The sequence below is a fragment of the Streptomyces alboflavus genome, from assembly GCF_000716675.1.
Taxonomy (GTDB): Bacteria; Actinomycetota; Actinomycetes; order Streptomycetales; family Streptomycetaceae; genus Streptomyces; species Streptomyces alboflavus.
Genome location: NZ_JNXT01000057.1, coordinates 57,672 through 108,791, shown reverse-complemented (window position 1 = coordinate 108,791; position 51,120 = coordinate 57,672). Strand labels below are relative to the sequence as shown.

At 71.2% G+C, this 51,120-nt stretch carries 45 protein-coding genes, 7 tRNA genes and 2 pseudogenes (1 of these 54 cut by a window edge); 33 read left to right on the top strand and 21 right to left on the bottom strand.

Going from position 1 to position 51,120, the window contains the following annotated elements; all coding sequences use genetic code 11:
* The 5 genes and pseudogenes from OO63_RS32790 to OO63_RS32770 all read left to right on the top strand — a co-directional run.
* Nucleotides 1-726 (top strand): annotated as a pseudogene (locus OO63_RS32790) (DNA polymerase III subunit gamma and tau); the annotation flags it as partial.
* A 110-nt stretch (nucleotides 727-836) separates the two neighbouring features.
* The gene (purD, locus tag OO63_RS32785) at nucleotides 837-2,096 is read left to right on the top strand and encodes a phosphoribosylamine--glycine ligase (RefSeq protein WP_030362782.1); all 1,260 of its coding nucleotides are present in this window, start codon (nucleotides 837-839) and stop codon (nucleotides 2,094-2,096) included.
* A 508-nt stretch (nucleotides 2,097-2,604) separates the two neighbouring features.
* Nucleotides 2,605-4,524 (top strand): hypothetical protein, encoded by a 1,920-nt coding sequence (locus tag OO63_RS32780; RefSeq protein ID WP_030362781.1) that lies wholly within the window; start codon nucleotides 2,605-2,607, stop codon nucleotides 4,522-4,524.
* A 432-nt stretch (nucleotides 4,525-4,956) separates the two neighbouring features.
* Nucleotides 4,957-6,465, top strand: a complete 1,509-nt coding sequence (locus OO63_RS32775; RefSeq protein ID WP_030362780.1) for a N,N-dimethylformamidase beta subunit family domain-containing protein — start codon at nucleotides 4,957-4,959, stop codon at nucleotides 6,463-6,465.
* Nucleotides 6,466-6,620: 155 nt separating this feature from the next.
* Nucleotides 6,621-7,520, top strand: coding sequence for a phosphoribosylaminoimidazolesuccinocarboxamide synthase (locus OO63_RS32770; RefSeq protein WP_030362779.1), 900 nt, complete (start codon nucleotides 6,621-6,623; stop codon nucleotides 7,518-7,520).
* A 59-nt stretch (nucleotides 7,521-7,579) separates the two neighbouring features.
* Here OO63_RS32770 and OO63_RS32765 read toward each other — a convergent pair.
* The 8 genes from OO63_RS32765 to OO63_RS32730 form a co-directional block, all read right to left on the bottom strand.
* A tRNA-Gly gene (locus OO63_RS32765) sits at nucleotides 7,580-7,652 on the bottom strand.
* A gap of 23 nt (nucleotides 7,653-7,675) precedes the next feature.
* Nucleotides 7,676-8,287: a response regulator transcription factor gene (locus OO63_RS32760; protein WP_030362778.1), complete on the bottom strand. Its 612-nt coding sequence runs from the start codon at nucleotides 8,285-8,287 to the stop codon at nucleotides 7,676-7,678.
* Nucleotides 8,284-9,567 carry a sensor histidine kinase gene (locus tag OO63_RS32755; protein ID WP_030362777.1) on the bottom strand — a complete coding sequence of 428 codons (1,284 nt, stop codon included), beginning with the start codon at nucleotides 9,565-9,567 and terminating at the stop codon, nucleotides 8,284-8,286. Before OO63_RS32755 ends, OO63_RS32760 begins: the two co-directional genes overlap by 4 nt.
* 70 nt (nucleotides 9,568-9,637) lie before the next feature.
* Nucleotides 9,638-10,459, bottom strand: coding sequence for an ABC transporter permease (locus OO63_RS32750; protein WP_030362776.1), 822 nt, complete (start codon nucleotides 10,457-10,459; stop codon nucleotides 9,638-9,640).
* Nucleotides 10,456-11,451, bottom strand: coding sequence for an ABC transporter ATP-binding protein (locus tag OO63_RS32745; protein WP_051811399.1), 996 nt, complete (start codon nucleotides 11,449-11,451; stop codon nucleotides 10,456-10,458). Before OO63_RS32745 ends, OO63_RS32750 begins: the two co-directional genes overlap by 4 nt.
* Before the next feature lie 146 nt (nucleotides 11,452-11,597).
* Nucleotides 11,598-11,673, bottom strand: a tRNA-Gly gene (locus tag OO63_RS32740).
* A gap of 79 nt (nucleotides 11,674-11,752) precedes the next feature.
* Nucleotides 11,753-11,824: transfer RNA gene (locus OO63_RS32735), tRNA-Gly, on the bottom strand.
* Nucleotides 11,825-11,967: 143 nt separating this feature from the next.
* Nucleotides 11,968-12,285, bottom strand: a complete 318-nt coding sequence (locus OO63_RS32730) for a histone-like nucleoid-structuring protein Lsr2 (protein WP_030362774.1) — start codon at nucleotides 12,283-12,285, stop codon at nucleotides 11,968-11,970.
* A 457-nt stretch (nucleotides 12,286-12,742) separates the two neighbouring features.
* Between OO63_RS32730 and purS the strand changes: the two genes are divergently transcribed.
* The 10 genes from purS (at nucleotide 12,743) to purM (ending at nucleotide 22,858) form a co-directional block, all read left to right on the top strand.
* Nucleotides 12,743-13,006, top strand: coding sequence for a phosphoribosylformylglycinamidine synthase subunit PurS (purS, locus tag OO63_RS32725; protein WP_030362773.1), 264 nt, complete (start codon nucleotides 12,743-12,745; stop codon nucleotides 13,004-13,006).
* Nucleotides 13,003-13,686, top strand: a complete 684-nt coding sequence (purQ, locus tag OO63_RS32720; RefSeq protein ID WP_030362772.1) for a phosphoribosylformylglycinamidine synthase subunit PurQ — start codon at nucleotides 13,003-13,005, stop codon at nucleotides 13,684-13,686. The genes purS and purQ overlap by 4 nt, the downstream gene beginning before the upstream one ends.
* A complete protein-coding gene (gene purL, locus OO63_RS32715) occupies nucleotides 13,683-15,932 on the top strand; it encodes a phosphoribosylformylglycinamidine synthase subunit PurL (protein WP_033264677.1) in 2,250 nt (749 codons plus the stop codon). The genes purQ and purL overlap by 4 nt, the downstream gene beginning before the upstream one ends.
* Nucleotides 15,933-16,038: 106 nt before the next feature.
* On the top strand, nucleotides 16,039-16,539 hold the full coding sequence (locus OO63_RS32710) for an ArsR/SmtB family transcription factor (protein WP_030362771.1): 501 nt from the start codon (nucleotides 16,039-16,041) through the stop codon (nucleotides 16,537-16,539).
* 23 nt (nucleotides 16,540-16,562) lie between these two features.
* Complete coding sequence (locus OO63_RS32705; RefSeq protein ID WP_030362770.1) at nucleotides 16,563-17,423, top strand: M23 family metallopeptidase; 861 nt, start codon at nucleotides 16,563-16,565, stop codon at nucleotides 17,421-17,423.
* Nucleotides 17,424-17,464: 41 nt separating this feature from the next.
* Complete coding sequence (locus tag OO63_RS32700) at nucleotides 17,465-18,178, top strand: TetR/AcrR family transcriptional regulator (RefSeq protein WP_078619506.1); 714 nt, start codon at nucleotides 17,465-17,467, stop codon at nucleotides 18,176-18,178.
* Nucleotides 18,179-18,187: 9 nt separating this feature from the next.
* The gene (locus OO63_RS32695) at nucleotides 18,188-18,985 is read left to right on the top strand and encodes a maleylpyruvate isomerase family mycothiol-dependent enzyme (protein ID WP_030362768.1); all 798 of its coding nucleotides are present in this window, start codon (nucleotides 18,188-18,190) and stop codon (nucleotides 18,983-18,985) included.
* A 116-nt stretch (nucleotides 18,986-19,101) separates the two neighbouring features.
* Nucleotides 19,102-19,923 carry an META domain-containing protein gene (locus OO63_RS32690; RefSeq protein WP_158798938.1) on the top strand — a complete coding sequence of 274 codons (822 nt, stop codon included), beginning with the start codon at nucleotides 19,102-19,104 and terminating at the stop codon, nucleotides 19,921-19,923.
* A 303-nt stretch (nucleotides 19,924-20,226) separates the two neighbouring features.
* On the top strand, nucleotides 20,227-21,753 hold the full coding sequence (gene purF / locus OO63_RS32685) for an amidophosphoribosyltransferase (RefSeq protein WP_030362766.1): 1,527 nt from the start codon (nucleotides 20,227-20,229) through the stop codon (nucleotides 21,751-21,753).
* Between the two features lie 31 nt (nucleotides 21,754-21,784).
* The gene (gene purM, locus OO63_RS32680) at nucleotides 21,785-22,858 is read left to right on the top strand and encodes a phosphoribosylformylglycinamidine cyclo-ligase (protein WP_030362765.1); all 1,074 of its coding nucleotides are present in this window, start codon (nucleotides 21,785-21,787) and stop codon (nucleotides 22,856-22,858) included.
* A 137-nt stretch (nucleotides 22,859-22,995) separates the two neighbouring features.
* On the opposite strand, the gene OO63_RS32675 is transcribed toward purM, so the two are convergent.
* Nucleotides 22,996-23,253, bottom strand: a complete 258-nt coding sequence (locus tag OO63_RS32675; RefSeq protein WP_030362764.1) for a DUF3073 domain-containing protein — start codon at nucleotides 23,251-23,253, stop codon at nucleotides 22,996-22,998.
* A 331-nt stretch (nucleotides 23,254-23,584) separates the two neighbouring features.
* Nucleotides 23,585-24,667 carry a Leu/Phe/Val dehydrogenase gene (locus OO63_RS32670; protein WP_030362763.1) on the bottom strand — a complete coding sequence of 361 codons (1,083 nt, stop codon included), beginning with the start codon at nucleotides 24,665-24,667 and terminating at the stop codon, nucleotides 23,585-23,587.
* Nucleotides 24,668-24,903: 236 nt separating this feature from the next.
* On the opposite strand from OO63_RS32670, the gene OO63_RS32665 reads away from it, so the two are divergent.
* Together OO63_RS32665 and bldC are read left to right on the top strand one after the other, a co-directional pair.
* Entirely contained in the window at nucleotides 24,904-25,824 is a 921-nt protein-coding gene (locus tag OO63_RS32665) for a DUF8083 family protein (RefSeq protein ID WP_030362762.1), read from the top strand.
* A gap of 558 nt (nucleotides 25,825-26,382) precedes the next feature.
* The gene (gene bldC / locus OO63_RS32660; RefSeq protein WP_003949541.1) at nucleotides 26,383-26,589 is read left to right on the top strand and encodes a developmental transcriptional regulator BldC; all 207 of its coding nucleotides are present in this window, start codon (nucleotides 26,383-26,385) and stop codon (nucleotides 26,587-26,589) included.
* 582 nt (nucleotides 26,590-27,171) lie between these two features.
* Here bldC and OO63_RS32655 read toward each other — a convergent pair.
* From OO63_RS32655 to hrpA, 3 genes are all read right to left on the bottom strand, one after another.
* Entirely contained in the window at nucleotides 27,172-27,423 is a 252-nt protein-coding gene (locus OO63_RS32655; RefSeq protein ID WP_030362761.1) for a DUF6274 family protein, read from the bottom strand.
* Nucleotides 27,424-27,644: 221 nt separating this feature from the next.
* A tRNA-Asp gene (locus OO63_RS32650) sits at nucleotides 27,645-27,719 on the bottom strand.
* 108 nt (nucleotides 27,720-27,827) lie between these two features.
* Nucleotides 27,828-31,778: an ATP-dependent RNA helicase HrpA gene (gene hrpA / locus OO63_RS32645; protein WP_030362760.1), complete on the bottom strand. Its 3,951-nt coding sequence runs from the start codon at nucleotides 31,776-31,778 to the stop codon at nucleotides 27,828-27,830.
* Between the two features lie 83 nt (nucleotides 31,779-31,861).
* On the opposite strand from hrpA, the gene OO63_RS32640 reads away from it, so the two are divergent.
* From OO63_RS32640 to OO63_RS32630, 3 genes are all read left to right on the top strand, one after another.
* A complete protein-coding gene (locus tag OO63_RS32640; RefSeq protein WP_030362759.1) occupies nucleotides 31,862-32,281 on the top strand; it encodes a hypothetical protein in 420 nt (139 codons plus the stop codon).
* Nucleotides 32,282-32,358: 77 nt separating this feature from the next.
* Nucleotides 32,359-33,252, top strand: a complete 894-nt coding sequence (locus OO63_RS32635; protein WP_078619505.1) for a DsbA family protein — start codon at nucleotides 32,359-32,361, stop codon at nucleotides 33,250-33,252.
* Complete coding sequence (locus OO63_RS32630; protein WP_030362757.1) at nucleotides 33,249-34,091, top strand: cytochrome c biogenesis CcdA family protein; 843 nt, start codon at nucleotides 33,249-33,251, stop codon at nucleotides 34,089-34,091. The genes OO63_RS32635 and OO63_RS32630 overlap by 4 nt, the downstream gene beginning before the upstream one ends.
* Before the next feature lie 290 nt (nucleotides 34,092-34,381).
* Here the strand turns inward: OO63_RS32630 and OO63_RS32625 are convergent.
* The 3 genes from OO63_RS32625 to OO63_RS32615 all read right to left on the bottom strand — a co-directional run bounded on the left by OO63_RS32625 (nucleotide 34,382) and on the right by OO63_RS32615 (nucleotide 35,360).
* A tRNA-Phe gene (locus OO63_RS32625) sits at nucleotides 34,382-34,455 on the bottom strand.
* A gap of 27 nt (nucleotides 34,456-34,482) precedes the next feature.
* Nucleotides 34,483-34,557 (bottom strand) — tRNA-Asp (locus OO63_RS32620).
* Nucleotides 34,558-35,045: 488 nt separating this feature from the next.
* Nucleotides 35,046-35,360 (bottom strand): AfsR/SARP family transcriptional regulator, encoded by a 315-nt coding sequence (locus OO63_RS32615; RefSeq protein WP_078619504.1) that lies wholly within the window; start codon nucleotides 35,358-35,360, stop codon nucleotides 35,046-35,048.
* An 11-nt stretch (nucleotides 35,361-35,371) separates the two neighbouring features.
* On the opposite strand from OO63_RS32615, the pseudogene OO63_RS32610 reads away from it, so the two are divergent.
* The 4 genes and pseudogenes from OO63_RS32610 (at nucleotide 35,372) to OO63_RS32595 (ending at nucleotide 38,206) form a co-directional block, all read left to right on the top strand.
* Nucleotides 35,372-35,991 (top strand): annotated as a pseudogene (locus OO63_RS32610) (FAD-dependent oxidoreductase).
* Nucleotides 35,969-36,517 carry an FAD-dependent oxidoreductase gene (locus tag OO63_RS32605; RefSeq protein WP_157854100.1) on the top strand — a complete coding sequence of 183 codons (549 nt, stop codon included), beginning with the start codon at nucleotides 35,969-35,971 and terminating at the stop codon, nucleotides 36,515-36,517. Before OO63_RS32610 ends, OO63_RS32605 begins: the two are co-directional and overlap by 23 nt.
* Nucleotides 36,518-36,521: 4 nt before the next feature.
* Nucleotides 36,522-37,361: a DUF1611 domain-containing protein gene (locus OO63_RS32600; RefSeq protein ID WP_078619503.1), complete on the top strand. Its 840-nt coding sequence runs from the start codon at nucleotides 36,522-36,524 to the stop codon at nucleotides 37,359-37,361.
* The gene (locus OO63_RS32595; protein WP_030362752.1) at nucleotides 37,358-38,206 is read left to right on the top strand and encodes an SMP-30/gluconolactonase/LRE family protein; all 849 of its coding nucleotides are present in this window, start codon (nucleotides 37,358-37,360) and stop codon (nucleotides 38,204-38,206) included. The genes OO63_RS32600 and OO63_RS32595 overlap by 4 nt, the downstream gene beginning before the upstream one ends.
* A 10-nt stretch (nucleotides 38,207-38,216) precedes the next feature.
* Here the strand turns inward: OO63_RS32595 and OO63_RS32590 are convergent, their stop codons facing one another.
* Nucleotides 38,217-38,489 (bottom strand): hypothetical protein, encoded by a 273-nt coding sequence (locus tag OO63_RS32590; RefSeq protein ID WP_030362751.1) that lies wholly within the window; start codon nucleotides 38,487-38,489, stop codon nucleotides 38,217-38,219.
* Between OO63_RS32590 and OO63_RS47615 the strand changes: the two genes are divergently transcribed.
* A complete protein-coding gene (locus OO63_RS47615; RefSeq protein ID WP_346009345.1) occupies nucleotides 38,452-38,715 on the top strand; it encodes an aromatic-ring hydroxylase C-terminal domain-containing protein in 264 nt (87 codons plus the stop codon). The genes OO63_RS32590 and OO63_RS47615 overlap by 38 nt on opposite strands.
* 7 nt (nucleotides 38,716-38,722) lie before the next feature.
* Here OO63_RS47615 and OO63_RS32580 read toward each other — a convergent pair whose 3' ends face one another.
* Nucleotides 38,723-39,190 (bottom strand): MarR family winged helix-turn-helix transcriptional regulator, encoded by a 468-nt coding sequence (locus OO63_RS32580; protein WP_051811398.1) that lies wholly within the window; start codon nucleotides 39,188-39,190, stop codon nucleotides 38,723-38,725.
* Nucleotides 39,191-39,289: 99 nt separating this feature from the next.
* On the opposite strand from OO63_RS32580, the gene OO63_RS32575 reads away from it, so the two are divergent.
* The gene (locus tag OO63_RS32575; RefSeq protein ID WP_030362748.1) at nucleotides 39,290-39,931 is read left to right on the top strand and encodes an MBL fold metallo-hydrolase; all 642 of its coding nucleotides are present in this window, start codon (nucleotides 39,290-39,292) and stop codon (nucleotides 39,929-39,931) included.
* A 25-nt stretch (nucleotides 39,932-39,956) separates the two neighbouring features.
* On the opposite strand, the gene OO63_RS32570 is transcribed toward OO63_RS32575, so the two are convergent.
* Entirely contained in the window at nucleotides 39,957-40,610 is a 654-nt protein-coding gene (locus OO63_RS32570) for a TetR/AcrR family transcriptional regulator (RefSeq protein ID WP_030362747.1), read from the bottom strand.
* Nucleotides 40,611-40,716: 106 nt separating this feature from the next.
* Here OO63_RS32570 and OO63_RS32565 point away from each other — a divergent pair, with 106 nt between their 5' ends.
* The 7 genes from OO63_RS32565 to OO63_RS32535 all read left to right on the top strand — a co-directional run bounded on the left by OO63_RS32565 (nucleotide 40,717) and on the right by OO63_RS32535 (nucleotide 49,470).
* Complete coding sequence (locus OO63_RS32565) at nucleotides 40,717-41,715, top strand: substrate-binding domain-containing protein (RefSeq protein ID WP_030362746.1); 999 nt, start codon at nucleotides 40,717-40,719, stop codon at nucleotides 41,713-41,715.
* 136 nt (nucleotides 41,716-41,851) lie between these two features.
* Nucleotides 41,852-42,895 (top strand): SMP-30/gluconolactonase/LRE family protein, encoded by a 1,044-nt coding sequence (locus tag OO63_RS32560; RefSeq protein WP_030362745.1) that lies wholly within the window; start codon nucleotides 41,852-41,854, stop codon nucleotides 42,893-42,895.
* 28 nt (nucleotides 42,896-42,923) lie between these two features.
* Complete coding sequence (locus OO63_RS32555; RefSeq protein WP_030362744.1) at nucleotides 42,924-43,700, top strand: SDR family NAD(P)-dependent oxidoreductase; 777 nt, start codon at nucleotides 42,924-42,926, stop codon at nucleotides 43,698-43,700.
* 50 nt (nucleotides 43,701-43,750) lie between these two features.
* Nucleotides 43,751-44,329, top strand: coding sequence for a TetR/AcrR family transcriptional regulator (locus OO63_RS32550; protein WP_030362743.1), 579 nt, complete (start codon nucleotides 43,751-43,753; stop codon nucleotides 44,327-44,329).
* A 272-nt stretch (nucleotides 44,330-44,601) separates the two neighbouring features.
* On the top strand, nucleotides 44,602-45,483 hold the full coding sequence (locus tag OO63_RS32545) for an alpha/beta fold hydrolase (RefSeq protein WP_030362742.1): 882 nt from the start codon (nucleotides 44,602-44,604) through the stop codon (nucleotides 45,481-45,483).
* Between the two features lie 131 nt (nucleotides 45,484-45,614).
* Nucleotides 45,615-48,392 (top strand): AfsR/SARP family transcriptional regulator, encoded by a 2,778-nt coding sequence (locus OO63_RS32540; protein WP_157854099.1) that lies wholly within the window; start codon nucleotides 45,615-45,617, stop codon nucleotides 48,390-48,392.
* Nucleotides 48,393-48,459: 67 nt separating this feature from the next.
* Nucleotides 48,460-49,470, top strand: coding sequence for a methyltransferase (locus OO63_RS32535; protein WP_030362740.1), 1,011 nt, complete (start codon nucleotides 48,460-48,462; stop codon nucleotides 49,468-49,470).
* A gap of 222 nt (nucleotides 49,471-49,692) precedes the next feature.
* Here the strand turns inward: OO63_RS32535 and OO63_RS32530 are convergent.
* A tRNA-Glu gene (locus OO63_RS32530) sits at nucleotides 49,693-49,765 on the bottom strand.
* An 81-nt stretch (nucleotides 49,766-49,846) separates the two neighbouring features.
* Nucleotides 49,847-51,120, bottom strand: partial view of a metallophosphoesterase family protein gene (locus OO63_RS32525; RefSeq protein WP_030362739.1) — the 3' portion only. The gene runs 286 nt beyond the window's last position; 1,274 of the gene's 1,560 nt are visible here — the last part of the coding sequence; the start codon falls outside the window, past its right edge — the gene reads right to left on this strand; the stop codon is at nucleotides 49,847-49,849.

Sequence of the window (51,120 nt, the reverse complement as noted above, 5' to 3'; positions counted from 1 at the left end):
GCCCAGCCCCCCGCCGCACCCCAGGCCCCGGCCCCGGCCGCCCCGGACCCGTACGCGGCCCCGGCCCCCGTCGCCCAGCCGGCCCCGGCCACCCCCGCCGCCGCGTACACGGGCGGTGGCCCCGACCCCCGCTCCCTCTGGCCGAACATCCTCGACGCGGTCAAGAACCGCCGCCGCTTCACCTGGATCCTGCTCAGCCAGAACGCCCAGGTGGCCGGGTTCGACGGCACCACGCTCCAGCTCGGCTTCGTGAACGCCGGTGCCCGGGACAACTTCGCGTCCAGCGGCAGCGAGGACGTCCTGCGGCAGGCGCTGACGGAGCAGTTCGGGGTGCAGTGGAAGGTCGAGGCGATCGTCGACCCTTCCGGCGGCTCGGCACCGCCACCCGCGGCGAGCGGATTCGGCGGCGCCCCCGTGGCCCCCCGCCCCGCCCCGCAGCAGCCCGCGCCGCCGCAGTCCCCCGCACCGTCGCCGACCCCGGCCCCGCAGCAGCCCGGTCCCGCCCAGTCGGCGTCCGCGCCCCCCGCCCCCCAGCAGGGGCAGTCGCGGCCCCCGGCCCCCGCGCCCGCCCAGGCCCCGCCGTCCAGAGCCCCGGAGCACGTCGCCCCCGAGGACGACATCCCCGAGGACGACGACCCGGACCTGGTCGACTCGGCCCTCTCCGGCCATGAGCTGATCGTGCGGGAACTGGGCGCGACGGTCGTCGAGGAGTACACGAACGAATAGGGAACCTCCAGGTCCGAGCCCCTCACCTGGAGAAACCCACAAGCCCCGGGCGCGCCCCGCCTCGGACGCCCGAACAAAGGCACCCCGTCCGCCGGGCTAGGCTGACCCCCGTGAAGGTCCTCGTCATCGGCAGCGGTGCCCGCGAACACGCCCTGTGCCGCTCCCTGTCCCTCGACCCCGCGGTCACCGCCCTGCACTGCGCCCCCGGCAACGCCGGGATCGCGGACGTGGCCGAGCTGCACCCGGTCGACGCCCTCGACGGCGCCGCCGTGGCCGGGCTCGCCACGAAGCTCGGCGCCGCGCTGGTGATCGTCGGACCGGAGGCGCCCCTGGTCGCCGGGGTCGCCGACGCCGTGCGGGAAGCGGGCATCCCGTGCTTCGGGCCGTCCAAGGAGGCCGCGCAGCTGGAGGGCTCCAAGGCCTTCGCCAAGGACGTGATGGCGGGCGCAGGCGTGCCCACCGCCCGCAGCTACGTCTGCACCACCCCCGAAGAGGTCGACGCGGCCCTCGACGCCTTTGGCGCGCCGTACGTCGTCAAGGACGACGGCCTCGCCGCGGGCAAGGGCGTCGTCGTCACCGACGACATCGCGCAGGCCAGGGAGCACGCCCTCGCCTGCGGACGCGTCGTCATCGAGGAGTTCCTCGACGGCCCCGAGGTCTCTCTCTTCGCCGTCACCGACGGCGAGACCGTCGTCCCGCTGCGCCCCGCCCAGGACTTCAAGCGCGCCCTCGACGGCGACGAAGGCCCCAACACCGGCGGCATGGGCGCCTACTCGCCGCTGCCCTGGGCCGACCCCAAGCTCGTCGACGAGGTGCAGGAGACGGTGCTCCAGCCGACCGTCGACGAACTGCGCCGCCGCGGCACCCCCTTCTCCGGGCTCCTGTACGCCGGGCTCGCGATCACCAGCCGCGGCGTCCGCGTCATCGAGTTCAACGCCCGCTTCGGCGACCCCGAGACCCAGGTCGTCCTCGCCCGCCTCAAGACCCCGCTCGCGGGCCTCCTGCTGGCCGCGGCGAACGGCACCCTCGCCGACCTGCCGCCGCTGCGCTGGAGCGACGACGCGGCCGTCACCGTCGTCATCGCCTCGCACAACTACCCCGGTACGCCGCGCACCGGTGACCCCATCGAAGGCCTCGCCGACGTCGCGGACCAGGACGCCCCGGACGCGTACGTCCTGCACGCCGGGACCAGGCGCGACGGCGACGCGGTCGTCAGCGCGGGCGGCCGCGTGCTGTCCGTGACGGCGACCGGCGCCGACCTCGCGCAGGCGCGCGAGCGCGCGTACGCGGCGGTCGGCCGCGTACGCCTCGACGGCTCCCAGCACCGCACCGACATCGCCGAGCAGGCGGCGCGGGGCGGCGCCGCGTAACCCCGCGGGACGGCACCGGGAGCGGGTGGCCCGAGGCCGCGTAGCCCGCATGGCCCGGGTCGCCCCCCCGTCACTCCTGCCCCTGTGCCCCACGGGTCTACGGTCCTCCGTAGACCCGTCCGGCGTTACCGAGGGTGTCCGCTGGGGCCGCCGTATGACGGCCGCCGACTTGCCGGAGCGGCGGGTCCGGTCGGTGCGCCGGACGTCGGTCCCGGGGCCCGTGCCCACGGGCCCGCACGTCGTTCACCGGCCTCCCGTGGAGCGGGCCAGCTTTGCCCAAAGCCATTCCATCGAGTGACCGGTCGGCCATCCGGCTGACGGTGACCGGCACCCCAACTAGGGTGCGGCGAAGGCATGGAAGGCACTCACAGCCAAACAGCCCACCGGCATTGCGATGTCGGTGGCGGGTGCCACAGTGGGGGAGTGAGCAACGCCAACGACGTGCGCCGTCGGCTCCGGCCGCCGGCCGAGCTGTAGGCAGCAGGGGGTGACTTCGGTCGTGTCAGGTATGGGTGTGGAGGTGGGCGCGCGGGCCGCGCGTTCCCGGGCCCTCGCCGTGCTGCGCATCCGCAGCCGGGCGCTGGCCGTCGCCCTGCTGCCCGCGGCCGTCGCCGTCGTGCTGCTCGCCGCCACGGCCATGGGGCACATAGGCGGCGGCAGTTGGGCCGCGGCGCGCTGGGCCGTGACGGTCCTCGCGGTGCTCGTGCTGCTCGGCGCCGGGGCCGTCGCCCTCGTCGTCGCGCGGGCCAGACCCGCGATGAGCCCGACCGTCCCGATCACGGAGGCCTCCGCCCCCGATCTGTACCGCCTGGTGCGCGACCTCGCCGACCGCCTCGAAGTCCCCGCCCCCTCGGCCATAGCTCTCACCCCGGACTGCGACAGCTGGCTGGAGGACCGCACCCACCGGGCGCACGGGACCCCGGCCGACACGGCCGCCCCCGGCACGGGCACCGGCCCGGACGGTGCGCGCGCGGAGCTGCCCACCCCGCCCCACGGCACGGCCATCCAGGGCGCCCGGCCGCCCCGCCGCCGCGCTCCCGTCGCCCCCGTCCTCGTCATCGGCTCGCCCTTCCTGTGGTGGATGCGCGTCGGCGAGCTGCGCGCCGTGCTCGCCCCCGTCGTCGCGGGTACGGGTCCCTCGGCGCACCCCGACATAGCCGCAGCCCGTCGTTTCGTACGCGGCCTCGATGCCGCCGTCGCCGTCGCGTCGGCGCCGGGGCGCGGGCCGCTCGCGCGTACCGTCCTCGGTGGTGTCGGGAAGGTGGCGCGGCTGCTCCTGCGCAGCTGCCGCGTGCACGCCGCGGAGATGGAGCGCGGCGTCGCGGCGGCCGCGGCCGAGCGGGCCCAGAGCGTGGACTACGGCGTGCGGATCGTCGCCCAGGAGCAGGTCGGCCTCGCGTACGCCGGGTGGGACCGGCTCCTGACCCGGGTCGCGCTGCCCGCCTGGCGCATGGGGCGGTGGCCCTCGCGGCTCGACGCGGGTGTCGTCTCCGCCCTCACCGAACTCTCCCGGCGCGACCGCCTCGCCGAAGGGTTCGCCTCCCGGCTCGGGGAGCGGCCCGCGTGCGACCTCCTCGAGGAGCCCGGCGCGGTGGACGAGGCGGCCTCGCTGCTCGCCGCCCGGCTGTTCCACGGCGGGCCCGCCGAGCCCGGGCCCGGCTGGGCGCCGGTGGCCTGGCAGGAGTATCCGGACGAGGTCGTCGACCGGAAGTGGCGGATGGACGCGGCGCGGCTCCACCGCGTCCTGGACGCGCTCGGCGTCAGCCGCTCCAGCGACCCGACGGCGGGTGACCCCAAGGGGCCGACGCTCGGGCGCGTTCTTGAGCATCTGACGGACCCGGAGGCGATGGCGCGGCGGGCGGCGGCCGAGGTCGGCGCGGGCTCTGCCGGGGCCGGTCGCACCCGGCCCGGCCTCACCGAGTCCGGTGCCGCCGATGCCGACGGGGCCGAAGCGGGGCTCACGGACGCCGAGTTGGCGCAGGCCGGATTTGCCGCCGCCGTCGATCCGGCCGACGTCGTCGACGCCCCGGAGGGGCCGGGCGGGGAGCTGGCCGCGCGGCTCAGCGCCGAGGTGGCCCGGGAGGAGGCCGCGGCGCCGCCTCGGCCCGCGCCGGCGGGGCAGGGGCCGGACGAGGCGCTGTGGGACGACGGGGTGCTGCCGTTGTTCCCGCTGCAACCGCCGCGGTCCGGGCGGGAGTTGCTGGCCGATCACGTCACGGCGATGGTGTGCTGTGCGGCCGTGGACACGGCGGGGGCGTCGCCGGGGCTCGACTGGTTGGACGGGCCCTCGCTCCTGCTGCGCGGGGAGCGTGCCGCCGACCTCGCCCCGCGGGTCCTCACCCTCGTCGAGGACGGCGACCCCGAGCCGCTCCGCCACTGGCTCACCGAACTGGGCGTCCGCCCCGAAAAACCGGTCCGCCTGGTCTGACCCCCCGGCCCGCCCCGGATCGCGCTCCGCGCTCGTCCTCAAACGCCGGACGGGCTCTCTCACCCACCCGCCCAACCTTGCACCTGCCGAGCAACAGCCCGGCACCTTCAGGCCGACGTCGGGGCAATTTCAGCCCGTCCGGCGCTTGAGGACGAGGCGCGCAGCGCCGATCCGGCGGCGCCCCCGTCCCACCCGAGGGGAACACCCACCCCCGCCGCCCCAGGGCCAGACCCCCCCACCCAGCACCAATTCACGACGAACGGTAACGACACACGTGCGTAATGTGATGTGCTGGGTCCGGCAGCCGACACGGCCACGTGGGACAGTGCAGAGCCGGAACAGCACAGAGCCGGAACAGCGCAGAGCCAAGGGCGTACCCCCGCCGCACCACCCGTGTCGCCCAGGCCGGGGGAGCGAGGGAGGGGACAACGCATGGGACCGGAGCCGATCCGCCGCTGGGAGTCGGGCGCCCTCGCCCACGCCGTGACCGACCCGTTCGGCCAGGGCCCCCTGCCCTGGCTCCGCGGCGCCGAGCACTACTTCGACGACACGGGCCAGGTAGTCCCCTGGTACGTGGACCACACCCCCGGCGCCACCGGACCCGTCCCCGCCCCCCGCACCGGCAGCCCCCGCACAGCCGACGACATACACCGCCAGATCAAGGGTTTCACCAGCACCGGAGCCGCCGCCCCCGGCGAGGCGATCGACTTCCACATCACCGTGGACCCGCCCCAGCAGTTCAGCGTGGACATCTACCGCATCGGCCACTACAGCGGCGACGGCGCCCGCAAGATCACGACGAGCCCCCGCCTCTCCGGCATCGTCCAGCCCGCCCCGCTCGCCGCCGACCGCACGGTCTCCTGCCACCACTGGTGGCTGTCCTGGCGCCTGCAGATCCCGTCGTACTGGAACATCGGGGCGTACGTGGCGGTCCTCACCACCACCGACGGCTACCGCTCGCACGTCCCCTTCACGGTCCGCGACAGCGTCCCCCCGGGCCCCGGCGAGCCCGTCGCCCCCTCGGCGGACCTGCTCGTCCTGCTGCCCGACATCACCTGGCAGGCGTACAACCTCTACCCGGAGGACGGCCACACCGGCGCCAGCCTCTACCACGCCTGGGACGACTACGGCCGGCTCCTCGGCGAGAGCGAGGCCGCGACGACGGTCTCCTTCGACCGGCCGTACGCGGGCGCGGGCCTGCCCCTGCACGTGGGCCACGCCTACGACTTCATCCGCTGGGCCGAGCGCTACGGCTACGACCTCGCGTACGCCGACACCCGCGACCTGCACGCGGGCCGCATCGACCCGACCCGCTACCGGGGCCTGGTCTTCCCCGGCCACGACGAGTACTGGTCGGCGGCGATGCGCCGCACCACGGAGCTGGCCCGCGAGTCCGGCACGTCCCTGGTCTTCCTGTCCGCCAACACCATGTACTGGCAGGTCGAGTTGGGCCCGTCCCCCTCAGGCGTCCCGGACCGCCTGCTGACCTGCCGAAAACGCCGGGGTCCCGGCAAGGCCGCGCTGTGGCGCGAAGTCGACGTACCCGAGCAGCAGTTGATGGGCATCCAGTACGCGGGCCGGGTCCCCGAGCCGCACCCGCTCGTCGTCCGCAACGCCGACCACTGGCTGTGGGAGGCGACCGGCGCGCACGAGAGCGACGAGATCGACGGCCTGGTCGCGGGCGAGGCCGACCGCTACTTCCCGCGCACCGCGCTCCCCGAGCACCAGGGCCGCATCCTGCTCGCCCACTCCCCGTACGAGGACAGCGAGGGCGCCGTGCGCCACCAGGAGACCTCGCTGTACCGCGCCCCCTCCGGCGCCCTCGTCTTCGCGTCGGGCACCTTCGCCTGGTCCCCGGCCCTGGACCGCCCCGGCCACATCGACCCACGCGTCCAGCGCGCCACGGCCAACCTCCTGGACCGCATCTGCAAACGCGACTGAGGCAGGACCCGCGGACCCGGCCGCGGCCCGGCCCTCCGAGGACACCGCCGAGGCCCGTTCGCGTTCACCACGCCCCATCCGGGCAACCCGTGGCCAAGACCAGCTCCCGCATACGGGAGAATCGAGCCACTTGGACAGAACCACGGGGAGGAACCGTGTCCGGATTCGTCGAAAAGCCCGAGCCGATTCAGGTTCCGGGTCTGGTGCATCTGCACACCGGCAAGGTGCGCGAGCTGTACCAGAACGAGGCGGGCGACCTCGTGATGGTCGCCAGCGACCGCATGTCCGCCTATGACTGGGTGCTGCCCACCGAGATCCCCGACAAGGGGCGGGTGCTGACCCGGCTCTCGCTGTGGTGGTTCGACCAGCTCGCCGACCTGGCCCCGAACCACGTCATCTCCACCGACGTGCCGTCCGGCGCCCCCGCCGACTGGGAGGGCCGCACCCTCATCTGCAAGTCCCTGGCGATGGTCCCGGTCGAGTGCGTGGCCCGCGGCTATCTGACGGGCTCGGGCCTCGTCGAGTACAACGACACCCGCACGGTCTGCGGCCTCGCGCTGCCCGAGGGCCTGGAGAACGGCTCCGAGCTGCCCGCGCCGATCTTCACGCCCGCCACGAAGGCGGACGTCGGCGAGCACGACGAGAACGTGTCGTACGAGGAAGTGGCCCGCCAGGTCGGTGCCGACACCGCCGCCCAGCTGCGGCAGGCGACCCTCGCCGTGTACAGCCGCGCCCGCGACATCGCCCGTGAGCGCGGTCTGATCCTCGCCGACACCAAGTTCGAGTTCGGCTTCGACGGGGACACCCTGGTCCTCGCCGACGAGGTCCTCACCCCGGACTCGTCCCGCTTCTGGCCGGCCGACACCTGGAAGCCGGGCCGCGCCCAGCCGTCCTTCGACAAGCAGTACGTGCGCGACTGGCTCACCTCGGCCGCGTCCGGCTGGGACCGCGCGAGCGAGCAGCCGCCCCCGCCGCTGCCCGCGGACGTGGTGGCGGCGACCCGCGCCAAGTACATCGAGGCGTACGAGCGGCTCACGGGAACCGCCTGGGCGTAGGACACGACCGCAGGCACGACAGAGCCCCCCGGTTCCGAGGAACCGGGGGGCTTTCGCTGAGCGGACGACCAGGTTCGAACTGGCGACCTCAACCTTGGCAAGGTTGCGCTCTACCAACTGAGCTACGTCCGCGCTGCGCCGAAGCGCGAGAGCCACTATACCCAACCTCGCTCCCGCGCGAGACGCACCGCCGCGTGCCGGTTCTCCGCACCGATCTTGGTGACGGCCGAGGAGAGGTAGTTGCGGACCGTTCCCGGCGAGAGCGCGGCCCGCTCCGCGATCTCCGACACGGGCGCGCCGTCGGCGGCGAGTTCGAGCACCTCGGCCTCGCGGACGGTCAGCGGGGAGTCCCCGGCGGAGATCGCGTCGGCGGCCAACTCCTGGTCCACGTACCGGTTTCCCGCGTGCACGGAACGGATGATCTCCGCAAGCCGTTGCGCACTGACCGTCTTCGGGACGAACCCCCGCACACCCGCTTCGAGCGCCCGCTTGAGGTGCCCCGGGCGGCCGTGGCTGGTGACGATCATGGTGCGGCAGTCGGGGAGTTCCTCCCGCAGCGTTGTGGCGACACTCACACCGTCGGCGCCCGGCATCTGCAGGTCGAGCACGGCGACGTCCGGCCGGTGCGCCCGCGCCATGGCGAGCGCCTCGGGTCCGGTCGCGGCCTCGGCGACGACGACGAGGTCGTCCTCCAGGGCGAGCAGGGCGGCGAGCGCGCCGCGGATCAGATGCTCGTCGTCGGCGAGCAGCACGCGTACGGCGGTCATGAGGCCTTGGCCTCCGGGGTGAGCGGGACGGCGTCCGCCGGGTCGGGTGCCCGGTCCGGGCGGCCGGGCCCCGGCAGCGGCACCCGTGCCGTGAGCCGGAAGCGCCCGTCCGCCGCGGTGTGCTCCAGCGTGCCGCCCACGGTGGCGAGCCGTTCCCCGAGCCCCCTGAGCCCGGACCCGCCGCTGCCGACGGGGGCCTCGGGCGCCCCGTCGTTCTCGATGGTCAACTCCGTACGTCCTTCCGTCACCGAAACCGTGATGGTGCACGTCTCCGCGTCGCCGTGCCGCAGCACGTTGGTGGTGCCCTCGCGCACGACCCACCCGAGCGCCGCCTGCACGGCCGGGGGCAGCCCGACGGGCGCCCCGGACACCCGGCAGACGATCCCGGCGGCCTCCAGGACGCCCTGCGCCCCGGCGAGTTCGGCGCCCAGCTCGGCCTCGCGGTAGCCGCGGACGACGTCCCGTATCTCCCGCTGGGTCTCCTGCGCGATCCGCTGCACCTCGACCATCTGGTCCACCGCCTCGGGCCTGCCGCGCCGGGCGAGCTGCACGGCGAGCTCGCTCTTGAGCGCGATGACGGCGAGGTTGCGGCCCATGACGTCGTGCAGGTCGCGGCCGAACCGCAGGCGTTCCTCGGCGACGGCGAGGCGGCCCTCGGTCTCGCGGGCCCGCTCGGCCTCCCACATCACCGCGAGCGTCCAGGCTCCGCAGCGCGAGGTGAGCAGCGAGACCAGGCCGCCGACGGCGATGAGCACGGCCAGGGCGGCCAGCAGCCCGCCGCGCGTCCCCACGGCGGCGAAGGCGGCAAGCAGGACGACGAGGATGCCCGCGAGCTGGCGGAAGAAGCTCCGGATCGACACGGCGAAGCCCAGCGCCTCCGCGTACGGGGTGATCAGGAACAGCAAGCCGAGGCCGATCACGCCGCCCTTGACGCCGTCGATGTGCTGGAGCGCGAGGGCGAGGCCGAAGCCGGCGACGGTGAGGCCGAACATGACGGCCAGGTCGCGGCGCGGGAACGGGGCGCGGCCCAGGTAGTGGTCGAGGGCGCGGCGCAGCGTGCGGTTGACCTGCACGCACTGGAGCGCGGCCACCACGATCATCGACCAGCCGAGGAGCTGCGCGGTGGTCTCGTGCCGCAGGTTCAGGCCGATCGGCACCGCGCACCAGCTGAGGAAGAAGATCCACGGCACGGTGTGCCACATGACCATGCTCTGCAGCTCGACCTGTTCGATCTTCCTCAGACCGCGCCAGCGCCGTTGCCAACCCCGGATCCTGCCCACCGCTCCCTGTCCTCTCCCTCTCCCCGTCCCTGTTCCCTTCGCCCGCCCGGCAGGCCCCTGACCGGCGCCGCTAGCGCCGCGGCTCCCAGCGGAACCACCTGCGTACAGCAAACACGCCGACCACGATCCAGGCCACCGCGATGGCGAGGGCGCGCAGCGCCTCACCGGCGTCGAGCTCACCGGTCCAGCCGCCGCGGATCAGCGCGATCACGGGGGACAGCGGAAGCAGCTCGCAGATCCTGGCCAGCTTGTCCGGCATGACTTCGAGGGGCACGGTCGCGCCGGAGCCGATCAGGGAGGCGATCAGCAGCGGCATGACCATGACCTGGGCGCTCTCCACGCTCTGGCTGACGATCGAGGTGACCGCGGCGAGCAGCGGGAACATCACGAGTCCGAGGACCAGGCCCAGGGCCACGTAGTGCACGGCACCGGGAGTGCCCACGTCGAGCAGGACGGCGCACATGCCCATGAGCACCAGGGACTGGACGAGCCCGATGGCGACGGACGGCAGCGCCGCGCCCGCGAGGATCTCGGTGTCCCGCACCTCGCCGGTGCGCAGCCGCTTGAGCACGAGTTCCTGGCGCCGGGCCGCGTACACGCTGACCAGGGTCGAGTACACGGCGAAGAGCAGGGAGAAGGCGATCGCGGACGGCAGCAGGACCGAGCCGACGGAGAGCCCGGTGCCCTTCAGGTCCATTTCCTGGGCCGCCGACTTCATGGTGAAGGGCACGACCAGGGGCACGAAGAGCGCCGCGAACAGCGTGCCCTTGGCGCGGCCGAGCAGGGTGAGCTCGGCCCGGGCCAGGGCCAGGAGGCGGCCGGCCGGGGTGGTCGTGGCGGCGCCGCGGGCGGGCCGGGCGGCCGGTGGGGCGACGGTGTCGGTGGGGCTCATCGGACGGTCTCCTTCTGCTGGTTCGTCCGGCGGGAGCCGCCGACCTGACGGATGTCGCCGGTCTCCTCGGCGGTCCGGGTCGCCTCCTGCGCGATCTGGAGGAACGCCTCTTCCAGTGAGGCGGCGCGCACGTCGAGCCGGTCGAGCCGGACGCCGGTGTGTTCGGCCCAGGTGAGCAGGGCGGTGGCGACCTGCTGGAGCCGGTCGGTGCGGAGCCGGATGGTGCGGCCCTCCACCTCGTGTCCGGTCACGCCGAGTTCGGCGAGCGGCGGCAGGTCGCCGGGGAAGTACCCCTCGGGCAGCTGGAAGGAGATGCGGGCGGGCTGGGAGGCGACGACCTCGGCGACGGTGCCGGTGGCGGCGATGCGGCCTTCGTGCAGGATCGCGAGGCGGTCGGCGAGGTTCTCGGCCTCTTCCAGGTAGTGGGTGGTGAGGAGCACGGTGGTGCCCTGTTCGCGCAGTGCGCGCACCAACTTCCAGGTCTCGCGGCGGCCTTCGGCGTCGAGTCCGGTGGTGGGTTCGTCGAGGAACAGCACTTCGGGGTCGCCGAGCAGCGCGGTCGCGAGGTCGAGGCGCCGCTTCTCGCCGCCGGAGAGCTGCTTGACGCGCACCTTGCCGCGGCCGGTGAGGCCGACGGATTCGAGGACCTCGGCGGCGGGGCGGGCCCCGCTGGTGCAGCCGGCCCACATGCGCAGCGTCTCGTCGACGGTCAGCTCGGACGGGAAGCCGCCTTCCTGGAGCATCACGCCGATCCGGGGCCGGACCGCGTCCCGCTCGCGGTACGGGTCGTGCCCGAGGACCCGGACGGTCCCGGAGGCGGGTTCGGCGAGGCCTTCGAGGACTTCGACGGTGGAGGTCTTGCCCGCGCCGTTGGTGCCGAGCAGAGCGAACAGCTCCCCGCGACCGGCGGTGAACGAGATCCCCCGGACCGCTTCGAAGCCTCCCGTGTAGCGGCGCCGCAGGTCGGTCACTTCGATCACTTGGTCTGTCATGACTCAAGGCTCGCCCGCCGTCGAAGCCGCGGGCAGTGCGCGTTGTCATCGACTCGCATGACAAATGTCAGACGTGCGGGCCGCCGCCTGCGGGGCGCGGGGAGCACGACGAAGGCCCGGTGTCTGGGACACCGGGCCTTCGTGACTGGAGCGAACGACGAGGTTCGAACTCGCGACCTCAACCTTGGCAAGGTTGCGCTCTACCAACTGAGCTACGTTCGCATTGCCTCCGACCAGCTCTCACTGATCGGCGCGAGCACCAGCTTACCGCACCCGAATGGGTGGTCGGTGAGCGGTGCGGAGCGGGTGACAGGAATTGCACACTGCGCCTTCCCCCTGGAAGGGGGATGTTCTACTACTGAACTACACCCGCACGACTCCTCGGGGTTCGGCCCTTTCGGCCTTGCCCTTCGGCGTGCTCCAGACTCTAGCTGACCAGCGGGGGTGCTGCGCAAGTCGGTTGCGCGAGCACCCCCGTCGCGAGGTCCCCGAGGGGTCCGACGCCGGCGGCCGGAGTCAGTTGGCGGCCTCGAACGCCTCGTACACCTTCTTCGGGATCCGGCCGCGCGGCGGTACGTCGAGGCGGTGCGAGCGGGCCCAGGCGCGCACGGCCGCCGGGTCGGGGGTCACCGCCGTGTGCCGGTAGACCTTGCCGGACTTCGACTGCTTGCGGGCCGCGTCCAGGTAGGGGGCGAGGACCTTGCGGAGTTTCTCGGCATTGGTTTGGTTGAGGTCGATCTCGTACGACTTCCCGTCCAGACCGAAGGCGATCGTTTCCGCCGCTTCTGAGCCGTCGATGTCGTCAAAGAGAGTGACCACGACACGCTGCGCCACGAATATCGGTCCTTTCGTGCGGCGCCACCGCATTGACGTGCAACGATGTGCGGTGATGCCGACTGTCCGGCAGTTTTGGGACAAAGTATCGGCTATTGCCAATTCCTTTGTACAGTGCCTGGCATTGAATAGTGAAGCCAAGGAAAACCAACCGCGTGTTCCGGCGGCGTGTCCGGGAGAATACGGGCAGGCCGGGCGCTTCCCCAGCAGGGTGGGTGCGGTGGGGTGGTGGACGCAATGGCGAACTGTGATCTTTTCCAGGATTTTTCGCGGACGTGTCCTGCTCGACGCCGTGCCGACCCCTTCGAAGTGACTGCGGTCACGTATGTTGCTACGAATCTACGCGGGTAGAAATTTTGTGCGGGTAGTCTGAAGGAACCTGCTCGGCGGCCCGCTCGGCGCCAGCTGAGCAGTACCCCGCAAGCAGCAGCGCAAGCACCACACACCGGGAGTGCCAGTGGCACGCGTCGTAGTCGACGTCATGCTCAAGCCGGAGATCCTCGACCCCCAGGGACAGGCGGTGCAGCGTGCACTGCCGCGCCTCGGTTTCCAGGGGATCTCCGACGTACGTCAAGGAAAGCGCTTCGAACTCGAGGTGGACGGGCCCGTCGACGACGCGGCCCTCGCCCGTATCCACGAGATGGCGGAAACCTTCCTCGCCAACACCGTGATCGAGGACTTCGTCGTAAAGGTCGAAGAGCCGGCGGTGGAGGCGAAGTGACTGCTCGAATCGGAGTCGTCACTTTTCCTGGAACGCTCGACGACCGCGACACCCAGCGCGCCGTGCGCGTCGCCGGTGCCGAGGCCGTGCCGCTGTGGCACCGCGACAAGGACCTGAAGCAGGTCGACGCCGTGGTCCTTCCGGGCGGTTTCAGTTACGGCGACTATCTGCGGGCGGGCGCCATCTCGCGTTTCTCGCCCGTCATGGAGTCGGTCATCGAGCAGGCGAAGGCCGGAATGCCGGTCCTCGGGATCTGCAACGGCTTCCAGGTCCTCACCGAGACCCACCTGCTGCCCGGCGCGATGCTGCGCAACAACCACCTGCACTTCATCTGCCGCGACCAGAAGCTGCGCGTGGAGACCAACTCGACTGCCTGGACCGCCGATTACGAGGTCGGCCAGGAGATCTCGATCCCGCTGAAGAACATCGACGGACGCTATGTCGCCGACGAGCGCACCCTCGACATGCTGGAGGCCGAGGGCCGCGTCGCCTTCCGGTACCTGGACATGAACCCGAACGGCTCGCTGCGCGACATCGCGGGCATCACGAACGAGGCCGGCAACGTCGTCGGCCTCATGCCGCACCCCGAGCACGCGGTCGAGCCGCTGATCGGGACCGGCCGCACGGACGGCCTGGGATTCTTCACCTCGATCCTGAAGAAGCTGGTGGACGCCCGATGACCCTCGACACCGTCAAGCACGCGACGGAGACCCCCGAGGCCGCGCAGCCCTGGAAGGAGCTCGGCCTCAAGGAGGACGAGTACGCGCGGATCAGGGAGATCCTCGGCCGCCGCCCGACCGGCGCCGAGCTCGCCATGTACTCCGTCATGTGGTCCGAGCACTGCTCGTACAAGAGCAGCAAGGTGCACCTGAAGCAGTTCGGCGAGAAGGTCCCCGACAACGACGCCATGCTCGTCGGCATCGGCGAGAACGCGGGCGTCGTCGACGTCGGCCAGGGCTACGCGGTCACCTTCAAGGTCGAGTCGCACAACCACCCCTCCTACATCGAGCCCTACCAGGGCGCGGCCACCGGCGTCGGCGGCATCGTGCGCGACATCCTCGCGATGGGCGCGCGCCCGGTCGCCGTCGTGGACCCGCTGCGCTTCGGCGCCGCCGACCACCCCGACACCAAGCGCGTGCTGCCGGGCGTCGTCGCGGGCATCGGCGGCTACGGCAACTGCCTGGGCCTGCCCAACATCGGCGGCGAGGTCGTCTTCGACTCCTGCTACCAGGGCAACCCGCTGGTCAACGCGGGCTGCATCGGCGTCATGAAGCACGAGGACATCCACCTCGCGAAGGCGTCCGGCACCGGCAACAAGGTCATCCTGTACGGGGCCCGCACGGGCGGCGACGGCATCGGCGGCGTCTCCGTGCTCGCGTCGGAGACCTTCGAGTCGACCGGTCCGGCGAAGCGTCCGGCCGTCCAGGTCGGCGACCCCTTCCAGGAGAAGCTCCTCATCGAGTGCACCCTGGAGATCTTCGGCGAGAAGCTGGTCGCGGGCATCCAGGACCTCGGCGGCGCGGGCCTGTCCTGCGCCACCAGCGAGCTGGCCTCGGCCGGTTCGGGCGGCATGCGCGTGGAGCTGGACACGGTTCCGCTGCGCGACTCCTCGCTCTCGCCCGAGGAGATCCTCATGAGCGAGTCGCAGGAGCGCATGTGCGCGGTCGTCGAGCCGGACAAGGTCGACCGCTTCATGGAGATCTGCGAGAAGTGGGACGTCATCGCGACCGTCATCGGTGAGGTGACCGAGGGCGAGCGCCTGGAGATCTTCTGGCACGGCGAGCAGATCGTCGACGTACCGCCGCGCACGGTCGCGCACGAGGGCCCGGTCTACCACCGGCCGTACGAGCGCCCGTCCTGGCAGGACGCGCTCCAGGCGGACGACGCGAACAAGCTGGCGCGCCCGGCGAACGCGGCGGAGCTGCGCGAGCAGATCCTCAAGCTGGTCGCGTCCCCGAACCAGGCCTCCAAGGCGTGGATCACCGACCAGTACGACCGCTTCGTCCAGGGCAACACGATCCTCGCGCAGCCCGAGGACGCGGGCATGGTCCGCGTCGACGAGGAGTCCAACCTGGGCGTCGCCATGGCGACGGACGGCAACGGCCGGTACGCGAAGCTCGACCCGTACGCGGGCGCGCAGCTCGCGCTCGCCGAGTCGTACCGCAACGTCGCCGCCTCCGGCGCCAAGCCGCTCGCCATCTCCAACTGCCTGAACTTCGGCTCCCCCGAGGACCCGGACGTGATGTGGCAGTTCGCGGAGGCCACGCGCGGTCTGGCGGACGGCTGTCTGGCGCTCGGCACCCCGGTGACCGGCGGCAACGTCTCGCTCTACAACCAGACCGGCGAGACCGCGATCCACCCGACGCCCGTCGTGGCCGTGCTCGGCGTCATCGACGACGTCACGCGCCGCACGCCGATCGCCTTCAAGGAAGAGGGCCAGCTCCTCTACCTGCTCGGCGAGACGACCGAGGAGTTCGGCGGCTCGGCCTGGTCCCAGGTCGTGCACGACCACCTCGGCGGCCTGCCGCCCAAGGTCGACCTGGAGCGGGAGCGGCTGCTCGGCGAGATCCTGATCTCCGCCTCGCGCGACGGCATGATCGACGCCGCGCACGACCTGTCCGACGGCGGCCTGGTCCAGGCGGTCGTGGAGTCCTGCCTGCGCGGCGGGGTCGGCGCGCGCCTGGTGGTGCCGGACGGGCTCGACGCCTTCACGTTCCTGCTGAGCGAGTCCGCGGGGCGTGCCGTGGTGTCCGTGCCGCGGAGCGAGGAGCTGCGGTTCACCGACATGTGCGGGGCGCGCGGTCTGCCCGTCACGCGGATCGGTGTGGTCGACGGGGACGCCGTCGAGGTGCAGGGCGAGTTCACGCTGCCGCTGGACGAGCTGCGCACGGCGCACGCGGAGACGATTCCGGGGCTGTTCGCCTGACGTAGTCGTCGCCGGAGCTGCGGGAGCCCCCGTTCGGACGTGGTCCGGACGGGGGCTTCTTCGTTCCGGGGTTGATTGAGATTACGTAATTACGTAACTTAGTAGCGTGGATCTTGAAGAGCGCGTCGCCGAGCTGGAGCGACGCATGGCCGCCCTTGAGGGCGAGGACCGGCCGGCGCCCGCCGTCGGCCGGGGTGACTTCTGGGCGCTCGAAGGGCTGAAGGCGCAGCTCGCCGAGCTCGGGGCGGCGGACGGCGGGGTGCTGTACACCGGCGCGGTGCGGCTGCCGACCGGGCAGCGGTACGAGTGGCAGACCGGGCAGGTCACCGACCGGCTGTTCGAGGACGACTGGGCGGCGGCCGCCGACTCGTTCGCCGCGCTCGGGCACGCGGTGCGGCTGCGGCTGCTCCGCGAGATCCTCGGCGGCCGCCGCACCGCCGCCGACCTCGCCGCGCTCGACGACATCGGCACGACCGGCCAGATCTACCACCACCTGCGTCAGCTCACCGCCGCGGGCTGGCTGCAGAGCACCGGCCGCGGGCGGCACGAGGTGCCCGCGGGGCGGGTGGTGCCGCTGCTCGTGGCCCTGCACGCCGCCTGCCCATGACACACACATCAGGGGGAACGACCATGTCCGTACGTCAACGCAAGATCGCCGCACTGGTCAAGCGGGTCCTGTGGCTGATCTTCTTCGCCCAGGTGACCGCCGGATTCTTCGTGGACCTGCCGTACAACTACTGGCTGGGCTGGCTGCCCGTGCTCGGCGTGGTGGCCATCAGCCTGGCGACATCCCGCTCCGTCCGGCAGCAGACCGCGACGGAACCGCCCGCGCCCGTCGAGGTCGAGCCCCCGGTCACCGGCCGCTGGTCCGCCCTCAACAGCCCCGCCGACAAGGTGCCGAGCCACGGCACGCACAGCCTCGGCCAGACCTACGCCATCGACATCACGGCCGAGCCGGAGCACGGGCCGGCCCGCCCGACCCCCGTCTGGTTCTGGCCCGTCGCCCGGCGCGGCCAGGCGTACCCCGCCTTCGGGGCGCCGCTGTACGCTGTGGCCGACGCGACCGTCGCGTACGCCGAGGACGGTCAGCGCGACCACCTCAGCCGCAGCTCCCTGCTCGGGGTGCTGTACTTCTGGCTGGTCGAAGGCATCGGCAGGACGGTCGGCGGGTCCCGCCGCATCGTCGGCAACCACATCGTCCTCGACCTCGGCGAGGGCACGTACGCCCTGTACGCGCACGTCCAGCGCGGCTCGCTCGACGTACGCGCCGGGGACCGCGTCCGGGCCGGGCAGGCCATCGCCCGCTGCGGGAACTCCGGCAACTCCACCGAGCCGCACATCCACTTCCAGCTGATGGACGGTCCGGACCTGAACACGGCCAGGGGCGTGCCCTTCCGCTGGCGGGGCGTCGGGGTGCCCGCGAACCGGGAGGTGTTCACGGCCGTTCGCGACGCGGAACAGGCATCCGGCAAGAATTTGATCCAGAGCTAAATTTAGTCCGAGCGTAAAATTCATCCTGGTATCGTCCGGCCATGGCAGCACGAGAAGCCGCACCGACGGGCCGGCCCGCACCCGCCGAGCAGGGCCAGGCCGACGCCTCTGACCAGGGCAGTCGCGCGCCCGGCCTGCGGGAGCGCAAGAAGCAGCAGACCGCCGCGCGGATCTGGCAGGCCGCGGTGGAGCTGTTCGTCGAGCGCGGCTTCGACAAGGTGTCCGTCGCCGAGATCGCGGCCGCCGCCGACGTCTCGAAGATGACCGTCTTCAACTACTTCGGTACGAAGGAGGACGTGCTCCTCGGACCCATGGAGGAGCACGTCGCGGACGCCGCCGACGCCGTGCGCGACCGCGCCCCCGGCGAGTCCGCCGCCGAGGCCCTGCGCCGCCAGCTGCTCGACCTGATCGAGGCCAGGGACCCGTCCGTCGGCCTGAGCGACAGCGCCCGCACGCTCCAGGTGCTGCGCCTGATCACCGAGACCCCCGTCCTGCTGCACCGCGCGCACGCCTTCCACCTGCGCCGCCAGGAGCTCCTCGCCGAGGTCCTCGCGGCCGAGACCGGCGACGCGGTCCTCGCGGAGGTCGCCGCGGCCCAACTGATCGGCGTGCGCAACGCGGTGTTCGCCGAGGTGCACCGCCGCCGCGTCGCCGACGTCCCCCTCGACCAGGTCGCCGCCGACGCCGCGCGCCTGGCGAGGGACGCCTTCGCCCTGGTGGAAAAGGGACTGAGCGGCTACGCGGTCAAGGCTTAGGCTCCCTCCATGCCACCGGCCAAGAAGCGCACCCGCAGCTACGACCCGACCAAGATCCGCACCGCCGTGCTCGCCCAGTTCGCCGCGGTGCGCACGGCCGTCGCGGGCCTGACCCCGGAGCAACTCGCCGCGCCCACCCGGCTCGGGGACTGGACCGTGCGCGAACTGGCCGCCCACCTCACGATGGTGCTCGGCTCCGTCGCCCGCTATCTGGACGCGCCCGAGCCGGACAAGCACGAAGTGCCGCTCCAGGACTGGCCGTTCCGCACGTCGTCGGCGTCCGCCCAGGTCGACGAGGACGTGCACGGCATCGTCGACGCGGGCACCGACCTCGACGCACTCTTCGCGCACGCCGCCGACCGGCTCGCGGAGACCCTCCCCGGCGCCGCCGACACCCGCCTCGTGCCCTCGCGCTTCGGCGGCATGACCCTCGCCGACTTCATGGTCACCCGCACCGTCGAACTGATCGTCCACACCGACGACTTGAACGACGCGCTGCCGGGCCTCGACGTGCCGTACGACCGCCAGGCCCTGGCCGCCTGCACCCGCCTGCTCGCCGACGCCCTGGCCACGAAGGCCCCCGGTGGCTCGGTCGAGGTGCGGATCCCGCCGTACGCGGTGGTCCAGTGCGTCGAGGGCCCCCGGCACACCCGCGGCACCCCGCCGAACGTCGTCGAGACCGACCCGCTGACCTGGATCAGGCTCGCCACGGGGCGGACGACGTGGGCGGCTGCGCGCGAGGCGGCCCAGGTCAGCGCGAGCGGTGAACGGGCCGACCTCGGCGGGCTGCTGCCGATCATGTCGTGAAGCGGAGGGACGCGGAGGGACGTGGAGGGGCGCGTAGGGGCGCGAGGGGAGGCGGCGAGACACGGAGGGAACCGGACCCGGAGCCGCCCCGTCACAATGACATGTACAAGCAGCGTGTGACCCAGACCCTCACCGTCCTCGCCGCCGCCGGGCTGCTCGCGGCCTGCGGCTCTGAGTCCGGCTCCGGCGACGGCGGATCCGACAAGGCCGGACCGGGCAACTCAGGCTCCGGCAAGGGCGGCTCGGACTCGTCGCTGACCGGAGTCCGCTGGAACGTCGACAGCCTCACGGTCGACGGCAAGAAGAAGGCCGCCCCGGACGGCGCCTATGTGAAGTTCGGCGGCAAGGGCACCGCCGCGGGCAACTTCGGCTGCAACGGCTACGGCGCCAAGGCGTCCGTCAAGGGCGACACCGTCCACTTCGAACCGGGCCCGCACACCGAGATCGCCTGCGACGCGCTCGACTTCGAGAAGAGCCTCGCCCGCGCCATGGACGGCAAGCTCAAGGCCCAGGTCGACGACGAGAACCTGACGCTCACCACCGCCGGGGGCGACCGCATCGCCCTCAGCGCCGAGGCCGGGGCGCCACTGAAGGGCACCGAGTGGACGGTGACGTCCGTCGGCACCGGATCCACGTCGACCTCCCTGCCCAAGGCCTTGGACGACAAGATCAAGCTCACCTTCACCAAGGACGGCGCGGTCCGCGGCAACCTCGGCTGCAACGACGTCACCGCGAACGCGGCCGCCGCCGACGGCAAGATCACCCTGGGCGCGCCCCGGGTCACCCGCAAGATGTGCCCCGGCGACGTCATGCCCACCGAACGCGCCCTCCTGAAGCTCTTCGGCGGCAAGGCCTCCTACAAGCTGGACCACCGCACCCTCACCCTGACCGCCCCCGACGGCAAGACCATGGCGAAGGCCCAGGCACCGACCGCCTGACCCGACGGCTCGGCGGGGGTGCCGGGATCAGCCCGCCCGGAACCATTCGACGGGGGCGGTGGTACCAGCCCGCCAGGATGCATTCGGCGGGGGCGCCGGAATCAGCCAGTCCGGAACCACTCGACGGGAGGGTTGGAATCAGCCCGTCCGGCGCTTGAGGACGAGCGCGCAGCGCGACACTACGGTGCCCCCGGGTAACATCCGCTGGTGACAAGGGGGCAAAACCACCCCACCACCCAAGGCGCCCCCGCCAGACCCTTCCCCAATTCGGACCAGTGGTCGATCTCGCCTACACTCGGTGGCGTGCCACGTGGTGACGGTCGACTCAATCACGATCTGCTCCCCGGCGAGAAAGGCCCCCAGGACGCTTGTGGCGTCTTCGGTGTCTGGGCTCCGGGTGAAGAGGTCGCAAAGCTCACGTACTTCGGGCTCTATGCCCTCCAGCATCGGGGCCAGGAATCCGCGGGAATCGCGGTCAGCAACGGCTCCCAGATCCTCGTCTTCAAGGACATGGGGCTCGTTTCCCAGGTCTTCGACGAGACCTCCCTCAGTTCTCTCCAGGGACACATCGCGGTCGGTCACGCCCGCTACTCCACTACGGGAGCGTCCGTCTGGGAGAACGCCCAGCCCACCTTCCGCGCCACGGCCCACGGCTCCATCGCCCTCGGCCACAACGGCAACCTGGTCAACACGGCGCAGCTCGCCGAGATGGTCGCCGACCTGCCCAAGCAGGAGGGCCGCACCACGCGCGTGGCGGCCACCAACGACACGGACCTGCTCACGGCCCTGCTCGCCGCGCAGACGGACGCCGACGGCAAGCCGCTGACCATAGAGGAAGCCGCCTCAGTGGTGCTTCCCCAGGTCCAGGGCGCCTTCAGCCTCGTCTTCATGGACGAGCACACGCTGTACGCGGGCCGCGACCCGCAGGGCATCCGCCCGCTCGTCCTCGGCCGCCTGGAGCGCGGCTGGGTGGTCGCCTCCGAGAGCGCCGCCCTCGACATCTGCGGCGCCGCCTACGTCCGCGAGATCGAGCCGGGCGAGTTCATCGCCATCGACGAGAACGGCCTGCGAACGTCCCGATTCGCTGAAGCGAAGCCCAAGGGCTGTGTCTTCGAGTACGTCTACCTCGCGCGCCCCGACACCGACATCGCGGGCCGCAACGTCTATCTCTCGCGCGTCGAGATGGGCCGCAAGCTCGCGAAGGAAGCCCCGGTCGACGCCGACCTGGTGATAGCGACCCCGGAGTCCGGCACGCCCGCCGCCATCGGCTACGCGGAAGCCTCGGGGATCCCCTTCGGCGCCGGACTCGTCAAGAACGCCTACGTCGGCCGGACCTTCATCCAGCCCTCGCAGACCATCCGCCAGCTCGGCATCAGGCTGAAGCTGAACCCCCTCAAGGAAGTCATCAAGGGCAAGAAGCTGGTGGTCGTCGACGACTCGATCGTCCGCGGCAACACCCAGCGCGCCCTGGTCAAGATGCTCCGCGAGGCCGGCGCCGCCGAGGTCCACATCCGGATCTCCTCGCCGCCCGTGAAGTGGCCGTGCTTCTTCGGCATCGACTTCGCCACCCGCGCCGAGCTGATCGCCAACGGCATGAGCATCGAGGAGATCGGGACGTCGCTCGGCGCCGACTCGCTCTCCTACATCTCCATCGACGGCATGATCGAGGCCACCACCATCGACAAGCCGAACCTCTGCCGCGCCTGCTTCGACGGCGAGTACCCGATGGACCTGCCCGACCCGGAACTCCTCGGCAAGCAGCTCCTGGAGACGGAGCTCGCCGCGGGACCGGCGGCCACGGCCGCGGCCGACGCGATCCGTCGCCCCTGAGCCCATTCATCAACCCGAAAGATCCCAGGCAATGTCTGAGACAACTGGTGCCTCCTACGCCTCGGCCGGCGTCGACATCGAAGCGGGCGACCGCGCTGTCGAGCTGATGAAGGAGTGGGTGAAGAAGACGCAGCGCCCCGAGGTCGCGGGCCTCGGCGGACTCGGCGGCTTCGCCGGCCTCTTCGACGCCTCCGCGCTGAAGCGCTTCGACCGCCCGCTGCTCGCCTCCGCCACGGACGGCGTGGGCACGAAGGTCGACCTCGCGCGCAAGCTCGGTGTGTACGACACGATCGGCCACGACCTCGTCGGCATGGTCGTCGACGACATCGTCGTGTGCGGCGCCGAGCCGCTGTTCATGACCGACTACATCTGCGTCGGCAAGGTCCACCCGGAGCGCGTCGCCGCGATCGTCAAGGGCATCGCCGAGGGCTGTGTCCTCGCCGGCTGCTCCCTCGTCGGCGGCGAGACCGCGGAGCACCCGGGCCTGCTCGGGGCGGACGACTTCGACGTGGCGGGCGCGGGCACCGGCGTCGTGGAGGCCGACCGGGTGCTCGGCGCCGATCGCATCCGTAAGGGTGACGCGGTCATCGCCATGGAGTCGTCGGGTCTTCACTCCAACGGGTACTCGCTGGTGCGGCACGTGCTCTTCGACCGCGCCGGGATGTCCCTGGAGCAGCAGGTCGAGGAGTTCGGCCGCACGCTCGGCGAGGAGCTCCTGGAGCCCACGAAGATCTACTCCCTGGACTGCCTCGCGCTGATCCGCACCGCTGAGGTGCACGCCTTCAGCCATGTCACCGGCGGCGGCCTCGCGGCGAACCTGGCCCGGGTGGTCCCGGACGGCCTGCACGCCACCGTGGACCGCTCCACGTGGACGCCGGGCGCGGTGTTCGACCTGGTCGGCCGCGCGGGTCGGGTCGAGCGCCTGGAGCTGGAGAAGACCCTGAACATGGGCGTCGGCATGATCGCCGTCGTGCCCGAGGAGTCGGTCGACGTGGCCCTCGCGACCCTCGCCGACCGCGGCGTGGACGCCTGGGTCGCGGGCGAGATCACCGACCGCGGCGACCACACGACCGGCGCCGAGCTCACCGGCGACTACGCGAAGTAGCCCCGACGCGGTCCCGTGTCCCTTGGACAGCACAAAACCCGGTCCGGCGGTGTTACCACCCCGGGCCGGGTGAAGTGCGGTCGCTGTCAGAACGGCGCGATGGGCGCGAACTTCAGCTGTGTGCGGCTACCGCGAGGTCAAGCACCGCGGCGCTGCGACGATGAACCGGACTCGTCGACGTCCTCGTCATCGTCGTCGGTGTTGTACAGATCCGCGTACTGCGCGTACGGGTCGTCTTCCTCGTCCTCGTCCTCGAACGGCTCGCCATTCGGCGGCTGCTGCGAAGTCGAAGCGCCCAGCTCATTGGCCAGACGCGACAGGTCAGTCCCGCCGCTGTTGTACTTCAGCTGGCGGGCGACCTTTGTCTGCTTGGCCTTGGCCCGGCCGCGCCCCATGGCTCGACCCCCTCGGTATCGGGGCTTCATGGCCCCAGAGTCTTGACACGCGTTCATGATCTGGAACGGACTCTCCATGGAGAGACCGGTCCGTAGGGCTTCCACGGTACCTGCTCCTGCGGCCATACGGTACGTCGCCCGCAGGACGCGCCTAGGCGCACGACTGGCAAGGTGCCCTTTCCTCGCTGGTCAGCTGCGATTTTAACCTCTTCTTGGCAGGCGACCCGCCGACGGGGGTGAGTCTTGTCTCCCGAGGGCGTCGGCGGGCCGTGATCCGGCGTCGAATCGGTGCTGTACGCACACGTTCCGTCGGTCGGACGTCAGCGGTGCGTCACGGGCGGCGGGCCTCCGCGATGCGCTGCTCGGCGATCCTGTCGGCCGCCGCGGCGGGCGGAATCCCGTCCTGCTTCGCACGTGCGAATATGGCGAGCGTGGTGTCGAAGATCTTCGAGGCCTTCGCCTTGCAGCGGTCGAAGTCGAAGCCGTGCAGCTCGTCGGCGACCTGGATGACGCCGCCCGCGTTCACCACGTAGTCGGGCGCGTAGAGGATCCCGCGGTCGGCGAGGTCCTTCTCGACGCCGGGGTGTTCGAGCTGGTTGTTGGCCGCGCCGCACACCACCTTCGCCGTGAGCAGGGGCACGGTCGTGTCGTTCAGGGCGCCGCCGAGCGCGCACGGGGCGTACACGTCCAGGCCCTCGGTGCGGATCAGGGTCTCGGTGTCGGCGACCGCGGTGACCTCGGGGTGCTTGCTGGTGATGCGGAGCAGCGAGTCCTCGCGCACATCGGTGATCACGACCTCGGCGCCGTCCTCAAGGAGGTGCTCCACGAGGATGTGGCCGACCTTGCCGACGCCCGCGACGCCGACCTTGCGGCCGCGCAGCGAGGGGTCGCCCCACAGGTGCTGTGCGGAGGCCCGCATGCCCTGGAAGACACCGAAGGCGGTGAGGACCGAGGAGTCGCCGGCGCCGCCGTGCTCCGGGGAGCGCCCGGTGGTCCAGCGGCACTCGCGCGCGACGACGTCCATGTCCGCGACGTACGTGCCGACGTCGCAGGCCGTCACGTAGCGGCCGCCGAGCGAGGCCACGAAGCGGCCGTAGGCGAGGAGCAGTTCCTCGCTCTTGATCCGGTCCGGGTCACCGATGATGACCGCCTTGCCGCCGCCGTGGTCGAGCCCGGCCATGGCGTTCTTGTACGACATCCCGCGCGCGAGGTTCAGGGCGTCGGCGACGGCCGCTTCCTCGGAGGCGTAGGGGTAGAAGCGCGTGCCGCCGAGGGCGGGGCCCAGGGCGGTGGAGTGGATGGCGATGACGGCCTTGAGACCGCTTGCGCGGTCCTGGCAGAGCACGACCTGCTCGTGTCCCCCTTGTTCCGAGTGGAACAGGGTGTGCAGGACGCCGTCGGTTACATCGGTCACGGTGGTGACTCCCGGTTGCGTAGCGGCGGTTGGGCGGGGATCCCGTGCGGGTGGCGGGCCCCGTTTGCCAAGAGAGTAGAGCCTCGTGGTGTCCGGCCGCCGCACGGTGGTCGGCATGACTCTGTCCGGTCCCCGCGCGGGTCACTCTCCCGGGCCGCAGGACGGAGAACGGCACTGTTCGGCCATGGCACGATTTGCTGTGTTTTCCAGTCGCCCGGCGGGGGAGGGGAGGAGCCGTGCCCAAGGTGTCCTCGGTGATCGTCCCGTACGCGTCGTACTTGCGTGTGTATGAGCCCCTGGCGGCCTTCCCCGAGCCCGAACGGGGTCACTGGGCGCGCTACGCCCGCCGCCGGGAGCGCCCCTCGTACCAGGACGAACTCCGTCGTTCCCTGGCCGATCTGGTGCCCACGCCGCCCGTTCCGGTGCCGGTGCACGAGAGCGGCGAGGCGTTCGTGGTGGAGACGGACGGCGTGGTGTGCGTCTGCCCCTGGCGGACCCGGCTGCGCGGCTGGCAGGCCCTCGGCGATCTCGGCGGGCAGCTGCCCGCGCCGGTCCTGGACGCCGTCCTGCCGCCGGTGGTGCGCCGCCAGGCCGCCGCGGACTACGAGCAGTGGCTGGCCCGCAACCCCGACGCGCGCCCCTGGATCCGCACGGCGACCTGGCACGTGCCGCTGAACTGGTTCGTCCTGGTCGCGGACGAGGAGCGGCTGTACGAGCCCGGATACGGGACGGGGGGCGCCGGGGACGCGGCCGACGCGGATGCCGAGGGCTCGGCGGGCAGGGTGGGCTCCGAGGCGTCCGCCGGGGCCGGGGTGCCGGTGCTGCGGTACCGCACGCCCATGGTGCAGGCGCGGCGCCGGGTGGCGCGGGGCCTGAAGGCGCTGCGGGACGCGATGGACGAGGGTGCGCTCATCGACGGCCTGGTGGACGTCGGGCGGTGGCTGGAGGAGTTCCACCCGCGCTCCCTGGTGGAGCTGGACTACGGCGGCCTGGTGCACGCGCTGCCGGACGAGCTGCTCGACGAGGACCACTCGGCGGCGGACGTGGCCGCCGGGATCGAGGCGCTGCGGGCCGGTGACGGGGTGGGGGCCGGCGAGGCGTATGCGAGGCTCGTGGAGCGCTGGCGCGCGGTGCGGGAGCGACAGTTCTCGAACTGACCGCCGCTCGGGTCCCGCGCTGACCGCCGCCCGGTTCTCGAACTGACCGCCGCCCCGTCCTCGGATCGGGCGACGCTCGGGCCTGTTCTCATGGAGAGCGCTTGTCCTGGTGGCGGGACGTAGGTCCCGATCCGGGCCTTTGCCTCAAGCGTGATGGACCGCACTTAACTGACCCTTGCGCCGATCGGCCTTCCTCATGCCAAAATAGGACAAGGAGTCCGGAGAGGGCTCCTTCCGTTCAACTATGGGCGGAATGCTCTGCATTGCACGCTATGGGGGGTCTGTTGACTCCTGATCGCTCTGTGACTGATCGTCACTGTGGCGTGACTGTCCGCTATGGCATGGTCCATCGGCTTCCGTCGCTGATGGACACCTGGGAGGGCAATTCCATCGGTTTGGCCGACGCGGCTGGACGGATGGTGTAGTTGTAGTGCCGAGGACAAGCCGTTCGTCCTATAACCGACTCGACTCGCGTCCGCCATTTCGGGCAACGCGGGTCAAGGTGCAGAATTTAGAGGAATGAACCGAGAAGGTTCGGTTCTCCCGAGGGAGCCGCTCATGACCGCTCGCACCCCTGATGCCGAGCCGCTGCTGACCCCGGCTGAGGTCGCCACGATGTTCCGCGTCGACCCCAAGACGGTCACGCGCTGGGCCAAGGCTGGCAAGCTCACGTCGATTCGCACGCTCGGCGGGCACCGCCGTTACCGCGAGGCTGAGGTCCGCGCTCTGCTGGCGGGTATCCCCCAGCAGCGCAGCGAGGCCTGAGCACGGCGTTTGTGAACTAAACAGCAGTTAGCAGTACACATCGGACGATGAGCACGACCGCTGCCAGGTCCCCCAACCTGGCCGTAACGTCCGACATATAGCTACACACGACACGGGACCCGCCCCAACGGGCCCCACGCCCGATCGTTCTGGGTGCGTCGTTGATCGCGCTGGACTCCGCCGGGTCCAGCGCGATTTTTCATGCCCGCGCGCCCCCGGTGTCCGCCGGCGCTCGTTGTCCCTCGGGTGGGTGCGCGCTGTTGGGGGCCTCTGTGAGCCGACTTGTTGATCCCTGGGTGAGCCTGTCGGGCGGGCCCCGCGGGGTCGGGGGGCGCGCCGTCAAGGCGGCGCGTCAGGTGGTGCAATTGCACATATTAGATTGACCTGTTGTAGGGCAGGTGTAAGTTCCGGGGTTTCCAAAACTCGTTCGGTGACTACCGTCACACGAACCGTGGCTTGTTGCCCTGACTGTCCGTGCGCTAGAGGAGGCGAAGCGCGCCGACGCCCGGTCAACTCTCCGGAGAACACTCCTGTCCTCCGCTCAGCTTCCCACCCGGCGGGTGTGGTGCGCCTCGGCTTTGGTCATGCCTTGGGAGGACTTTCGTCCTCGCGTTGCTCAACGTCCTCGTGGCCCTCAGTGGCCTCGTGAGCCTCTGGAGCGTCCTTGTTCTCCGGGGCGTCGCGGGGGTCCGTGGAGGGCTCCATGGCGAGGCGCAGGAGTTGGTGGCAGATGGGGCAGTGCCGGGTCAGGTGGCGGTAGCTGGTGGCCGCGGCGAGATGGGCGCGCAGCAGCGCGCGGGTCTCGTGCCGTGCGGACGCGGGGTATGCGGGCATGCGCCACCTCCTCGGGAGCGTGCGGCTCGCTCCCTTTTCCGGGGTACCGGCGGAATGTGACGCCGTCAACCCCGCAGCGCACGGGCATGCGAGCCGCGTTGTGGACGAGCACCCCGCTCGGTGCGACCCGCGACGCACTGAGGCCCGCACCCTCGCGGGGTACGGGCCTCACGCGAAAGCGGGCCGCACCCTCATCGGATGCGGCCCGCTTCCTTCTACTGCGGTCCTGACGGGATTTGAACCCGCGGCCTCCACCTTGACAGGGTGGCGAGCACTCCAAACTGCTCCACAGGACCAGGTTTCGCAGCTCCGATTGTTGCTCTGGGCTGCGAGAAAAGACTGTACAGGAGGTCGGCTCCCTGGTCGAACTCGCTCTGTGTGAGCGGACAGTTACAGCCTTTCCGCTAGGGGGCCGCGGCGTCGATGGCCTTCACGATGCGCTTGTCCGAGACGGGGTACGCCGTGCCCAGGGCGTGTGCGAAGTAGCTGACGCGCAGCTCCTCGATCATCCAGCGGATGTCCAGGACCTCGCGCGGCACGGGCCGCCCCTGCGGCAACTGCTCCAGGAGCCACGCGTACTCGTCGCGCATCTCGCGGACCTTCTCCATGCGCGTGGTGTCCCGCTGGACGCTCGTCGGCATCTGCTGGAGCCGGCGGTCGGCGGCGACCATGTAGCGCATCAGGTCGGGCAGCCTGCGCAGCCCCGTCTCCGTGACGAAGCCGGGCTTGATGAGGGCGTCGAGCTGCTCCCGCACGTCCGCGAGGTTCGCGAGCAGCGCCGGGCTCCTGGTGGACTTCAGGCGCCGCTCGCAGGCCTGCCAGGCCGCGAGGACCTGCTGGACCTGCGCCACGGCATGCACGGTCGTGTCGACGATCTCGGCGCGCACCTTCTCGTACAGCTTGCGGTACGACTCCTCGTCCCACGCGGGCCCGCCGAAGTCAGCGATGAGCTTGTCCGCGGCGGCCCGCGCGCAGTCCTCGAAGAGGGCCTGCATGGAGCCGTGCGGGTTCGCCGACAGGGCGAGCTTCTGGGCGTTGGTGAGCTTGTCCTGGGCGAACTTGGCCGGATTGACCGGAATGTTGCGCAGGATCAGACGGCGGGTGCCGCGCCACATCGCGCCCGTCTGCTCCGCCTCCGTGTCGTAGAGGCGTACGGAGACGGTGTCGCCGTCGTCCACGAGGGCCGGGTAGGCCTTCACGGGCTGGCCCGCCCGGCGTGTTTCGAAGACGCGGGAGAGGGAGCCGATCGTCCAGTCCGTGAGCCCGGTCCGCTCCACGGACTCGCCACCGGAGCGCTCCGCCGTCGCGGCCGCGGCCTGCGACAGGGCCTTGCGGGCCTTCGGCTTGAGCCGCAGCTTCAGGGCCTCCAGGTCTTTGTCCTCGGCGAGCTTGCGGCGCCGCTCGTCGGTCACGCGGAACGTGATCTTCAAGTGGTCCGGTACGCGGGTCAGGTCGAAGTCGTCGCCGTGCACGGGCACGCCGACCATCTTCTGCAGCTCGCGCCCGAGCGTGACGTGCAGCGGCTCCCGGAGGGGCGTGGCCCGCTTCAGGAACTCCTTGGCGTAGTTGGGCGCGGGGACGTAGTGGCGGCGGATCGGCTTCGGCAGGGAGCGGATCAGCTCGGTCACGACCTCTTCGCGCAGGCCGGGGATCTGCCAGTCGAAGCCGTCCGGCGAGACCTGGTTGAGCACCTGGAGCGGGATGTGGACGGTCACGCCGTCCGCGTCCGCGCCCGGCTCGAACTGGTACGTCACCTTGAACTTCAGCGGGCCCTGGCGCCAGGAGTCCGGATAGTCGTTCTTCGAGACATCGCCCGCGCGCTCGTTGATGAGCATCGACCGCTCGAAGTCGAGCAGCTCCGGCGCCGAGCCTCCTTCGTGGAGCTTCTTCTTCCACCACGAGTCGAAGTGCGCCCCCGACACCACATGCTCGGGCACCCGCTGGTCGTAGAAGTCGAACAGCGTCTCGTCGTCGACGAGGATGTCGCGGCGCCGGGCGCGGTGCTCCAGCTCCTCGACCTCGGTGAGCAGTCGGCGGTTGTCGGCGAAGAACTTGTGGTGGGTGCGCCAGTCACCCTCGACCAGTGCGTTGCGAATGAAAAGGTCCCGGGAGACCTCGGGGTCGATCCGGCCGTAGTTCACCTTGCGGTCGGTGACGATCGGGACGCCGTACAGCGTCACCTTCTCGTACGCCATGACGGCCGCCTGGTCCTTCTCCCAGTGCGGCTCGCTGTACGTGCGCTTGATCAGGTGCTGGGCCAGCGGCTCGATCCACTCGGGCTCGATCTTCGCGTTGACCCGGGCCCACAGCCGGGACGTCTCGACGAGCTCGGCCGACATGATGAAGCGCGGGGGCTTCTTGAAGAGGGCGGAGCCCGGGAAGACGGCGAACTTGGCGCTCCGCGCGCCCAGGTACTCGTTCTTCGCGCCTTCTTTGACGTCCTTCATGCCGATGTGGGACAGCAGTCCGGCCAGGAGTGAGAGGTGGACCTGCTTGTCGCCCGCGTCGTCCTCGTTCAGATGGACGTCGAGCTGTTTGGCCACCGTGCGCAGCTGGGTGTAGATGTCCTGCCACTCGCGGATCCGCAGGAAGTTCAGATACTCGCGTTTGCACATGCGGCGGAACGCGGAGGAGCCGAGCTCCTTCTGCTGCTCGCGCACGTACCGCCACAGGTTCAGATACGCGAGGAAGTCGGACGTCTCGTCCTTGAAGCGGGCGTGCTGCTGGTCGGCCTGCGTCTGCTTGTCGGCGGGGCGCTCGCGCGGGTCCTGGATGGACAGCGCGGCGGCGATCACCATGACCTCGCGCACACAGCCGTTCTTGTCGGCTTCCAGGACCATCCGGGCGAGGCGCGGGTCCACGGGGAGCTGGGCGAGCTTGCGGCCCTGCTGCGTGAGGCGCTTCTTGGGGTCCTTCTGGGTGGGGTCGAGGGCGCCGAGCTCCTGGAGGAGCTGCACGCCGTCGCGGATGTTGCGGTGGTCCGGCGGGTCGATGAAGGGGAACTTCTCGATGTCGCCGAGCCCGGCCGCGGTCATCTGGAGGATGACGGACGCCAGGTTCGTACGGAGGATCTCCGCGTCCGTGAACTCGGGGCGGGAGAGGAAGTCCTCCTCGCTGTACAGCCGGATGCAGACGCCGTCCGACGTACGGCCGCAGCGGCCCTTGCGCTGGTTGGCGCTGGCCTGGCTGACCGCCTCGATGGGCAGGCGCTGCACCTTCGTGCGGTGGCTGTAGCGGGAGATGCGGGCGGTGCCCGGGTCGATGACGTACTTGATGCCCGGGACCGTCAGGGACGTCTCGGCGACGTTGGTCGCCAGGACGATTCTTCGGCCCGTGTGCTGCTGGAAGACGCGGTGCTGCTCGGCGTGTGAAAGGCGGGCGTAGAGCGGGAGGACTTCCGTGAACCGGTAGTTCTTCTTGTTCAGCGCGTCCGCCGTGTCGCGGATCTCGCGCTCCCCGGACAGGAACACCAGGATGTCGCCCTTGCCCTCGCCCTGGAGCTCCTCGACGGCGTCCGTGATCGCGGTGATCTGGTCGCGGTCAGGATCGTCGTTGTCCTCCTCCAGGAGCGGGCGGTACCGCACCTCCACCGGATACGTCCGGCCGCTGACCTCGACGATCGGGGCGTCCCCGAAGTGCCGCGAGAAGCGCTCCGGGTCGATTGTCGCGGAGGTGATGACCACCTTCAGGTCCGGGCGCTTCGGCAGTAGCTGGGCCAGGTAGCCGAGCAGGAAGTCGATGTTCAGGGACCGCTCGTGGGCCTCGTCGATGATGATCGTGTCGTACGCGCGCAGCTCGCGGTCCGTCTGGATCTCGGCGAGCAGGATGCCGTCCGTCATCAGCTTCACATACGTGCCGCCGCTCACCTGGTCCGTGAAGCGGACCTTCCAGCCGACCGCCTCGCCGAGCGGCGTGTTCAGCTCCTCCGCCACCCGCTCCGCGACCGTGCGGGCCGCGATCCGGCGCGGCTGCGTGTGCCCGATCAGGCCGCGCACGCCCCGGCCCAGCTCCAGACAGATCTTCGGGATCTGGGTCGTCTTGCCCGAGCCCGTCTCGCCCGCGACGATCACGACCTGGTGGTCGCGGATCGCCGCCAGGATGTCGTCCTTCTTCTGGCTGACCGGCAGTTGCTCCGGATACGTGATCGCGGGCACGCCGGTGGCGCGGCCCGCCATGCGGGCCGCCGCCTTCTCGACGTCGTCCGCGATCTCCGCGAGAACGGCGGCGCGGGCCTCGGGCTTGCGGATCCGGCGCGCACCTTCGAGCCGCCTGCCGATGCGGTGCTCGTCGCGCAGCGAGAGCTCCGTCAGGCGGGGGGCGAGGGCGTCGAGGGTGAGGGCTGGCTGCGTAGACATACGCGGTCCAGGATCTCACCCGGTGCTCGGGAACGGCCAACCGATTTCCCGTGGGGCACGGGGGAACACGTACGATTCCGGGCATGTGGTCCCGGGCTCGGCTCGCCTTGCGCCCCCTGGTGGGGGTGCTGGTCGTCGTGCTCGGGGTCGGGGTGCTTTGTGGGGTGGTCGGGTCGGCCGGGGTGGCTGGGGCGTCCCAGGCCGCCATGGGTCAGGCGTCCGCCCCTGCGGAGCGGGTGTCCGCCGCCGAGGGCCCGGTGTTCGCCGGTGAAGGCCAAGGTGTGCCCGGGTGCGGGCAGGGCGGTGAGAAGGGTGACGGGCAGCGGCCCGCCGCGCCGCCGCGTTCCCCCAGCTCCTACGAGCTGCTGCCCGCCCTCTACGACACCCGGCCCGCCGCCTGTTCCTGGCTCGCCGACCAGGCCGTTCTGGCCCTCTCGCCTGGCCGCGCGCCGCCCGCACTCGTGCCGCCCTCGCCGATGGAGCTCTCCGTCCTGCGCGTGTAGGAGCCCCTGTCCCAGGGGTCCCTCAGTTACGTACGCGTACACGTACGCATCACACGCATCAGGAGCAGTGCATCACCATGTCGTCATCCACCGGCAAGTCCTCCTCGTCCACCAGCAAGGCCGCCGCCCGCGCCCAGCAGGCCGCCCGCGAGAAGGCTGCCGCCCGCAAGAAGAAGAACATCGCCGTCGTCGCCGGTGTCGTCGCCGTCGCCGCCATCCTCGGTGTCGCCTCGTACACCGCCTCCAAGCCCGGGAAATCCACCACCACCGCCACCGCCGAGAAGTCGTCCGGATCCGGCGACTCCGCCGGATCCCCGCGCGAGGGCGTCTACCCCGAGCTCGCCGCCCTCGCCCGCCGCGACGCCAAGGACCCGCTCGCCCAGGGCAAGGCCGACGCGCCCGTCGTCATGATCGAGTACGCCGACTTCAAGTGCGGGTTCTGCGGGAAGTTCGCCCGGGACACCGAGCCCGACCTCGTCAAGAAGTACGTCGAGGACGGCACCCTGCGCATCGAGTGGCGCAACTTCCCGATCTTCGGCGAGGACTCCGAGCGGGCCGCCCGTGGGGCCTGGGCCGCGGGGCGGCAGGGCAAGTTCTGGCAGTTCCACGAGGCCGCGTACGCGGACGGGGCCAAGGAGAAAGGCTTCGGGGACGGGCGGCTCAAGGAGCTGGCCCGGGAGGCCGGGGTCGGGGACGTCGAGCGGTTCGCGCGGGACGCCGGGAGCGATGCCGCTCGGGCCGCCGTGAAGAAGGACCAGGAGGAGGGGTACAAGCTCGGCGCCACCTCCACGCCGTCGTTCCTCGTGAACGGGCAGCCGATCGCCGGGGCGCAGCCTGACGCCGTGTTCGAGCAGGCCATCGACGCGGCGAAGGCCGAGGCGGCGAAGGGTGCTGCGGGCAAGGGCAAGGGCAAGGGCGACGGCGAGGGCGAGGGCGACGGCGACGGCGCGGGCAAGGGCGGGGAGAAGTGAGCGCCGACGTCGGGTACTTCGCTGCCTTTCTGGCGGGGTTGCTGGCCCTCGTGAGTCCGTGCAGCGCCCTGTTGCTGCCTGCGTTCTTCGCCTACTCGATCGACTCCACCTCGCGGCTCCTCGCCCGTACCGGGATCTTCTACGCCGGGCTCGCCACGACGCTGGTGCCGCTCGGGGCCGCCGGGTCCGTGGCCGGGCGGTTCTTCTTCGGGCACCGGGAGCAGTTGGTCTTCTGGGCCGGGTGGCTGATCATCGCGCTCGGCGTCGCGCAGGTGGTGGGCCTCGGGTTCGCCTCGCGGCGCATGGCCGAGCTGTCCGGGCGGATCCGGCCCACCACGGCGGTGTCGGTGTACGCGCTGGGGGCTGTGTACGGGCTCGCCGGGTTCTGTGCGGGGCCGATCCTCGGGAGTGTGCTGACCGTGGCGGCCGTGAGCGGGAGTCCCGTGTACGGGGGTGCTCTCCTTGCCGTGTACGCCCTGGGGATGGCTGTGCCGTTGTTCGTTCTCGCCGTGCTGTGGGAGCGGTTCGAGTTGGGACGGCGGCGGTGGCTGCGGGGGCGGGTGTTCCGGGTCGGGCGCTTTGAGCTGCATACGACGTCGGTGCTGTCCGGGCTGTTCTTCGTGCTGCTCGGGGGGTTGTTCCTGGCGTACGACGGGGCTGCGGCCTTGCCGGGGTTGCTGGACGTGGACGACTCGTTCGCCGTGCAGGAGTGGGCGGGGCGGCTCGGGGACGCTGTGCCGGACTGGGTGATGCTGGTGGGGGTTGTCGTGGTGGTGGGGGGTGTGGTGCTGCTTCGGCGCCGTCGGTCCGCCGCGGCTGAGGCTGACGTGTCTGGGTGACCGGAGGGGATTCGGGTTGCGGTCCCTCGCCCTCGGTTCGGTTGTGGGGCGGGGCCGCGCCGGTATGTCCGTGCTCGCGTGTGTGGCCTGGTGAGTGTGCTGTGTGCGTTCGTCGTGGTCATCCGAGCTGCGCGCGGACATACCGGCACGTCCCCTCCGGTTCGGATTGCGGGGATCGGTTCGGTGGGGGTTCCCCATTCGGCTTTCGGTCCGGTGGGGCGAGCGTTCGTCCTTCGGCCCGGTGGGGCAACGGCGAAGGCCCCGTCCTGGGGGACGGGGCCTTCTGGAGGTGGCTGGGGCCGGGATCGAACCGGCGACCTATCGCTTTTCAGGCGATCGCTCGTACCAACTGAGCTACCCAGCCACGCAGCTCACCAGGGTGATCTGCAAGCGGTCCTGACGGGATTTGAACCCGCGGCCTCCACCTTGACAGGGTGGCGAGCACTCCAAACTGCTCCACAGGACCTTGTATTGCGCGAGCGTAATTCTCGCACAGTGTGTTGCGTGCTCCCAACGGGATTTCTTCTTCCACGCAGAGGTGGAGTGGTGATTCCGGAGGAAACGGTGCTCTCCGTCACTGTTTCCTCGGAGCACTGCCGACTCCAGGAGGTTGACTCCCGGTGTTGGTGGAGGTGCTCGTCAGGTCTGGTGACGTCGCTGGATCAGCGTATCAGAGTGGATGCCGTGCTCTGAAAACGTGGCGCCGGGGCCAATGGATCTTGTCGCTCGATGGGGCACGGCAGGTCGGACCGGTTCGGCCGACACCTTGTGTGGCTCGGTGTCGGCGGAGTCGCTGTGTCTCGAAAGCGGCAACAGGGCCCTGTGGCAGGTCCTTTGACGGCGCTTTCTCCTCGCTTTCATCGGGGTTTCAAGAGCCCGTCCCACCCTCGGGGGCACAGTGAGGAGGAACTGATGCACCCCAGGAACGGGAGGCTTCCCGGAACCGCGGCCGGGTCACGCGGGCACGCTCCACAGCGGCTCGTCCGCGGGTTCGATGCCCAGTTCGTCCCGGAGCAGGGTGCGCAGTGCCTGGAACGCGGTGCGGGCCTCGCCCCGGCGGCCCGACTCCCGCAGGGACGCGACGAGGGCCTGGTGGAACCACTCGTTGAAGGGGTGGGCGGCCACCAGGTCGCGCAGTTCGGGGACGAGCTGGCGGTGTCGGCCCGCGCGCATCTCCGCCTCGACGCGGATCCGCTGCGCGTGGATGCGCAACTCCTCCAGGTAGTCCACGTGGCCGGCGAGTACTCGGCCGGGGCTCAGCGTCGACAGGGCTCGGCCCCGTGCTCATCGTCGGCGCGGGCCCGGTGGGCCTCGTCACGGGGATCGAACTCCTCCGGCGGGGGTGCCGGTGCGCGTCGTCGACCGCTCCGAGCGGCCCAACCCGCACTCCAAGGCGATCGCCCTGTGGCCGCGGGGGATCGAGGCGCTGGCGCGGTTCGGCGCCGCGGACGAACTGCACCGGCGGGGTGTGGTGCTTCGGGCCCAGAACTACCACTCACAGGGGCGGCGCGTCGCTCGGCTCGCCTTCGGCGGGATGCGCCGTACCCGCTACCCGTATGCGCTGTCGATCCCGCAGCAGGAGACGGAGGCGGTGCTGCGAGACGTGTTCCAGGACCTCGGCGGTGTCATCGAGTTCGGCACCTCCCTGACCGGCTTCTCCCAGGACGGCGAGGGTGTGCGGGCCGAGCTGGAGACCGGGTCGGCCCAGCGGACGACCGAGCGGTTCGGCTGGCTGGTGGGGTGTGACGGCGCGCACAGCACAGTCCGGCGGGCGGCCAGGGGCTCAACACAGGGATCGAGGATGTCGCCTCGCCGGAGTACGAGCGGGGCGGTACTGGGACGAGGTGCTCGACCGGTGGGAGAGCGAGCGGCTCGGGGTGGCGCGGGCGGTCGTCGGTGACACCGACTGGCAGACCCGGATGTGGACCATGAACGGCTGGCGGGCACGGGCGCGCGACGCGGTGCTCGGTGTGGGCGGGCGCAGCGGCGTCCTGAACCGCGTGGTGGTGCCGCGCCAGGCGCAGCTTTCGCTCGCCTACCCGGGCCCGCGGGAGCGGGTGGGTCGGTTGCGCACCGGGATGCGGCTGCCCGACGTACCGCTCGACGCGGGGCGGTGGCTGCGGGACGAACTGGACTCCACGGAACCGCTGTTGCTGTTCTTCCCGGGCGTGGGAAAACACCGGCGCGATGTCGGGGGCCTGGTCGAACACCACCGGAAGAAGCATGTCGGCATCCGTGTGACCGCGCCGGCCGACACGGGCGAACGCGCTCATCGGCTGCTCGGTCTCGTCCGGCCGTGTGCGGTCCTCGTACGGCCCGATGGAGCCGTCGTCGCGCTGCGCGACCCATTCGGTGATGAATTTGAATTGGACCAGTCCGTACGTGAATTGACCGGTGTGGCAGCCGAGGCGCGATGGGTAGGCTGATCACGTGCTGATATCTGAATTCTCGAAATCTCCGCTACGTGTTGTGCTGTTCGCGGACGGTGCTTTTTCTCATCCCGAGGGAAAGACCGCCCAGGGTGTCCTGCGGCACAGCACATGGCTCCGGCCCGTGGCGGTGATCGACCGCTCCCACACGGCCCCGACCACGGCATCCGTGGTCCCCGGGACCGACGTGCCGGTCGTCGGGTCACTCGCGGAAGCCATGCGGTTCGAGCCGGACGCGCTGGTCGTGGCACTGACCGAGTCCGACTTCGGGGAGTCGGTCGACGGCAAGTTCCTGCATACGCCCCGGGAACCGGGTGACCTCCCGGATTTCTGGTGGGACACCATACGTACCGCCGTGCGCGACGGCCTCCACGTCATTTCCTGTCTGCATGTGCGCCTCCGTGAAACGGAACTGGTCGACCTGCTCGCCGACGGCCGGGAAATAGTCGACGTCAGGCGCCCGTACGAGAATTTGCCAAAATATTCCGGACGCCGTCGCCGCACCCGGGCCAGGCTCATTCACATCGCGGGCAGCGACTGCGTCGTGGGCAAGCGCACAGCCGCGTTGCAGATACACCGGGAAGCCCTCTCCCGGAACATTGACTCCGGCTATGTGGGGACGGGCCAGACCTGTCTGCTCGCCGGGTGCACCGAGGGAGCCATCATCGACAGGACCCCGGTGTTCCAGGCGGCCGGACTCGTGGAGCACCTCGTCCAGCGTGCGGACCCGCGCCACGACCTGCCGGTCGCCGACGTCCTGGACGGCGATGGCGCGGCGGTGCTGCTCGACGCGGCGCGGCGCGTCTGGGCCGGCCCGCGGGAGACCAGGGGAGCGCTGTGACGGTCGAGGTGGTCCTGCACGCGGCGGCGGCGTTCGGTGAGTGCCCGACGTGGGACGCGGCGGACGGGTCGCTGCTCTGGGTGGACCTGAACCGGTGCGAGGCGCATCGGCTGCGTCCCGCGGACGGCAGCGACACGGCGCTGCGGTTCGACCAGCCCGTCGCCGCGGCCAAGCCCCGGGCGGGCCGGGCGGGCGGTCTGGTGCTGACCCTCCGGGACGGGGTGGCGGTCACGGGGCCCGACGGGGCGGTGCACATGGTCACGGATTGGTCGGCCGAAGGGGTGCGGGGGAACGACACCGGCGTGGACCGCCGGGGCCGCCTCTGGGTCGGCACCGTCGCCGGGGACGCCGCGCCGGGGTGGCTGGGACGGCTCTCGGGGGACGGGGCGACACACCGGGTGGTGACGGACACCCGGCTGAGCAACGGCATCGCCTGGAGCCCGGACGACCGCCGGATGTACTTCGTGGACACCCCCACGCGCCGCGTCGACGTGCTCGACTACGACCTCGCGTCCGGCACGGCCGTGAACCGGCGCCCGTTCGTGGACCTCGCCGACGTCGAAGGGGTGCCCGACGGCCTGTGCGTCGACGCCGACGGCGGTGTGTGGGTGGCGCTCTTCCGGGGTGGCGCCGTCCGGCGCTACACCCCGGAGGGCCGTCTCGACAGGGAGATCCGCTTCCCCGTCTCGCTCACCACCGCGTGCGGCTTCGGCGGCCCCGACCTGACCGAGCTGTACGTGACCTCGGCGCGTCGCGCACCCGACCACGACGAGCCGCTCGCGGGCAGCGTGTTCGTGGTGACCGGGGTCGGCCAGGGCGTCGCGGCGCCCGCCTTCGCTGGCTGACCGTCCACGGTCACCCGGTGGGCGTGCGGCGCTCCCGCTCGGGCAGGGCGGCGAAGGCGCGGGAGACCTGGACCAGCCACCGTACGTCCGAGGAGAAGTCGAGGTCGCCGGGGCTCGTGGCGCGGCCCGATGCGATGCCCGGAGCCGGATCGCCCGCGGTATCGGGGGCCGGACCCCCCGCGGCACCGGAGCCCGGATCGCCCGCCTGACTGGTCACGGCGAGGCCATCGGCCCGGCCGGGTGGGGTGTACGAGGCACTGCGTGAGGGGCGCTTCGTGCTCATCGTCCAACCGCTCATCCAGGGCGGTCATGTCCCTCAGACGCGGTGGCTGCGCGTCGCGGCCCCCGCCGGCCCCTTGCACAGAACTCTGCTGATCCGCCCCGACGGCCACATCGCCTGGGCGTCCGACACAGGGGATCCCCGGCGGCTGCGCGTGGCGCTTGAGCACTGGTCTGTCGGCGTGGAGGCCGGTCTCCGCGAGGCCGACAACACGAAAGTCCGCCCCTGACCGGCGTCTACCGCTCCTGGCGTGGCCCTGCCGTAGGGCGGGTGTCGCTTCCGAGTCCGGTGAGGCGGGCCGTCAGGCGGGACAGCAGGGCGACCGACTCGCTCAGACGCCGTCTCTCGTCGGGGTCGAAGGTCTCGCGGATGGCGGCGCCGAGGGCGCCGGCGCGGAGCGTGCGCTCTCGCCGGAGACGGGAACGGCCGGCGTCGGTCAGGCGCAGCAGGAGCTTGCGGCCGTCGTCGGGGTGCGGCTCGCCGCGGACGAGGCCGGCGACGGAGAGGTCCTTGACCGATTTGGCGGCCGACTGGTGTGTGACGCCGCGCAGTCGGGCGAGATCGGCCGTGGTCAGGGGGCCGTCGCGGTCGAGGAATCCGAGGATGGCGGCTTCGCCGGGGGGCATGGTGTCCACGGCTCTCACCGCCCGGACCAGCTCACCGATCGACCGCCGCAGCTCCTCGCCCAGCGCGTCTTCGTCCATGGAGCCATCCTAGGCACAGATCCCGCACTTAGTTGTACAGTTAAGTTGTACAAGTGATGTGCAAGTAATGCTCGGTGAAGGTGGAAGGACGTGGCGGTCGTGGAACTCACCAAGTTCGGTCATGCGTGTGTGCGGCTGGAGAAGGACGGGCGCCGCCTGGTCATCGACCCGGGCGGTCTGACCGACCCCGAGGCGTTGGACGGCGCTGACGCGGTGCTCGTGACGCACGAGCACTTCGACCACTTTTCGGAGGCGGTGCTGCGCCGGGCGGCCGCGGCGCGTCCGGGTCTGCGCATCTGGACCAACTCCACCGTCGCGGAGCGACTGGACGGTCTCGGCGCGCAGGTCTCCACCACCGGGGACGGGGACGCCTTCAGCGTCGCGGGCTTCGACCTCACGGTGCACGGAACCTGGCACGCGGTCATCCACCCGGATGTTCCGCGCGTCTCCAACATCGGGTTCCTGGTGGACGATTCCCTGTTCCACCCCGGCGACGCCCTGACCGTCCCCGGCACTCCGGTCGGCACGCTGCTGCTGCCTGTGCACGCCCCCTGGTCCACGGTCGGCGATCTGATCGACTATGTGCGCGAGGTCGCTCCCCAGGATGCCTATGCCGTCCATGACGGCGCCCTCAACGACGTCGGCACCGCGATGGTCGAGGGCTTCCTCGGCGAGCGAGGCCCCGGGGTCCCGACTCGCTACCGTCGGCTCCCTCCGGGCGCGAGTGTCCGGATCGGGTGAGGCCCGGCGGCACTGGTCAGCGAGTTCACCCTCTCGGGGGAACCTCACTCTTCAGCACGCCTGCGCCCCCGAGGGCGAGGCGGACCTCGTGCGCGAAGCCGGCGGTGTCCTCGAGCCCGAATGCCGCGCGTTGCAGCACGAACCCGTGCAGGAGCGCCATGACCACCCGTGATCCACGGTCGGGATCGAGTTCGGCAGGCACGGCGCCCGCCCGCTGACCGGCGCGCAGTGCGTCGACCACCTTCCGCCGAACCCCCTCGAAGCCGGCATGGGCGCGCTGCCGCATGGCCTCGTTGCGCAGGAGTTCGCCCCACGACTGGACGGCGCAGCGCAGGAGTTCGTCGACGGGAACGACGCCGCCCGCACCGTCAGCCACCTCGTCACCGCTCACCGGGGCCATCGCCGCCTCGACCAGATCGGCGGAGGTGGCACTCTCACCGGCGCTGACGATCCGCCCGATCGGATCGAAGATCAGCCGGAACACCTCCCCGGCGATTTCCAGGATCAGTTCGTCCTTGCCGGTGAAGTAGCGGTACGGAGCGCCGACCGCCACGCCCGCTTCGGCGGCGATGTCGGGCATCGAGGTCTGGTGGAAGCCGTCGCGGGCGAAGCATCGCCGCGCCGCGGCGATGATCTGCGCACGATTCGCCTCCCGGCGAGCAGGGGTGATGCGGGGCACGGGCGGGCCCTCCTTCAAACGTGAACGGTCATTCGCCTTGACGGCGGCCCATCATGATGCCAGTCTAAAAGTGAAAGATCATTCGCGTAAGCGGAGGGGGCCTGGCATGGCCGATCGAAACTTCTCTGTGGGTGTCTACCGCTACGAGCACACCGAGCCCCTCTTCGACGGGCGGGTCACGATCGAGGGTGTGAACGCGGTGCTGGAGACCTCGCCGCTCGCCTCCGACCTCTTCCACCGCATGGCCACGGGTGACCTGGACATCGCCGAGTTCGGTCTGACCTACTTCCTGCGCACCTTCGACCTGGACCACGCGCCGTTCCTTGCTCTGCCGATCTTCCCGAACCGCAACTTTCGCCACTCGGCGTGGTTCGTGAACACCGACAGCGGGATCGAGCGGCCGGAGGACCTGGCGGGCCGGACCGTCGGCGAGTTCGCGCTGTACGGCCACGACCCGGGTGTCTGGAACAAGGGTGTCCTGGCTGACGATTTCGGGGTGACGCCGGACCGGATGAACTGGGTCATCGGCGGCACCAACCACCCCATCCCCTCCTTCGACTGGATTCCCCAGCCCGTTCCGGACGGGGTGCACGTCCGTCATGCCGACGGCGACCAGACCCTGGGGGCCATGCTCGAGAACGGGGAGATAGACGCCCTGCTCTCCGTCGACGTACCGCAGGGCCTGCTCGACGGCTCGACGAAGAAGATCCGTCGGCTCTTCCCCGACTACGAGGCCGTCGAGCGCGACTACTACCGTCGTACCGGCATCTTCCCGATGATGCACGTCGTCGCGATCCGCCGGGAACTGGCCGCGGAGCCCGGTCTGGCGGAATCGGTCTACCGCGCGTTCAGCCGGGCCAAGGAGATCGTGCAGGACCGGTACAGGACCGGCGCCGCGAAGCAGCACATGTCCGTGCTCACCCCCTGGTTCAGTGAACTCTTCGCCGAGAACCGCGCGCTGCTGGGCCAGGACTGGTGGCCTTACGGTGTCGGCGCCAACCGAAAGGCCGTCGAGACCTTCCTGCGCTACCACAGCGAACAGGGCCTGTCCAAGCGGCTGTTGTCCTCCGAGGACATCTTTGTCCCCGGCCTGCTCGACACCTGATCCGGGCGGCCGCACACCGAGCGCACCGACGCCGAACTCGTCGTCCAGGACCTGCCGTACGACTACCTGCGCCGGAGCGTCCACGCGCCCACCGGCGTCACCCGTCACCATTCCTCCAGGAAGGCCCCCTCTTCCCATGGTCACCAGCAACGCCGCGCACGCCTCGTGGCTGCGTTCCCTCGCCACTCTCACCGCGGCCTCCGCCGCGCTGGTGGCGCTCACGGCTCCGGCCACCGCCGCGCCGTCCCACCGTGCCCCGTCCGACGCCTACGCGATCACGGTGCACGGCAGCCGCGCCTATCCGGAGAGCGTCACGACCGACCGCCGCTACGTCTACACCACCAGCATCGCCGACGGCACCGTCTACCGCGGCCGCCTCGGTTCGAAGGCCCTTGCCCCCTTCCTGCCCGGCGGCCAGGACGGCCGGACCCAGGCCACCGGGGTCAAGACCACCGGCAACCGCCTGCTGGTGGCCGGTGCCTTCACGGGGCGCTTCTTCGTCTACACGAAGACCGGGAGACTCGTCGCCTCCTACACCGTCCCGGACGGCGGAGGGAAGACTCTGGTCAACGACGCGACGATCACGCCCGACGGTGACGTCTACATCACCGACTCCTTCCGTGCCGTCGTCTACCGTATTCCCGCCGCCGAGGTCCACGCTCCCGCGACCGGTTCCCACAGGGTTCTGAAGGTCGCCCACCATCTGCCGGACTATGTGGAGGGCCAGTCCAACGGCAACGGCATCGTCACCTCCCCCGACGGCAAGTCGCTGATCATCGGCTACTGGTACAGCGGCGGGCTCTACCGGCTGACTCTCTCCACCGGCGAGGTTCGCAAGATCGCCGCCCCGCCCCTCCACAGCGCCGACGGGATCGTACGCAAGGGCAACACCCTGTACATCGCCCGTTCCGAGAACAACCAGGTCGACACCGTGCGGCTGTCCCGCCACGCCACCAGGGCGACCCTGGTCTCCACCCGCACCTACCCGGGAGCCGACACCACCACGGCCGTCGCCCTGAGCGGACACCGGATGCTGGTGACCAATTCCCAGATGGACTCCTATCTCGCCCAGCTTCCGCCGACGAGCCCGGTCTTCACCCTGGAGAGCCTGCCGCTGGGCAGCGCCTCCAGCGCGGCCCAGCACCCGACCGACACCACAACCCCCAGCCCGGCTGTCTGAGCCGAAGCCGAGACAAGGAACATCGCTCATGAGCAGACTCGCACTCGTCACCGGCGCGACCTCGGGCATCGGTAAGGCATTCGCCGAGCGCCTGGCCGTCGACGGCTATGACCTGATCATCGTCGGTCGCCGCCAGGGGCGTCTGAAGGAGTTCGCCGCTACCCACCCCGAGACCAAGGTGCGCGCTGTCGCCGCCGATCTGTCCACCGAGGACGGCATCACCGCCCTGGCGCAGATCGCCTCCGACGAGCCGCTGGACATTCTGATCAACAACGCCGGCGTCTCCCACTACATGCCACTGGCGGACCTGCCCGCCGACAAGGCCCGCGAACTGGTCAACGTCAAGGTCCTGGGCCCCACCCAGCTCATGCGCGCCGCCGTCGGCCCCATGCTGCGGCGCGGTCACGGCGCCATCCTCAACGTCGCCGGGATGATCGCCTTCTCCGGTCCCGCCGACAAGAGCGTGATGCCCCGTCGGGCCGTCTATGCCGGCACCCTCGCCTACCTCGTGGCCATGACCCAGGCCCTGGCCGCCGAGGTCGAAGGTTCCGGCGTCAAGGTGGGCGTGGTGTGCCCCGGCATCGTGGCCACCGAGCTCCACTCCGCCCAGGGCCTGGACATGAGCGCCGTCCCACGCATGAGCGCCGAAGACCTCGTCACCGGCGCCCTGCGCGGCCTCGAACTCGGCGAGACCGTCAGCGCCCCGGGCGTCGAGGACTACCAACTTCTCCAGGACGTCTTCACCGCCGAACTCGCCGCCTTCGGTGGCCAGAGCCCCCGGCTCGCCAGCCGCTACACCAAGTAGCCTGCGGGCGTTTTCTTGATCGAGCGATCCAGATAGGCTACGGTGGGGTCATGGCGAGGACCCGGGAGTTCGACACCGAGGCGGCGGTGAGCCGCGCGATGGAGCTGTTCTGGGCGCGCGGCTACGAGGCCACCTCGGTACGCGACCTGACCGGGCACCTGGGGATCGGGCAGGGGTCCTTGTATGCCGCGTTCGGCGGCAAGGACGGCCTGTACCGAGCGGCGCTGGAGCACTACCGCACCACCCTCGCGGCGGCCGCCCTGCGCGGCCTGGAGGAGGGGGCGGATGTCCGCTCGGCGATCCGCACGATGCTGGTCGAGCGGGTCCGGATCGCGGTGGAGGGCGACGGCCGGGGTTGCCTGGTGGTCAACGCCGCCTGCGAACGCCTGCCGGAGGATGCGGTGACCCGGCGCACCGTGCGCGACATGCAGGACGCCAGCAGGGACGCGCTCGCCGACGTGCTGCGGGTCGCGGTGGAGCGGGGTGAGATCGCGGAGCGGCATGACCCGCACACGCTCGCCGCTTTTCTCGTCACCTTCCTCAACGGACTGCTGGTCTCCTCGAAGATCACGCCGGACGTCCGCGCCCTCGAACCCCTTGTGGAGGTCGCGCTGACCGCCCTCGGCTGACTTTTTCGTGCCCGGAATCTGTATCAGACGATCCAGAAAATTCGCCGATGCCCGCTCGGGCACGGGATCCGGCGGTCCTACCCCGCTTCAGTCGAAGACTTCGGAGGCCCCATGCCCCGGCACTCACCCCGGGCACGCCCGCTCTCGGCGGAAGCCGCTGGAACAACTCTGACGTCCCGGCGGCAGCGGACCGAGCCGTCCAGTGCCCCTCGTCGACCCTCCGCAAGCCCACTGACACCCCCATCGCCAAGTGCACCAGGAAGGTGAAGAACATGATGTTCGACCATGACGGAACGCCCGTCCGCACGGGCCGAGCCGCCGTGAACGGAACGAGTCTGCACTACCGCACGGCCGGGTCGGGCCCCGCCGTGGTGCTCCTGCACGGCGTGCCCAAGACCAGCTACCACTGGCGTCACCTCGTCCCGAAGCTGACGCCCCACTACACCGTCGTCGTCCCGGATCTTCGCGGTCTCGGCGACTCCGCCCGCCCGTCCGGCGGCTACGACTCCGCGACGATGAGCGACGACATCGCCGAGCTGATGACCCACCTCGGACACGAGACGTACGCCGTGGTGGGTGAGGACTGGGGAGCGGTGATCGGCTATCAGCTCGCCGCCCGTCACCGCGACCGCGTCAGCGCTCTCGTGTTCGCCGAGGCCCTGTTCCCCGGGTTCGGCTTCGAGGACCACACGGCCCTCACCCCCGAGAACGTCGCCAGCGGTCTGCACTTGTGGCACCTGGGCTTCTACTTCCAGCCCGACGTCCCCGAGATGCTGATCGCCGGTCACGAGCGTGAGCTGATCACCTACATGATCAAGTTCGAGCGCAGCCGGCCCGACAGCGCCACCCCCGACGCGGTCGACGAATACGTGCGCTGCTACTCCATGCCCGGCGGCATCCGCGCGATGCTCTCCATATACCGGGCGATGCTCGTGGACGCCGAACAGAACCGGCAGGCCGCGCGGAAGAAGCTGGACATCCCGGTCCTGGCGCTCGGTGGATCCGCGTTCATCGGCGACCGCAACGAGTCCCAGATGCGGCTCATGGCCCACGACGTCACCGGACACGTCTTCGACGCCGGTCACGACCTCGCAGAAGAAGTACCCGACGAGATGGCCGACGTCCTCCTGCCGTTCCTGGCCACGCACCAGTAACCGCACCCGGCGCCGCGAGGCCGGCGAGCAGGCCGACCAGGGCGCGAAGGCCCGGCGGTACTGCTGGGAGTGCGGGATCGCGCAGCCGGTGGCGCTCACTCCGTTCAGCGGCAGCGCACACCGACCATCCGGTGGCGAGGAAGAATGTGGACCTGCCGCAGGTCGAGGGAGGTGGCCGGATGATCCGGGTGGAGGTGCTCGGCCCGTTCGCCGTGCGGAGGGACGGGGTCGAGGTGCCGCTCGGGCCACCGCAACAGCGTGCGCTGCTCGCCGCCTTGGTGCTGGCAGAGGGCGTCCCCCTGTCGGCGGCGGCGCTGGCCGCCGAGATCTGGGAGGGCGAGGCACCGGCCAGCGCCGTACCGGTCATCCGCAAGTACGTGCACCACCTGCGCCGCCTGCTCGGCGACGAGCTGACCGTCGAATCGTCCCGGCGCGGGTACGCGCTCACGCTCGCACCGGGCACGCTCGACGCGGACACGTTCGCCGACGCCGTCCGCGCGGCGGAACGGGCGCGCGCCGGGGGTGATCCCGACACCGCCGGGGACCGGCTGCGGGAGGCGCTGGCGCTGTGGCGCGGGCCCGCGCTGAGCGGGGTCACCGGCCCCGGCGTCGACCGGCACCGGACGGTACTGGACGGGCGGCACCTGGCGGCGCGGCGCAGCCTGCTGGAGGTCGACCTCGAACTGGGCCGCGAGCAGCGGATCCTGCCGGAACTGCGGTCGTTGGTGGACACCCATCCGCTGGACGAGCACCTGCGGCTGCTGCTGATGACGGCGCTGTACCGAGACGGCCGCCAGGCGGACGCGATCGCCGCCTACCAGGAGTGCCGGAAGCTGCTCCGCGACGAACTCGGGGTGGATCCGGGCCCCCGGTTGCGGGAGCTGTACGGCCGGATCCTGCACGCCGACGAGACGCTGCTGGCTGCCCCGGCCGCCTCCTCGGCACCGGCGCAACTCCCGGCGCCCAGCGCGGCGTTCGTCGGCCGGGAGGAGGAGCTGCGCCGGATGGACGCGCTGTCGGCCGGCGGCGTCGTGGTGATCTCCGGCATGGCCGGGGTCGGCAAGACCACGCTCGCGCTGCACGGGGCACACCGGATCGCCGACCGGTTCGGCGACGGTCACCTCTACGCGGACCTGCACGGATTCGGCCCCGGCGGGGAGCCGACGCCGCCCGGGGAGATCCTCGACCGGTTCCTCCAGGCGCTCGGGGTCGCGCCCGCCGACGTGCCCGGCGATCTCGCGGTGCGCGCCGGACTGTTCCGCACGCTGACCACCGGGCGCAGGCTGCTGATCCTGCTGGACAACGCCGCGGGGGCCGACCAGGTGCGCGACCTGCTCCCCGGCGCCGGCCCCGGCCTGACCGTCATCACCAGCAGGGGGACGCTTCCGACGCTGCTCGCCCGTGTCGGTGCCCGGCCGCTGGTGCTGCGACCGCCGGACGACGAGGAGGCGCTGGCGCTGCTCGTGGCGCGGGTCGGCGCGGACCGGACACGCGCCGAGCCGGTCGCGGCGCGCGAGATCGTCGCCCGTACCGGCGGCCTCCCGCTGGCGCTGGCCGTGGTCGCGGCGCGGGCCGTGACGCAGGAGCACCTGCCGCTGTCCGCGATCGCCGCCGAACTGCGCGCGGCGCACGGCACGCTGGACGCCTTCGCGGGCGCCGACGACGAGGTGCGCGCGGTCCTTTCCTGGTCGTACCGCGCGCTCGAACCGGAAGCCGCCCGCGCCCTGCGCGTCCTGGGCGCACAGCCCGGCCCGGACGTGAGCGTCGCCGCTGCGGCGAGCATGCTGGCGCTGCCGGAGCTGCACACCCGCACGCTGCTGCGGGCGCTGGTCGCGGCGGCGCTGCTGGTCGAGCACCGGCCGGGCCGGTTCGCCGCGCACGACCTGGTGCGCGCGTTCGCCGCCGGGCTGCCGTGGTCCGGCGACCAGGAGCGCCGGGAGGCCGTGCACCGGCTGCTCGACCACTGTCTGCACACCGCGTGCGAGGCGGCCATGGCCGTCTTCACGGCCCGGCCCAGGATCCCGCTCCCGCCCGCGCTGCCGGGCGTGATGGTTTCGGCACCGTCGTCGGACGCCGCCACGTGGTTCGCGGACGAGTACCCGGTACTGCTCGCCGCGCACGATCTCGCCCACCGGGACGGGTTCGACGGGCACGCGTGGCGGCTGGCCTGGGCGCTGCGCGACTTCTTGAGCAGGCAGGGCCTCTGGCACCACCTCCAGACGTCGCAGCAGCTCGGACTGGCGGCGGCGCAACGCCTGGGGGACCGGCTCGCCGAGGCGCACTCCCGGCGCGGTCTGGCGCTCGTGGAGGCGAACCTGGGCCGGTACTCCGCGGCCCGCGGGCAGCTACGGCAGGCGGCCGAGGGCTTCGAGGCCGCGGGGGCGCGGGAGTTCCTGGCCGAGACGCACCGGTTCGAAATCTGGGTCCTGGACTGCGCCGGTGACCACGAGCCGCAACTCGAGCTGTCCGAACGCCTGCTGGAGATGTATCCGCCCGGCACCGCGGCGAGCTACCGTGCCTGGGCGCTCAACTCGGTGAGCTGGTCGGAGATCCGGCTCGGCCGGTTCGGCCCCGCACTCGCGCACGCGCGGGCGGCGCTCGCGTCCGGCGAAGGGCTCGGGCCGTACTCGCTGGCCGACACCTGGCACACGCTCGGCAGCGCGCAGGCCGGGCTCGGCGACCACGAGGCGGCGGAGTTGAGCTTCACCCGCTCCGCGGAGCTCTATCTCCGGGTCGGCGCGCACGCCCTCGCCGCGGTCGCGCTGCGCACGCTCGGCGACGTGCACCGCGACGCGGGCCGGCACGACCAGGCCGACGCGGCCTACCGGCGGGCCCTGGCGACCGCGGGCGAGACCGACGACCCGAGGGCGGCGGCGATCAGCGCGGAACTGGCCGTCTATCGCACGTGAACGGCACGGGAACCGGCCGTTCTTAGGGTCGTGCGGAGCTGTCCCACTCGGAAAGGACCGACCACCCATGTCCGCACCCACCCCACCGCCCGGCATCGCGATGACGCAGTTGCTCGGCGGCTTCCAGGTCTCGCAGGCGCTCTACGTCGTCGCGAAGCTGGACGTCTGCACCATGCTGGACGACGGTCCGCGTACCGTCGCCGACCTCGCGGAGCGCAGCGGCACGCCGGCGGACCCGCTCGGCCGGTTGATCCGCACGCTGACCATGGTCGGCGTCTTCCGCAGCGAGGGCGACCTGGTGGCCACCACGCCGCTGGGCGCGCTGCTGTCGCGCAACCATCCGGGGTCGCTTGCGGGCATGGCCGAGCTGTGGATGGAGACGCACTACGCGCCGTTCGAGGGTCTGCTGGAGACGGTCCGGACCGGGGTTCCGGGCGCGACGCGGCACTTCGGCAAGCCATTCTTCGAGTGGCTGGCCGAGGACCCGGCGCGAGCGGAGCTCATGACCCGCGCGATGGCCAACATGACCGGTGCTCGGGAGGGCATGTTCGACGGGTACGAGCTTCCGCCCGGCCGGGTCGTGGCGGACATAGGCGGCGCGGACGGTTCGGTGCTGGTGCGACTGCTCGCGGACCGGCCGGAGCGCAAGGGCGTCATCCTTGATCTCCCGGCGGTCGAACCGGCGGCCCTCTCGAACCTCGCGAAACAGGGCCTGAGCGGCCGGATCACGTTCACGGCCGGCGACTTCTTCGAGTCGGTGCCCGCGGCCGACATCTACGTGCTCGGCTTCGTCCTGCACGACTGGGACGACGACTCCTGTCTGCGCATCCTGGAGTCGATCCGCGAGGCCGCGAACCCAGGCGCCCGCCTGCTGGTGCTGGAGGGTGTGATCCCGCCCGGCGACACGCCTCACATGATGAAGATGATCGACCTGACCATGCTCGGCATGCTGCCGGGCCGTGAGCGCACCGAGCCGGAGTTCCGCACCCTGCTGGAACGGGCCGGGCTCACCCTCGACCGCGTCGTGCCCACCCCGACGCCCTTCTCGATCGTCGAAGCGTCCGTGAACGGGAGCTGACCGCGGGCCGTGCCCGCGCTTGGCGTGCGTATGAGGCGGAGCGGGAGTGGCTTCAACAGGCTGTGGACAACCTCAGGCGCAGGGAGCGCACCATTCGGCGCCAGGCTCAAGAGTGCGAGCCCGGCGATCCGGAGGCAGAGATCTGCATCAAGGGTGACAGCAAGGATGCCAGCTACTCAGAAGCACGCCCTCACGATGGAGAGCGTGCCCCGAAGCTGTAGGTGCCCCCAACGGGATTCGAACCCGTGCTACCGCCTTGAAAGGGCGGCGTCCTGGGCCACTAGACGATGAGGGCTAAGAGGCCCGCCGCGGCGCTTCGCAGCGCGTCGGGGACGTGAGAAGCATATGGGATGGGGGGAGGGATCGCCAAAACGGTTTACGAGGGCGGGACCGGGGGCGGCGTCGAGGGGTCGGCCCCGGGCTGGTTCTCCTTGGGCAGATGGCGGCTGACCTCGGCCTTCGTGAGGCCCAGCCCGCCCAGTTTGATCTCGTCCCAGGCCTGCAGGCGCTTGGTGGCGCGGTCCAGGTAGAGCACGGACGTCTCCACCGGGTCGGGGTGGTCCCCCTCGACCGCGCGCAGCCCGCTGCCGCCGGTGGAGCCCTCGATGCGCAGCCGCGTGCCCTCGTCCATGACCTCCATCTCCTGGTGGTGCACATGTCCCGCGAGGACCAGCGGCACCGTGCCGTCGGTTCGGCGTGCGGCCGTGGGGTTGTGCGCGACGGCGATGTCGACCGGCGTGCCCCTGGCGGCCTGCTCGCGGAGGGACGCGGCGAGGTTGAGGCCCGCCGTCTCCTGCACCGCGTCGCCCTCCTGCTTCACCGAGCGGTCCGGCGTGAACTGGGGGTCCCCGATGCCCGCGAACCGCAGCCCGGCCACGTCGACGGGCTTGCCACCGTCGAGGACGTGGGTGTTCTTGAGCTTCTTCAGATAGCGCTGCGTCGCGAACGAGTCGTGGTTGCCGCGCACCCACACATAGGGCGCGCCCAGGTCCTCGATCGGGTCCAGGAAGGCGTTCTCGGCGGCGGTGCCGTGGTCCATGGTGTCGCCGGAGTCGACGATGACGTCGATCTCGTACTGCTCGACAAGGGAAGAGATGATCTTCCAGCTGGCCGGGTTCAGGTGGATGTCCGACACGTGCAGGAGCCGGATCGTGGACGGGTCCGGTTCGTATGCGGGCAGGGTCGACGTCACGTCGTACAGCTTCGTCACATTGGTGACCAGGCGGGCCAACTCCCGCTGGTACACGTCGAATTCGCTGACGATGTTGCGGGCGTTGCCGACGACCGAGGGGGCGCTGCTCAGCAGGCCGGAGAACTTCGGCTCCAGGACGGACTTGGGGTTCCAGGTCGCGTACGCCGCCGCGCCCGACGCCGCGAGGAGTGCGAGGGCCAGGCCGCCCGCCGCGAGGGCCCTGCGCGGTCTGCGGTACACCGCGAGGCCGAGCGCCGTGGCGCCCGCGACCACGGCCGCGCAGGAGCGCACCGCCAGGTTGAACGTGCCCGTCACGACGTCCTCCGCCACCTCCTCCTGCATCCCCGAGATCCGCTCCGGATGGTCCACGAGAGCCTCCGAGCGCACCGGGTCCAGGCGGTCCACCTCCACGTCCAGGCGGATCGGAGCCACGTGCGAGTTCAGCTCCAGGGCGCCGA

Excerpts from the sequence above, each read along its gene's own strand:
- OO63_RS32695 (WP_030362768.1), top strand. The coding sequence starts at position 18,188 with ATGCCACCGGCCAAGAAGCGCACCCGCAGCTACGACCCGACCAAGATC.
- OO63_RS32555 (WP_030362744.1), top strand. The coding sequence starts at position 42,924 with ATGAGCAGACTCGCACTCGTCACCGGCGCGACCTCGGGCATCGGTAAG.
- OO63_RS32560 (WP_030362745.1), top strand. The coding sequence starts at position 41,852 with ATGGTCACCAGCAACGCCGCGCACGCCTCGTGGCTGCGTTCCCTCGCC.
- OO63_RS32590 (WP_030362751.1), bottom strand. The coding sequence starts at position 38,489 with ATGAGCACGAAGCGCCCCTCACGCAGTGCCTCGTACACCCCACCCGGC.
- OO63_RS32545 (WP_030362742.1), top strand. The coding sequence starts at position 44,602 with ATGATGTTCGACCATGACGGAACGCCCGTCCGCACGGGCCGAGCCGCC.
- purL (WP_033264677.1), top strand. The coding sequence starts at position 13,683 with ATGACCCTCGACACCGTCAAGCACGCGACGGAGACCCCCGAGGCCGCG.
- OO63_RS32550 (WP_030362743.1), top strand. The coding sequence starts at position 43,751 with ATGGCGAGGACCCGGGAGTTCGACACCGAGGCGGCGGTGAGCCGCGCG.
- OO63_RS32780 (WP_030362781.1), top strand. The coding sequence starts at position 2,605 with ATGGGTGTGGAGGTGGGCGCGCGGGCCGCGCGTTCCCGGGCCCTCGCC.
- OO63_RS32745 (WP_051811399.1), bottom strand. The coding sequence starts at position 11,451 with ATGACAGACCAAGTGATCGAAGTGACCGACCTGCGGCGCCGCTACACG.
- OO63_RS32775 (WP_030362780.1), top strand. The coding sequence starts at position 4,957 with ATGGGACCGGAGCCGATCCGCCGCTGGGAGTCGGGCGCCCTCGCCCAC.
- OO63_RS32700 (WP_078619506.1), top strand. The coding sequence starts at position 17,465 with ATGGCAGCACGAGAAGCCGCACCGACGGGCCGGCCCGCACCCGCCGAG.
- OO63_RS32580 (WP_051811398.1), bottom strand. The coding sequence starts at position 39,190 with ATGGACGAAGACGCGCTGGGCGAGGAGCTGCGGCGGTCGATCGGTGAG.
- bldC (WP_003949541.1), top strand. The coding sequence starts at position 26,383 with ATGACCGCTCGCACCCCTGATGCCGAGCCGCTGCTGACCCCGGCTGAG.
- OO63_RS32675 (WP_030362764.1), bottom strand. The coding sequence starts at position 23,253 with ATGGGGCGCGGCCGGGCCAAGGCCAAGCAGACAAAGGTCGCCCGCCAG.
- OO63_RS32640 (WP_030362759.1), top strand. The coding sequence starts at position 31,862 with ATGTGGTCCCGGGCTCGGCTCGCCTTGCGCCCCCTGGTGGGGGTGCTG.
- OO63_RS32635 (WP_078619505.1), top strand. The coding sequence starts at position 32,359 with ATGTCGTCATCCACCGGCAAGTCCTCCTCGTCCACCAGCAAGGCCGCC.
- hrpA (WP_030362760.1), bottom strand. The coding sequence starts at position 31,778 with ATGTCTACGCAGCCAGCCCTCACCCTCGACGCCCTCGCCCCCCGCCTG.
- OO63_RS32535 (WP_030362740.1), top strand. The coding sequence starts at position 48,460 with ATGTCCGCACCCACCCCACCGCCCGGCATCGCGATGACGCAGTTGCTC.
- purM (WP_030362765.1), top strand. The coding sequence starts at position 21,785 with ATGTCTGAGACAACTGGTGCCTCCTACGCCTCGGCCGGCGTCGACATC.
- OO63_RS32750 (WP_030362776.1), bottom strand. The coding sequence starts at position 10,459 with ATGAGCCCCACCGACACCGTCGCCCCACCGGCCGCCCGGCCCGCCCGC.
- OO63_RS32760 (WP_030362778.1), bottom strand. The coding sequence starts at position 8,287 with ATGACCGCCGTACGCGTGCTGCTCGCCGACGACGAGCATCTGATCCGC.
- OO63_RS32655 (WP_030362761.1), bottom strand. The coding sequence starts at position 27,423 with ATGCCCGCATACCCCGCGTCCGCACGGCACGAGACCCGCGCGCTGCTG.
- OO63_RS32565 (WP_030362746.1), top strand. The coding sequence starts at position 40,717 with ATGGCCGATCGAAACTTCTCTGTGGGTGTCTACCGCTACGAGCACACC.
- OO63_RS32705 (WP_030362770.1), top strand. The coding sequence starts at position 16,563 with ATGTCCGTACGTCAACGCAAGATCGCCGCACTGGTCAAGCGGGTCCTG.